The organism is Pedobacter kyonggii (assembly GCF_004310665.1).
In the GTDB taxonomy this organism is placed as follows: Bacteria; Bacteroidota; Bacteroidia; order Sphingobacteriales; family Sphingobacteriaceae; genus Pedobacter; species Pedobacter kyonggii.
In genome coordinates, this window is the sequence record NZ_SIXF01000003.1 from 287,834 (window position 1) to 345,504 (window position 57,671).

Annotated in this window: 45 protein-coding genes and 2 tRNA genes (2 of these 47 running past the window's edge); 37 read left to right on the forward strand and 10 right to left on the reverse strand. The window is 37.2% G+C overall.

The features are described 5' to 3' along the window. The 12 genes from EYS08_RS05480 to EYS08_RS05535 form a co-directional block, all read left to right on the forward strand. On the forward strand, positions 1 to 1,635 hold the 3' portion of the coding sequence (locus tag EYS08_RS05480) for a HEPN domain-containing protein (protein WP_131028940.1). The gene continues 456 nt to the left of window position 1, outside the view; the window shows 1,635 of its 2,091 coding nt (coding positions 457-2,091); its start codon lies beyond the left edge, outside the window; its stop codon occupies positions 1,633 to 1,635. A gap of 104 nt (positions 1,636 to 1,739) precedes the next feature. After that, the gene (gene cobA / locus EYS08_RS05485; protein WP_131028942.1) at positions 1,740 to 2,510 is read left to right on the forward strand and encodes a uroporphyrinogen-III C-methyltransferase; all 771 of its coding nucleotides are present in this window, start codon (positions 1,740 to 1,742) and stop codon (positions 2,508 to 2,510) included. Continuing rightward, complete coding sequence (locus EYS08_RS05490; RefSeq protein ID WP_131028943.1) at positions 2,494 to 4,005, forward strand: TSUP family transporter; 1,512 nt, start codon at positions 2,494 to 2,496, stop codon at positions 4,003 to 4,005. Before cobA (EYS08_RS05485) ends, EYS08_RS05490 begins: the two co-directional genes overlap by 17 nt. Positions 4,006 to 4,007: 2 nt before the next feature. Then, a complete protein-coding gene (locus EYS08_RS05495; RefSeq protein ID WP_131028945.1) occupies positions 4,008 to 4,709 on the forward strand; it encodes a phosphoadenylyl-sulfate reductase in 702 nt (233 codons plus the stop codon). Positions 4,710 to 4,941: 232 nt separating this feature from the next. Next, positions 4,942 to 5,847, forward strand: a complete 906-nt coding sequence (gene cysD, locus EYS08_RS05500; protein ID WP_131028946.1) for a sulfate adenylyltransferase subunit CysD — start codon at positions 4,942 to 4,944, stop codon at positions 5,845 to 5,847. Positions 5,848 to 5,987: 140 nt separating this feature from the next. Further along, entirely contained in the window at positions 5,988 to 7,238 is a 1,251-nt protein-coding gene (locus tag EYS08_RS05505; RefSeq protein ID WP_029275049.1) for a sulfate adenylyltransferase subunit 1, read from the forward strand. A gap of 391 nt (positions 7,239 to 7,629) precedes the next feature. Next, positions 7,630 to 8,640 (forward strand): bestrophin family protein, encoded by a 1,011-nt coding sequence (locus EYS08_RS05510; RefSeq protein WP_131028947.1) that lies wholly within the window; start codon positions 7,630 to 7,632, stop codon positions 8,638 to 8,640. A gap of 73 nt (positions 8,641 to 8,713) precedes the next feature. After that, on the forward strand, positions 8,714 to 9,184 hold the full coding sequence (locus EYS08_RS05515; protein ID WP_131028949.1) for a hypothetical protein: 471 nt from the start codon (positions 8,714 to 8,716) through the stop codon (positions 9,182 to 9,184). 576 nt (positions 9,185 to 9,760) lie between these two features. Continuing rightward, entirely contained in the window at positions 9,761 to 10,555 is a 795-nt protein-coding gene (gene cobA / locus EYS08_RS05520) for a uroporphyrinogen-III C-methyltransferase (protein WP_131028951.1), read from the forward strand. A 492-nt stretch (positions 10,556 to 11,047) separates the two neighbouring features. Then, on the forward strand, positions 11,048 to 12,460 hold the full coding sequence (locus EYS08_RS05525) for a glycogen synthase (RefSeq protein WP_131028953.1): 1,413 nt from the start codon (positions 11,048 to 11,050) through the stop codon (positions 12,458 to 12,460). Between the two features lie 8 nt (positions 12,461 to 12,468). Continuing rightward, positions 12,469 to 13,737, forward strand: a complete 1,269-nt coding sequence (locus EYS08_RS05530; RefSeq protein ID WP_131028955.1) for a glucose-1-phosphate adenylyltransferase — start codon at positions 12,469 to 12,471, stop codon at positions 13,735 to 13,737. 584 nt (positions 13,738 to 14,321) lie between these two features. Further along, the gene (locus tag EYS08_RS05535) at positions 14,322 to 16,106 is read left to right on the forward strand and encodes a glycoside hydrolase family 15 protein (RefSeq protein ID WP_131028957.1); all 1,785 of its coding nucleotides are present in this window, start codon (positions 14,322 to 14,324) and stop codon (positions 16,104 to 16,106) included. A gap of 289 nt (positions 16,107 to 16,395) precedes the next feature. On the opposite strand, the gene EYS08_RS05540 is transcribed toward EYS08_RS05535, so the two are convergent. The 4 genes from EYS08_RS05540 to EYS08_RS05555 all read right to left on the reverse strand — a co-directional run bounded on the left by EYS08_RS05540 (position 16,396) and on the right by EYS08_RS05555 (position 21,976). Then, on the reverse strand, positions 16,396 to 18,585 hold the full coding sequence (locus EYS08_RS05540; RefSeq protein WP_131028959.1) for a bifunctional alpha,alpha-trehalose-phosphate synthase (UDP-forming)/trehalose-phosphatase: 2,190 nt from the start codon (positions 18,583 to 18,585) through the stop codon (positions 16,396 to 16,398). Positions 18,586 to 18,669: 84 nt separating this feature from the next. Then, positions 18,670 to 20,025: a sensor histidine kinase gene (locus EYS08_RS05545; RefSeq protein ID WP_131028961.1), complete on the reverse strand. Its 1,356-nt coding sequence runs from the start codon at positions 20,023 to 20,025 to the stop codon at positions 18,670 to 18,672. 67 nt (positions 20,026 to 20,092) lie between these two features. Continuing rightward, positions 20,093 to 21,463, reverse strand: a complete 1,371-nt coding sequence (locus tag EYS08_RS05550; RefSeq protein WP_131028963.1) for a sigma-54-dependent transcriptional regulator — start codon at positions 21,461 to 21,463, stop codon at positions 20,093 to 20,095. A gap of 135 nt (positions 21,464 to 21,598) precedes the next feature. Further along, positions 21,599 to 21,976 carry an endonuclease domain-containing protein gene (locus tag EYS08_RS05555; protein WP_131028965.1) on the reverse strand — a complete coding sequence of 126 codons (378 nt, stop codon included), beginning with the start codon at positions 21,974 to 21,976 and terminating at the stop codon, positions 21,599 to 21,601. A gap of 320 nt (positions 21,977 to 22,296) precedes the next feature. On the opposite strand from EYS08_RS05555, the gene EYS08_RS05560 reads away from it, so the two are divergent. The 18 genes from EYS08_RS05560 (at position 22,297) to EYS08_RS05645 (ending at position 47,645) form a co-directional block, all read left to right on the forward strand. Continuing rightward, the gene (locus EYS08_RS05560; RefSeq protein ID WP_131028967.1) at positions 22,297 to 23,541 is read left to right on the forward strand and encodes an efflux RND transporter periplasmic adaptor subunit; all 1,245 of its coding nucleotides are present in this window, start codon (positions 22,297 to 22,299) and stop codon (positions 23,539 to 23,541) included. Between the two features lie 104 nt (positions 23,542 to 23,645). After that, positions 23,646 to 24,344, forward strand: a complete 699-nt coding sequence (locus tag EYS08_RS05565; RefSeq protein WP_055903687.1) for an ABC transporter ATP-binding protein — start codon at positions 23,646 to 23,648, stop codon at positions 24,342 to 24,344. Between the two features lie 214 nt (positions 24,345 to 24,558). Then, positions 24,559 to 26,931, forward strand: a complete 2,373-nt coding sequence (locus EYS08_RS05570; protein WP_131028969.1) for an ABC transporter permease — start codon at positions 24,559 to 24,561, stop codon at positions 26,929 to 26,931. A 76-nt stretch (positions 26,932 to 27,007) separates the two neighbouring features. Further along, positions 27,008 to 29,368 carry an ABC transporter permease gene (locus EYS08_RS05575; protein ID WP_131028971.1) on the forward strand — a complete coding sequence of 787 codons (2,361 nt, stop codon included), beginning with the start codon at positions 27,008 to 27,010 and terminating at the stop codon, positions 29,366 to 29,368. Positions 29,369 to 29,445: 77 nt separating this feature from the next. Beyond that, the gene (locus tag EYS08_RS05580) at positions 29,446 to 31,827 is read left to right on the forward strand and encodes an ABC transporter permease (RefSeq protein ID WP_131028973.1); all 2,382 of its coding nucleotides are present in this window, start codon (positions 29,446 to 29,448) and stop codon (positions 31,825 to 31,827) included. 74 nt (positions 31,828 to 31,901) lie between these two features. Next, positions 31,902 to 34,274 carry an ABC transporter permease gene (locus EYS08_RS05585; RefSeq protein ID WP_131028975.1) on the forward strand — a complete coding sequence of 791 codons (2,373 nt, stop codon included), beginning with the start codon at positions 31,902 to 31,904 and terminating at the stop codon, positions 34,272 to 34,274. A 221-nt stretch (positions 34,275 to 34,495) separates the two neighbouring features. Next, a complete protein-coding gene (locus EYS08_RS05590; RefSeq protein ID WP_131028977.1) occupies positions 34,496 to 36,895 on the forward strand; it encodes an ABC transporter permease in 2,400 nt (799 codons plus the stop codon). Positions 36,896 to 36,975: 80 nt separating this feature from the next. Continuing rightward, positions 36,976 to 39,399 (forward strand): ABC transporter permease, encoded by a 2,424-nt coding sequence (locus EYS08_RS05595; RefSeq protein ID WP_131028978.1) that lies wholly within the window; start codon positions 36,976 to 36,978, stop codon positions 39,397 to 39,399. Positions 39,400 to 39,476: 77 nt separating this feature from the next. Further along, a complete protein-coding gene (locus tag EYS08_RS05600; protein ID WP_131028980.1) occupies positions 39,477 to 40,160 on the forward strand; it encodes an ABC transporter ATP-binding protein in 684 nt (227 codons plus the stop codon). A 111-nt stretch (positions 40,161 to 40,271) separates the two neighbouring features. Continuing rightward, complete coding sequence (locus EYS08_RS05605) at positions 40,272 to 41,069, forward strand: helical backbone metal receptor (RefSeq protein WP_131028982.1); 798 nt, start codon at positions 40,272 to 40,274, stop codon at positions 41,067 to 41,069. 61 nt (positions 41,070 to 41,130) lie between these two features. Next, on the forward strand, positions 41,131 to 41,433 hold the full coding sequence (locus tag EYS08_RS05610; protein WP_131028984.1) for a hypothetical protein: 303 nt from the start codon (positions 41,131 to 41,133) through the stop codon (positions 41,431 to 41,433). Between the two features lie 738 nt (positions 41,434 to 42,171). After that, a tRNA-Leu gene (locus tag EYS08_RS05615) sits at positions 42,172 to 42,253 on the forward strand. Between the two features lie 434 nt (positions 42,254 to 42,687). Beyond that, positions 42,688 to 42,769, forward strand: a tRNA-Leu gene (locus tag EYS08_RS05620). A gap of 169 nt (positions 42,770 to 42,938) precedes the next feature. Then, positions 42,939 to 44,288: a trigger factor gene (gene tig / locus EYS08_RS05625; RefSeq protein WP_131028986.1), complete on the forward strand. Its 1,350-nt coding sequence runs from the start codon at positions 42,939 to 42,941 to the stop codon at positions 44,286 to 44,288. Positions 44,289 to 44,340: 52 nt separating this feature from the next. Continuing rightward, positions 44,341 to 44,700, forward strand: coding sequence for a four helix bundle protein (locus EYS08_RS05630; protein ID WP_131028988.1), 360 nt, complete (start codon positions 44,341 to 44,343; stop codon positions 44,698 to 44,700). A gap of 57 nt (positions 44,701 to 44,757) precedes the next feature. Continuing rightward, complete coding sequence (clpP, locus tag EYS08_RS05635; RefSeq protein ID WP_029280325.1) at positions 44,758 to 45,465, forward strand: ATP-dependent Clp endopeptidase proteolytic subunit ClpP; 708 nt, start codon at positions 44,758 to 44,760, stop codon at positions 45,463 to 45,465. Beyond that, positions 45,449 to 46,687, forward strand: coding sequence for an ATP-dependent Clp protease ATP-binding subunit ClpX (clpX, locus tag EYS08_RS05640; RefSeq protein WP_057932890.1), 1,239 nt, complete (start codon positions 45,449 to 45,451; stop codon positions 46,685 to 46,687). Before clpP ends, clpX begins: the two co-directional genes overlap by 17 nt. A 94-nt stretch (positions 46,688 to 46,781) precedes the next feature. Further along, positions 46,782 to 47,645, forward strand: coding sequence for an AMP nucleosidase (locus EYS08_RS05645; protein WP_208745792.1), 864 nt, complete (start codon positions 46,782 to 46,784; stop codon positions 47,643 to 47,645). A 133-nt stretch (positions 47,646 to 47,778) separates the two neighbouring features. On the opposite strand, the gene EYS08_RS05650 is transcribed toward EYS08_RS05645, so the two are convergent. Further along, complete coding sequence (locus EYS08_RS05650; protein WP_010601359.1) at positions 47,779 to 48,639, reverse strand: sigma-70 family RNA polymerase sigma factor; 861 nt, start codon at positions 48,637 to 48,639, stop codon at positions 47,779 to 47,781. Positions 48,640 to 49,093: 454 nt separating this feature from the next. On the opposite strand from EYS08_RS05650, the gene EYS08_RS05655 reads away from it, so the two are divergent. The 3 genes from EYS08_RS05655 to EYS08_RS05665 are packed head-to-tail and all read left to right on the forward strand — an operon-like array spanning position 49,094 to position 50,452. Further along, positions 49,094 to 49,651 (forward strand): DUF2975 domain-containing protein, encoded by a 558-nt coding sequence (locus EYS08_RS05655; RefSeq protein ID WP_131028990.1) that lies wholly within the window; start codon positions 49,094 to 49,096, stop codon positions 49,649 to 49,651. A 2-nt stretch (positions 49,652 to 49,653) separates the two neighbouring features. Further along, a complete protein-coding gene (locus EYS08_RS05660) occupies positions 49,654 to 50,241 on the forward strand; it encodes a hypothetical protein (protein ID WP_131028992.1) in 588 nt (195 codons plus the stop codon). Between the two features lie 4 nt (positions 50,242 to 50,245). Then, entirely contained in the window at positions 50,246 to 50,452 is a 207-nt protein-coding gene (locus EYS08_RS05665) for a helix-turn-helix domain-containing protein (protein WP_108200565.1), read from the forward strand. Between the two features lie 393 nt (positions 50,453 to 50,845). Here the strand turns inward: EYS08_RS05665 and sucC are convergent, their stop codons facing one another. The 3 genes from sucC to EYS08_RS05680 form a co-directional block, all read right to left on the reverse strand. Next, positions 50,846 to 52,045, reverse strand: a complete 1,200-nt coding sequence (gene sucC / locus EYS08_RS05670) for an ADP-forming succinate--CoA ligase subunit beta (protein WP_131028994.1) — start codon at positions 52,043 to 52,045, stop codon at positions 50,846 to 50,848. Between the two features lie 361 nt (positions 52,046 to 52,406). Then, positions 52,407 to 52,715 (reverse strand): hypothetical protein, encoded by a 309-nt coding sequence (locus tag EYS08_RS05675; protein ID WP_131028996.1) that lies wholly within the window; start codon positions 52,713 to 52,715, stop codon positions 52,407 to 52,409. Positions 52,716 to 52,860: 145 nt separating this feature from the next. Next, entirely contained in the window at positions 52,861 to 54,429 is a 1,569-nt protein-coding gene (locus tag EYS08_RS05680; protein WP_131028998.1) for a DUF4153 domain-containing protein, read from the reverse strand. A gap of 107 nt (positions 54,430 to 54,536) precedes the next feature. On the opposite strand from EYS08_RS05680, the gene EYS08_RS05685 reads away from it, so the two are divergent. Further along, entirely contained in the window at positions 54,537 to 54,749 is a 213-nt protein-coding gene (locus tag EYS08_RS05685) for a hypothetical protein (RefSeq protein ID WP_131028999.1), read from the forward strand. A 30-nt stretch (positions 54,750 to 54,779) separates the two neighbouring features. Here the strand turns inward: EYS08_RS05685 and EYS08_RS05690 are convergent, their stop codons facing one another. Together EYS08_RS05690 and EYS08_RS05695 are read right to left on the reverse strand one after the other, a co-directional pair. Beyond that, a complete protein-coding gene (locus tag EYS08_RS05690; RefSeq protein WP_057932898.1) occupies positions 54,780 to 55,076 on the reverse strand; it encodes a winged helix-turn-helix domain-containing protein in 297 nt (98 codons plus the stop codon). A 2-nt stretch (positions 55,077 to 55,078) separates the two neighbouring features. Continuing rightward, positions 55,079 to 55,714, reverse strand: coding sequence for a hypothetical protein (locus tag EYS08_RS05695; RefSeq protein ID WP_131029000.1), 636 nt, complete (start codon positions 55,712 to 55,714; stop codon positions 55,079 to 55,081). Between the two features lie 176 nt (positions 55,715 to 55,890). On the opposite strand from EYS08_RS05695, the gene EYS08_RS05700 reads away from it, so the two are divergent. The 3 genes from EYS08_RS05700 to EYS08_RS05710 all read left to right on the forward strand — a co-directional run. After that, complete coding sequence (locus tag EYS08_RS05700) at positions 55,891 to 56,541, forward strand: ABC transporter ATP-binding protein (protein WP_131029002.1); 651 nt, start codon at positions 55,891 to 55,893, stop codon at positions 56,539 to 56,541. Positions 56,542 to 56,605: 64 nt separating this feature from the next. Further along, positions 56,606 to 57,085, forward strand: coding sequence for an ATP-grasp domain-containing protein (locus tag EYS08_RS05705; protein WP_131029004.1), 480 nt, complete (start codon positions 56,606 to 56,608; stop codon positions 57,083 to 57,085). Position 57,086: 1 nt separating this feature from the next. Then, positions 57,087 to 57,671: the 5' portion of an HAD family hydrolase gene (locus EYS08_RS05710; RefSeq protein WP_131029006.1), read on the forward strand. Its footprint extends 24 nt past the window's final position; 585 of the gene's 609 nt are visible here — the first part of the coding sequence; its start codon is at positions 57,087 to 57,089; its stop codon lies off the right edge, out of view.

Sequence of the window (57,671 nt, forward strand, 5' to 3'; positions counted from 1 at the left end):
TTTGCTTACTTTTTGCGTAACCCGATCTGTCAGGAAATGGGAAGAAAGATCAAAATTTCATTTTCTTCAAGTGATAGAGATACTGCGTTTAGCTACATTCACGATTTAGGTTTTATTCCTAAAATTAATGAAAATGGCGAACGTGGATTTAAAGTTTTGTTTGCTGGTGGTTTAGGTGCACAGCCATTTTTGGCCAATGCGGTAAACGAATTTTTGCCTGAAGATCAGTTAATTCCGTTTACAGAATCTGTCCTTCGCGTGTTCGACCGTTATGGCGAACGTACCAACCGTAACAAAGCACGTTTAAAATACCTGGTTCAGAAATTAGGTTTAGAAGAAGTTTTACGTTTGGTTGCCGAAGAGCGTATTGCCAACAAAGTAAAAACCTTTAAAATAGATATTAATACTGTGCCACAGCCAACTTTGCCTTTAGCGCAAGAGTACCCTGCGGTAGAAATATTAAACGAAGCCCATTACAAGCACTGGTTAGCCACTAACGTAATTGAGCAGAAACAAGCGGGGTTTTATGGCGTTTATGTGAAAGTTCAGGTAGGCGATATCAAAACAGATAAAGCAAGAGCTTTTGTTGATGCCATCAGGTTATATGTGGCTGATGAAATCAGGATTACCCAAAACCAGGGCTTGCTGTTAAAGTTTGTACGCAAAGAAGCATTACCTTCTTTATATGCTGCTCTAAATAAAATTGGTTTTACTACGGCAGGTTTTGATAGTTTGGCCGATATTACCACCTGTCCTGGTACCGATACCTGTAATTTGGGTATTTCGAATTCAATGACCTTGGCCGAAGTTTTGGAAGAGGTAATTTATACCGATTTCCCTGAATTTATCTACGAGAAAAATATCAAGATTAAAATCAGTGGGTGTATGAACTCTTGCGGTCAGCATGGTTTGGCTGAGATTGGTTTCCACGGAAGTTCGGTAAAAGCTGAAGGCAAAGTTGTTCCCGCAGTTCAGGTGATGTTGGGCGGTGGTACTGTAGGTAATGGTGTGGGTAGAGTAGCAGAACGTGTAATTAAAGTACCTTCTAAACGGGCAACAAGTGTTTTACATTTCATTTTAAATGATTTTAAAGCCAATAACCTGAAGGATGAGAGCTTTCACCAATATTATGATAGAAAAGGTAAAGATCATTTTTATCAGTTGCTAAAACCATTGGCCGATTTAACAAACCTTAAAACAGAAGAATTTGTAGATTGGGGACATGTAGAAGAGTTTGTAACTGCAATTGGTGTAGGCGAGTGTGCCGGTGTTGTAATTGATTTGGTAGCTACCTTGTTATTAGAAGCCGATGAAAAATTCGATTGGGCGAAACAAAACCTGGAAAAAGCCGCTTATGCAGATGCCATTTACCATACTTACAGCACTTTTGTAAGCGCTGCAAAATCTTTACTATTAGATAAAGGCGTAAACAGCAGCACACAGGTAGGTGTAATTCGTGAATTTGATAACCACTATGTAGAAACAGGAGAATTTAATTTATCGACCAATTTTTCAGACCTGGTTTTACAGATTAACAAAAACGAACCAACAGCCGAGTTTGCTCAGAAATATTTTGAAGAAGCAAATCAATTTTTAAATCAGATTAAGGAAAAAAGGGCGGTATTAGCGAAATAAGATTTGAGACAATAGATATGAGATTTGAGAAATGCAGACGCTAAGCGCCATGCGCCAAATAACTCTTCATCCAGTCATTCAAAATTCAATAATTAAAAAGAAACATGGTTAATCAAAATAAAGAATCAAAAATAACCCTTTTAGGTGCTGGTCCTGGAGATCCTGATTTATTGACATTAAAAGGGGTTAAAGCGTTGCAAACTGCTGATGTGGTTTTGTACGATGCCTTAACCAATGAAGCTTTATTGGAGCATGCTCCGGCAGACGCCATTAAAGTTTATGTAGGAAAACGTTCAGGTGAGCATTCTTATCCTCAGGATACCATTAATAAATTAATGATCGATTATGCCTTAAACTATGGTCACGTAGTGCGTTTAAAAGGTGGCGATCCGTTTGTTTTTGGTAGGGGATATGAAGAGTTGGATTATGCTGCGTCTTATAGCATTCCGGTAAGTGTAATCCCGGGTATTTCGAGTTCTATCGGTGTACCAGGCTTGCAGCAGATTCCGGTTACACACCGCGGCATGAGCGAAAGCTTTTGGGTAATTACCGGAACTACCACTTCTGGGGAAGTTTCAGCAGATATTTATCAGGCTGCATATTCTAATGCGACTGTTGTGGTGCTTATGGGACTTAAAAAATTACCTAAAATTGTGGAGATTTTTAAAGCTGCAGGTAAACACCATTTACCAACCGCAGTGGTTCAGAACGGATCGGCAGAAGATGAAAGATTGGTTGTTGGCGTGGTTGAAACCATAGAAGGTTTAGTGCAACAAGAAAATATTAAGGCACCTGCTTTATTAATTTTTGGAGAAGTTGTATCATTACATCCATCATTTAAGAAATTAATTAAACAATATGCAAGTATTGCCTAACCAACCTGATAATGCAGCATCTTTTTCTGAAGAAGAAAAAGGTAACCAGCTCTTTCCAGTTTTTGTAAAGCTGAACAAGCTGCGTACATTATTAATTGGTGCAGGAAATATTGGGCTCGAGAAATTAACTGCGATCGTAAATAATAGCCATAGTGCTACCATTACCATTGTTGCAGAGATCGTATCACCAGAAGTTTATGCGCTTATCGCAAATTATCCGCTGATAAAAGTTAAACAGAAAAGTTTCGATGTGGATGATCTGAATGACATTGACATCGTTTTCGCAGCAACCAATAACAATATTTTAAATGAAGAGATCAGAAGGGTGACGCATGAGCGTGGCCTGTTGATCAACGTGGCTGATAAGCCAGAACTTTGCGATTTCTATCTGGGGTCAATTGTTCAAAAGGGCGATTTAAAGATTGCCATTTCTACAAACGGCAAATCGCCAACTATTGCCAAACGTTTAAAGCAGATTTTAAACGAAGGTTTACCTGCAGAACTGGATGAAACCTTGCAGAATATGAGTGCTTTGCGCCAAACCCTAAACGGCGATTTTTCTGCAAAGGTTAAAAAACTGAATAAGGTTACCAAAAGTTTAATTAACCCTAAAAAAAGTTTTGCTGAGCAGAATATTAAATGGTTAATCTGGGCGGCCTCAGTTTTACTAATTGGTGCTATCGGGTTTTCTTTGTGGAATACCGAACCAGAATTTCAGACTTTCCTGATCAATATTGATCCTTTATTCTATTGGTTTTTAGGTGCTGGGTTTTTATTCGCATTAATTGATGGTGCAATTGGCATGTCGTATGGTGTTACCACTGCATCGTTCTCATTAGCAATGGGTTTACCTCCGGCATCGGCAAGTATGGCCATCCACATTTCTGAGGTAATGAGCAATGGAATTGCAGGGTGGATGCATTACCGTATGGGTAACGTAAATTGGAAACTATTCAAAATTTTAATCCTTCCAGCCGTAATCGGAGCAGTTTTAGGTGCCTATATTCTTTCTTCATTAGAACATTATAGTGCTTATGTGAAGCCTATTGTGGCGATTTACACCTTGTTTTTAGGCGGAATCATTTTAATGAAAGCTTTCAATGTGAAAAGAAAAAAAGCCGATCAAAAAATTAAAAAAATTGGTTTATTGGGTTTTGTTGGTGGTTTTATCGATGCTGCCTTTGGTGGGGGCTGGGGTTCAATCGTATTATCAAGCTTAATTGCTGGCGGCAGGCATCCATTGTTTTCTTTGGGTACCGTAAAAATCAGCCGCTTTTTTATCGCCACCTTAAGTTCGCTTACATTTTTCACCATGTTAGGTGGCAAACATTGGGAAGCTGTTGTAGGCTTGATTATTGGTAGTGCAATTGCATCGCCGATTGCTGCAAAAGTATCGAACAAAATTTCTGCAAAAACCATTATGGTTGCCGTGGGGATTATTGTAATGATTGTAAGCTTACGCAGCGTTATTATGTTTATTTTAAAATTAATTTAGTGATGGAGAACCTAGAGGAGATAAAAGCAGCACTGGCAGGTTTAAGTACAATTGATAAATTGAAATTTTTGGCAGATAAATATGCCGATCGTATTATATTTTCAACCAGTTTTGGCTGGGAAGATCAGGCGATTACGCATTTAATTTTTTCAAATAATATTCCAATCAAGGTTTTTACTTTAGAAACCGGACGTCTGTTTCCCGAAACTTATTACGTTTGGAACCGTACTCTGGAAATTTATAACAAACCAATTCATGCCTATTATCCGCAGAATGAACTGTTGCAGGATATGGTAAATACAAAAGGCCCAAGCAGCTTTTACGAATCGGTAGAAAATAGAAAAGAATGCTGTTACATCCGTAAAATCGAACCTTTAAAAAGAGCATTAAAAGGTAATGAGATATGGGTAACAGGAATCAGGGCCGATCAAAGTGCAAACCGCGAAGATATGCACGATTTAGAATGGGACGAAGGGAACCAATTGATCAAATTCCATCCCATATTCGATTGGACTTTAGAGGATGTGAAAGCATACATTAAAGAAAACAACATTGTTTACAATACCCTGCACGATAAAGGTTTTCCAAGTATCGGTTGCGCCCCATGTACAAGAGCAGTACAGCCAGGCGAAGATTTTAGGGCCGGAAGATGGTGGTGGGAAGACCAGAGTAAAAAAGAATGCGGCTTGCATGCAGCATCCTAACGGCGCAAAAGTCGTCATTGCGAGGCTGGGTAGGAGCGAGCCGAAGCAATCTTTTTGAGAAATAGAATAAAACAAATGTCATTACGAAAAGCAAGATAGATTGCCGCGTCGGCAGAAAAAGCCTCCTCGCAATGACGAAAGTGAAAATACAACAACAACAAATATAACAAGTTGAATAATTAAGCCATTCAGCGATCAATCATTCAACATTTAAACATTCCAATATTTTGCAATGAGTACATATAATTTTGATTATTTAGATGAACTAGAAGCCGAGGCCATTCACATTTTACGTGAAGTAGCAGGACAGTTTGAAAAACCGGCCTTATTATTTTCGGGCGGAAAAGATTCAATTACTTTAGTTCGTTTGGCAGAAAAAGCTTTCCGTCCGGGAAAATTTCCTTTTCCATTGGTACATATTGATACAGGCCATAATTTTGAAGAAACCATCAGTTACCGCGATCAGATGGTAGAGCGAATAGGAGAGAAATTAATCATTGGATCTGTGCAAGAATCAATAGATCAGGGGAAAGTTGTAGAGCAAACAGGTAAAAATGCCAGTAGAAATGCTTTGCAGACCGTAACCTTACTCGATACCATTGCAAAATACCAGTTCGATGCCTGCATCGGTGGTGCGCGTAGAGATGAAGAAAAAGCAAGGGCTAAGGAACGTATTTTCTCTGTCCGTGATGAATTTGGCCAATGGGATCCAAAACGCCAACGCCCTGAACTTTGGAATATTTACAACGGTAAAATCCACAAAGGTGAAAATATCCGTGTTTTTCCGATCAGTAACTGGACAGAATTAGATGTTTGGAATTATATCCGCAGAGAGAAAATAGATCTTCCAAGTATTTATTTCTCGCACGAACGCGATTGTATCACCAGAAACGGACAGTTGATGGCTGCTTCACCATTTTTAAATATGGATGATGAAGATGTGGTAGAACGTAAACAGGTTCGCTTCCGTACAGTAGGAGATATGTCGTGTACCGCTGCTGTAGAATCAGATGCAACTTTGATTGATGATATTATTTCTGAAATCAGCGCTTCCAAAATTTCAGAACGTGGTGCCCGTATGGATGATAAAGTTTCTGAAGCCGCAATGGAAGACAGAAAAAAGGGGGGGTATTTTTAAGGAGTATCAAGTAGTGAGTATCAAGTAACAAGATTGGAACCCACATTAATAAACCTTAAAATAACTCAAGTAATAGTATAAATTAGCAAACCTGTTAAGGTCTTGATACTTGGTACTTTTATCTTAATACTATAAATAACATGAACATATTAAAATTTTTCACAGCAGGCAGTGTAGATGATGGTAAAAGTACCTTAATCGGCCGTTTGTTATACGATACAGATTCTATTTTGGCTGATCAATTAGAAGCTTTACAGAGCTCTAACCGCAAAAATGATGACGGAACAATAGATTTAGCAATTTTAACCGATGGTTTAAGGGCAGAGCGCGAGCAAGGTATTACTATTGATGTAGCCTATAAATACTTTCAGACCGAAAAACGCAAATTTATTATTGCCGATACGCCTGGGCATATTCAATATACAAGAAACATGGTTACAGGCGCTTCTACTGCCAACCTGGCCATTATCTTAATCGATGCCCGTAATGGCGTGGTAGAACAGACCATCCGTCACTCGTATATCGTTTCCTTATTGGGTATTAAACATGTGGTGGTTTGTATCAACAAAATGGATATGGTTGACTATAGCGAAACCGTTTATAGCGCAATTATAGAAAAGTACAAGGTTTTGGCGCAGCAATTAAAGCTTGCCGATGTAACCTATATTCCGGTTAGTGCCCTAAAAGGCGATAATATTGTACAAAATTCAGGTAACATGGATTGGTATGAAGGAGAGAGCTTGTTACATTTCTTAGAGAAGGTTGATACTGACAATTTAGATAAATCGCAATTGGCCCGTATGCCGGTGCAATGGGTAATTCGTCCACAAACAGAAGAATTGCACGATTACCGCGGTTATGCCGGTAGGGTACTAAGTGGTACTTTTAATTTAAATGATAAGGTTACCGTATTACCTAGTGGTGCAAGTTCTACGGTTGAGAAGATTGAATTTTTTGATCAAACACCAGATGCAGCTCATGCTGGCCAGTCGGTTATTATTCACTTAAAAGATGATGTAGATATTAGCCGTGGCGATACCATTGTAAATGCTTCTGCATTACCACAGGAATCGAAGCTGATTGAAGCAGATCTTTGCTGGATGGATGGCCGTGCACTAGATACTTCTATTATGTACAATATTCAGCACAATAGTAAAATCACGCGTTGTAAAATCAGCGAGATTCTGCATAAAGTTGACATCAATACACTTGAAAAACATGCTGCTGACGAATTTAAATTGAATGATATCGGTCGGGTGATTATTAAAACTGCCGATGCTTTGGCATTCGATTTATACGATGATAACCGGGCAAACGGTTCAGCTATTTTGGTCGATACGCGCACAAATTTAACCGTTGGCGCCTTAATGTTCAGGGCAGCAGTAGAATAAAATGTAAAATGTATAATGGAAATTGATCAATGACCAATTTTCAATGACCAATAGCGAAAGCTTCAAGGAGTATAGAAAAAATCTTAATTTTCTTAATTCCTTAATGGTGGAAAAGTGGATGATGAAAATTGTGAAACGATGAGATCTTTATTTCAGCTTATTGATCCTGTAATCATACAATTCTGAAAATCTTACAGTAGAGAACCACAACCAAATATAATAATGAAGACTTTAGGTTTTTAATCTAAAGTGAAAGCAATTTCAACGGGGCGCCAGATATGGTAGCCCCGTTTTTCGTTTGACGATTTTTTTAACATTTTAAATATAGGCGCTTTAAATTTTTTATACCTTAGTTTAAACCCCTCAGATAATTCCGAATAAACCAAAAACTATGCACGCTGGAAAGAAATATACCTTTTTCGAATTTATTGTATGGACCCGACGGGATATTTACCGTTTAACCATTCTCGCCATTATCCCTACTGTACTTTATCATTTTTGTAAGTTCACCTTTCTCTCCATTTCATGGGTTCCGGTAGCACTTTTAGGTACTGCTGTTTCCTTTATCATTAGTTTTAAGAACAATGCCAGTTATTCGCGTCTTTGGGAAGCCAGGCAGATTTATGGCGGAATTATCAATGCGAGCCGTGCGTTTGGTGTAATGGTACGCGATCACTTAGCATCTAAAGATAAAAAAGCAGATGTGCAAATCATTTTTCACCGCCATTTTGCATGGTTAACAGCCTTACGGTTTCAGTTAAGAGAGCCGAGAGCCTGGGAAAATTCCAACGATCCCCGTAATATTGAATACGCCAGATTGTACCATGTTTCCGAAAAAACTGATAAGTTAGAAGATAGCTTATCGAAATATCTTTCAGCAGATGAATTGAAGTACGTTTTAAGTAAGAAGAATAAGGCCACCCAGTTAATGGCTTTGCAATCGAGCCATATCAATAAACTGGCAACTGCCGGAAACTTATCCGATTTACAATTACAATCGTTGCAAAATTCTATTACCAGTTTTTACGATAACCAGGGTAAAGCAGAAAGAATTAAAAACTTTCCTTATCCACGTCATTTTTCATCAATAGCCACCATTATGTTAAATCTGTTTGTGTTTTTGGTGCCCTATGGCTTATTAAACGAATTTAATAAATTAGGCAATGGTACTTTGATTGAGGGTTATTCCATTTGGTTAAACATTCCATTTGCGATTTTACTTACCTGGGTTTTTAACTCTTTGGATATTGTTGGCGAAAGCTCTACAAATCCTTTTGAAGGAAGTGCCAACGATGTACCAATTACCAATATCTCGCGGACAATAGAAATCGACATGAGGGATATGCTTGATGAAGCTGATCTGCCTCCGGTACTAACACCCGAAAACAGTATATTGATGTAAATTTGCATTATGGAAACGATGGAAAATAATCATCGTATTTGTATATTTTAGAAAACGATAAATCACAATTACCATGAAAAGAAAGATTCTTTACCTTGTTTTGGCTGCAATCTCTTTTGCTTATGCCTGTACCCAAAATAATAAAACAGCTACTGGCGCTAAAACTAAAACCGATTCTTTGCTTAATGAGAACTGTTATGCAGCAGGTTTTGAAAAAGACAGCGCTGCCATGAATGTGAAAATATTGGCCTCTGGCAAAGTTACGGGCTCATTATTGATCAACTATGGAGAGAAACCGCATAATAATGGCACCATTGATGGAAAATTTAATGGAGATACCTTATTGGTAGATTACCGCTTTAAAACTGGCGAAGATACCGTAAGCGTTTACACCAACCCATTGGCATTTTTAAAGAAAGATGGCAAGCTAGTTATGGGGGTGGGGCAAATAGAAACCACACTTGGTAGATCTTATTTTGTTAAAGGTAAACCCATTAATTTCGAGGCTGGGAAGTTTGTTTTTGAAGAGGTAGATTGTAAGTAAAACCTGATTCTGTGATAAAATGAAAACTACTGGTCATAGCGTCTCGCTAAGACCATGTTCGTTTTTATGGTGGAGGCAAAGAAAGTACACAATCCCAATCAGTTAGTTATCCTAAAGATATTGAACGAATTGACAGACCGCGAAGCAATCTTACAACGATCGCTATAGCATGCGCTTTAAGATTCCCGCCTGCGCGGGAAAGACGATCACGCTCACTACTGGTCTTAGCGTCTCACTAAGACCCTTGGTTAGTTTTTGCAATGGATATACAGAATACACTGGAATCTCCAATCAGTTGGTCATCCTGAGCGGAGTCGAAAGATCTTTTAATAGATCCTATGTGTTTCACCGTAAAGATTCTTCACTGCGTTCAGAATGACAATCGAATCCATGTTAGTGATTCAAAAAAACATGTACATCCCCTATAGGGTAAGTCTCTCATTAACATGCAAAATCCCTAAATGAACATCCACTAAAAAGCCAAGTAAAATTATTTTAAAATAAATTACTACAATTCCTATAGACTTTATATATTTGTATCATTAACAAACGTATAACGAGCTTAAATTATCTGTTATGATTTTGAATAAAGTAGAAAAAGCGAACATTGAACCAAGAATTACTTTAATAGGTGCAGGTCCTGGCGACCCGGATTTATTTAGTTTAAAAGGTGTTAAAGCATTAAAAACAGCTGATGTTGTTTTGTACGATGCAAATGTGAACGAGGCTTTATTGTGTCATGCGCCAGATGGTATTCCGAAAGTTTACGTGGGCAAACGTTCAGATGATGAATCGTTTTCTCAGGATGCGGTTAACAAATTGATTGTTGATTACGCTTTAAACTACGGTCACGTGGTACGTTTAAAAAGCGGCGATCCGTTTTTCTTCGCAAAAGGATACGAAGAAATAGATGCTGCAGAATCGTACAGTATCCCTACTGAAATTATTCCGGGTATTTCGAGTGCAACCAGTGCGCCAAGTTTGCAAAAGATCCCGATGATTTATAAAGATTTGAGTGAAAGTTTTTGGGCAGTAACCGGAACAAACTCAAAGGGCGAAATTTCTGAAGATTTATACATCGCAGCAAAAACCAAAGCTACTATTGTTGTTTTAAACGGAATTGAAAAGGTAAAAGAAATTGCTGCCATATTTCAGGCAGAAAATAAAAACCTTTTGCCAGTAGCGGTAATTCAAAATGGTTCTACACCAGAAGAAAAAATTGCAGTGGGTATTGTTGATACGATTGCTGAAATTGTTGAAGATAAAAGAATAACTGCCCCAGCTTTATTGGTTTTTGGAGACGTAGTATCATTACACCCACAATTTCAGCCGATCCGCGATTTCTACGAAATTATCGCTGAAGAGTACTAAGATATTTTTTAAACCAAAAATATATTTGTTTTGTTGTTAAAACCGCTTAAGGATTTAGGCGGTTTTTTTGTTTTATAAATCTTAAAAAACTCGGTGTATATCTGCGAATCAGCGGGAAACCATTAGCAGAATTCTCCCGCAGATTTAAGTGATTACCGCTGATGGAGTTTGAGCTTTGCTTGGAACCAACTTTGTTTTTAAGCCTGATTGCAGCGGTAAGCCCGGAACGAAGTGAGGACTTGTAGCGGAAAGCAGGTCTGTAGCCCGCCACAAAGAACTGAACATTCACTTTCAAAAATCACTACATATATCTGTGAAATCAGCGGGAAACCACAGGCAGAATTCTCCCGCAGATTTAGGATGATTACCGCTGATAAAAATTAAACCAATGTGATTTAAGGGGCTAAACAATTAACTAAAAATATAATTTTCATTATTTGCAAAACTCAAAACAATTAGTAACTTACTTAGGTTATCTACACCAAATATTTGATGGAAATTATACATATAAGCGCCGAGTGTTACCCAGTTGCAAAGGTTGGTGGTTTAGCCGATGTAGTAGGGGCCTTACCAAAGTATCAGAATAAATTAGGCCACATTGCCAAGGTGGTTGTTCCTGCGTACGATACTAAATTTATACGTGAAAGCGAATTTGAAGTAACTTATGATGCCTGGGCAAACTACGGTAATCACCACTTTCAGTACCGCATTTTAAAAGAAAAAACCAATAAATTAGGCTTTGATTTATACGTGATCCATATTCAGGGCTTAACCGACCGCCCAAATGTATATGGTTATAGCGATGATACAGAAAGATTTGTGGCTTTTCAGATTGCTACACTTGATTGGATTGTACAATGGGAGCACCGCCCGGATGTAATTCATTGCCACGATCACCATACAGGTTTAATTCCGTTTATGGTTTCAAATTGCGTAAAATATAAAGCAATTAGCAGTGTTCCTACGGTTTTAACCATTCATAATGCGCAATACCAAGGTCAGTTTGGGTGGGAAAAATTATATTATATACCAGCATTCGATCTGTGGAAAGGTGGTTTACTAGGTTGGGAGGATGCCATTAACCCTTTAGCATCGGCCATTAAATGTGCCTGGAAAGTAACTACGGTTTCGCCAAGTTACCTGGATGAGATGATGAACAATGCCCGTGGCTTGGAAAGTTTGTTAAGGCAAGAGCGCTGGAAATCGGTAGGAATACTAAACGGAATTGATAGCGAGGTGTGGAATCCTGAAACTGACCCGATGCTAAACAAAGGTTATAATTTAAAAACAGTTGAAACTGGTAAACTGGCAAACAAAACAGCCCTCTGTGATGTTTTTCAATTAGATCCGTCTAAACCCCTGTTTACTTTTATCGGTAGATTGGTTGATGAAAAAGGTGCCGATTTATTGCCCGATATTTTTTATACGGCTTTACAACAGCATGGCGATAATATCAATATCCTCGTTTTAGGATCAGGCGATAACTGGGTGGAAGGCAGGTTAAATCAACTGAAAGACATTTTTACTGGTAAATACAATGCCTATATAGGTTATAATGAGCAGGTTTCGCACGAAATGTATGCTGGTGCAGATTTTCTGATCATGCCATCAAGGGTTGAACCTTGTGGTTTAAATCAGCTTTATGCATTAAGGTATGGAACTGTTCCCATTGTGCGCCGGATTGGTGGACTGAAGGATACTGTAATTGATATAGGTGACGGAGGTTTTGGGATCTGCCACGATCAAACGAGTATTTGGGATGTTACTCATGCCATTAACCGTGCTGTTGAGTTATATAACGATAAGAAAGCTTTTAAAGCAGTAAGAAAAACAATGATGAAGATAGACCATTCGTGGGATAACGCAGCATTAAATTATATAGAATTATACCAAATATTAAATTAAGCTTAAACATGACTGACAAAGTTTTAGGCGTTATCCTTGGCGGTGGCCAGGGCTCTAGATTATCGCCACTAACACAAACACGTTCTAAGCCGGCAGTTCCAATTGCTGGTAAATACCGATTGGTAGATATTCCGATTTCGAATTGCTTAAATTCTGGAATTCATCGAATGTTTGTGTTAACCCAGTTTAATTCAGCATCGCTAAACAAGCACATTAAAAACACGTATCACTTTAGCCATTTTAGTACGGCCTTTGTTGATATTTTGGCGGCTGAACAAACTGTACAAAACTCAGGTTGGTTCCAGGGTACAGCAGATGCCGTTCGTCAGTGTATGCATCACATTGTTTCGCACGAATTCGATTACATTTTGATTTTATCCGGCGATCAACTGTACCAGATGGACTTTAAGGATATGATTGAAAAACATATCGAAGCCAATGCAGAAATTACCATTGCCACTATTCCGGTAACGGCAAAAGATGCAACAGATTTTGGTATTTTAAAGGCCGATGAAGAAAACATGATTACCTCTTTTATCGAAAAGCCTAAAACGGGTTTAGAAGACTGGGTTTCGGATACTGGCGCAGAAATGCAGGGCGAAGGACGTAATTTCTTAGCTTCGATGGGTATTTACGTTTTCAACCGCGAGTACCTGATCAATATCTTAAATGAGAACGAAGAAGAAAAGGATTTTGGCAAAGAGATTTTGCCTAGAGCAATTTCTGAGAGCAGGGTTTTAAGCTATCAATACGAAGGTTATTGGACCGATATTGGAAATATCTCATCTTTCTTCGAAGCCAATTTAGGCTTAACGGATGAAATTCCTAAATTTAATATGTTCGACAGCAACCATGCTATTTTCACCAGGGCACGGATGTTGCCGCCGTCGAAAATTTCGGGTACCACTTTGGATAAAACCATTATTGCTGAAGGCTGTATTGTTCAGGCCAGCAGAGTAGAGCATGCTGTTTTAGGGATCAGGTCGAGAATCGGACAGGATACGGTAATTACCAATGCCTATATTATGGGGAGCGATAGGTACCAAACCTTAGAAGAAATACAGGATGAAACGGGCAAGGGAAATTCGTTAATAGGTATTGGCGATCGTTGTTTTATTAATAATGCCATTATCGATAAAAACTGCCGCATTGGCAACGATGTAAAAATTAATGGCGGCGATCATTTGGAAGATGGAGACTTTGAGCTTTATGCCGTTAAAGATGGTATCGTGGTAATTAAAAAAGGTGCTGTTGTACCTAGTGGAACAGTAATTTAAGATAATCATTATTCATTAACTAGGCCAGTCGCGATTGTTCGTGGCTGGTTTTTTTATTGCCTCATGGTCATTCTGGGCTTAGTGTTCCTAAGGAACTCCTTCGGAGAAGAATCTTTTATCAGACCGCTCAGGTTTTAAAAAATAAGCCCGTTTTAAAAAACTGCAAACTGCAAACTGATTTGGGCGTTCCCCAAGCTGCGCAAGGGTCGAGCTTTTCAGGGCTGCGCTTCGCTCCGGTACCGATGAAGGATCGGTACTAAACCCTTACAATCTCTAACGTGGATTTGTGGCGTATCATCAGACTTCCGATTTAGCCCTCGTTATAGCCCTTTGAAACTTTCGGAAGTCTTTGCTAACTAAACCTGATAAAGCAGAAAGCCTGGAGCGAAGCATGAGTGAGGACTTGCAGCGATAGCAGGACTGGTGTAAGCGGTTAAAATGGAACCTTACCTTTCCAAAACTGATAAAGATCTATCGTTTTAATGTAACCTTAATTGGTTTTTTAAGACTTATAGGGGCTTTTTGACATTTCTCCCTAACATTTTTCCGATCGGCTTGTTAGTAAATAAACAAAATTATAGTCTATGGCCGAACAGCACCTTTATCAAACAGGAATTATAGGAAATTGCGCTTTCATTGCACACGTAAATAAAAACACTGATATATCTTGGCTTTGCTGGCCACGTTTCGATAGCCCTTTTGTATTTGGCAGTTTATTGGACGAGAAAAAAGGAGGGGAGTTTTCGATTTTACCACAAGGTGAATTCACTTCTAACCAATATTACATCGAAAATACAAATGTTTTAAGGACAGAAATCACAGCTGAAGATGGAAAATACCGCATTACCGATTTTGCGCCACGTTTTCGCCTATACGATCGCTATTTTAAACCACTAATGTTGATCAGAAAGATCGAACCTTTGGAGGGTAATCCGCGCATTACCATTAAATGCGAGCCGGTATGCGATTATGGGAAAGGTAAAATGAAGTCGAGTAGGGGCAGTAATCATATTGATTATCTGGGGTGTGACGAAAATATCCGCTTAAGTACTAATGTATCACTTGCTTATATTTTTGACGAAAAAGCATTTGTACTGAATGAGGCCAAATACCTCATTATGACTTATGGCCAAAATTTAGAGGCTCCGGTAGTAAGTACTGCAGAAAATTTTTTGCGCGAAACAATAGCCTATTGGCGATTATGGATCAAACATTCGTCAATCGCAGGTTTTTACCAACCTTTTGTAATTCGCTCGGCCTTGGTGCTGAAAATCCATCAGTATGAAGATACCGGTGCAATTATAGCGGCCAGCACTACTAGTTTACCAGAATCGCCTGGCAGTACCCGAAACTGGGATTATAGATATTGCTGGTTAAGAGATTCGCACTATGTATTAACTTCACTTAACCATATCGGCCATTTTGAAGAAATGGAGAAGTATTTTAATTACCTTTCTGATATTTCGCATGCTGAGGATACACGCTATCAACCCTTGTATGGCATTGCAGGAGAAAGGGAAATTACCGAGCATACATTAAGTCATCTGGAAGGTTATAAAGGCGAGCAACCCATTAGAATAGGAAACCAGGCATATGAACACATTCAGAATGATATTTACGGTCAGGTTTTAATTTCGATGTTACCACTTTATACCGATCACCGTTTTGTTTTTTCCGAACGTAGCGATTCGGTCAGGTGGATTGAAAGTGTGCTTTCTAAAATTGAACGGACAATTGATGAAAAGGATGCCGGAATTTGGGAATTCAGGAACATTGCCAATGTACATTGTTATAGTAACTTATTTCAATGGGCAGGAGCACAGGCTGCTTTAAAAATGGCTAAAACTATTGGTAACGAGGATTTCGAGAAGCGTGCGGAGATTTTAATCGATAAGGCTGCGGCACACATAGAAGCTTGCTACGATCCGGAAAGAAAAGTGTATACCAACGCTGTAGGAAGCACTCATTTAGATGCCAGCACTTTACAGTTGATCATGATGAATTATTTGGATCCGGCTTCAGATCGGGCGAAAGATCATTTAATCGCTTTAGAAAAGGAGTTGAAAACGGAAGATGGTTTGTTTTACCGTTACTTACATGCTGACGATTTCGGTAAACCAAAAACAACATTTTTAATCTGTGCCTTTTGGTATGTGGAAGCTTTGGCCTGTGTTGGCCGGACTGATGAAGCGATTAAAGAATTCGAAAATATTATTAAATATTGTAATCATCTTCTTTTGTTCAGTGAGGATGTTGATGCTAAAACAGGTAGCCAATGGGGTAATTTCCCTCAGGCGTATAGTCACGTAGGTTTAATGAATGCGGCTTATCGCATTGCAATTAAATTGGATAGGCCGATATTTTTATGATAAAGTGGATTGCAAATCCACAGTTCAAGAGTCGGGATTGCAAATCCCGACTAACTTAAAAAGCTTTGACAACTTTTATGTAAACACTGCATGTTAAAGTTGTCAAAGCTATTATAAAAGGTCTGTGTAGACACAGACCTTGGCATTAATTTTATAATAGGAAAGTCGTCATTGCGAAGTATGAAGCAATCTTAATGCGCACGCTGGTAGCGATCGTTGTAAGATTGCTTCGTCGGCTGGAAAAGCCTTCTCGCAATGACGATTCATTTAGTGAAAATGGTGGTTGGTATTAACTCCGGCCTACAAACGCCTCTTTTACTAAGCTCCAAAGCAGTTTTCGCACTTCATTAAAATCATTTAGGTAATATTTTGCTTCCGAAATGTTGTTGCCAACTTTAATGGTAAAAGCGTCATCTGGTAGCGCCCTGAAAATATCTTCATCGGTATGGTCATCGCCAAGGGCCAAAATAAAATCAGGGTTTTTATCGTACAACCAGTTTAGGGCAGCCTTGCCTTTGTTAACCTCCATATTTTTAAACTCAATTACCTTATTGCCCGGCATGAGTTGCAGGCCTTTATCTGCAGCTAAAATTTTCATGTGGCTGATAATTTCATTGGCCCTTAATTCGCCAAGTCCTTCTTCTGCTTTCCGGTAATGCCAAACCAATGAGTAACTTTTTTCTTCAATAAACGATCCCGGAGTACGGTCTGTATAAGTTTCCAATAACGTTTTTATTTCTTGTTTCCACTGGTCAGTTAAAAGTGGCAGGCTGTTCCATTTATCTTCGAACGATTTTTGCCAGGCGCCATGTTCCGCAATTAGATCTACCTTTAAGTGTCCAAACCACTTTTCGAGGGTTTCATTTCGTCTGCCACTAATAATTACAACTTTATTTGCCTTATCAAGTGTTAGGTTCTCAATCAAATCGTACAATTCGGCATCTGGCGAAGCGTCGTCAATATTTCCGGTAAAATCTACAAGGGTACCATCATAATCTAAAAATAGTACACGATCTTGCGTTTGCGCATATTTAGTTACGATCACTTCATTAATAGCATTTACTGCATGTTTTGTTAATAACGATTTTTGAGAATCTTTCACTTCGTTTAATCTTAAAATAAAATTGTTAACCCAATGTTTAACATTGAATTTTTGTACAATTGCACGCATGGCTTTCATACGCATTTGTTGTTCTGACGGCGACATTTTAAGCGCCGTTACAATCGCCTCCATAATATCACCAATGTTATTAGGATTTACGATTATGGCATCAGTTAATTCTTTGGAAGCTCCCGCCATTTCACTTAAAATCAATACACCATCATTATTGTTCCTGCTGGCCACATATTCTTTACTTACCAGATTCATTCCATCGCGCATAGGCGTAACCAAACAGATATCTGCTGTGGAGTAAAGGGCTGATAGTACTTCAATAGAGAATGAGCGATAAAAATAATTAACCGGAATCCAGTTCATTGAACGGTACCTCGCATTTAAATTTCCAACAAACTGATCAATCTGGTCTCTTAACTCACTATATTGTGGTACCGTATCGCGGGAAGGAACTACGATCATAAAAAGCTCAATTTTGCCAATGTATTCTGGGTGGAGCTGAAGCAATAGTTCCAAAGCCTTTAATCTTTCTAATATGCCCTTGCTGTAATCGAGCCGATCGATGGACAAGATTACTTTCATATCTTCTTTACCTGTCCGGAAATAATCGATCTCTTGTTGCACTCGCTCAGTTGCCGTTAAATCTGAAAATTTATCGAAATCAATCCCCATTGGAAAAGCTTCCACAACAATTTGCCTTTCGTTACTACTGAGTATGTTTGATGACGAGTTTACAGGGAGCAAACGTGTTGTCGTGCTAATAAAATGGCGAACATCATCATAGGTATGGAAACCGATTAAATCGGCACCAATTAAGCCGTTCAATAATTCTTCGCGCCAAGGGATCAAACGGAATATTTCGTATGATGGAAAAGGAATATGTTGGAAAAAACCAATCGTAGCATTTGGGAGTTTTTCCCTTAAAATGCCTGGAAGAAGGAGTAACTGGTAATCTTGAATCCAGATTTTATCTCTTCTGTTAAGTACCTGCATGGCACTTTTTGCGAATTTCTCATTAACCGATCGGTAGCAGTCCCAATAACTCTGTTCGTAATGTGCATATGTAACGAGGTAATGAAATACGGGCCATAATACTTCGTTTGAAAAGCCTTCGTAATATAAATTGATTTCGTTTTGCGTAAGGTAAACTGGATATAGGTTTAATGCGGCAAGTTTTTGAGTAACTTCTTCCTTACGTTCTTCCGGTACTTCTATGCCGGGCCAGCCGATCCAAATGGAATTACCTGATTTATAAACGTCTCCTAATCCTGTGGCAAGGCCCCCCTCACTTGGAATAAGTGTGTATTCATTGTTCTCTTCGATGATTTTAACGGGTAGTCTGTTCGATATTATAACTGTCTTCATGCTTGTATTTGATGTATCCACATCAATAAAAGCATATCAAACTCGTTTTGTTTGATTTTTTAGGTCAAAAAAACATTCAAATGATTAAATGTAATTAAATACGAGAGAAAAAGTAGTGCCATTATCTGGCATTGAAACAACTTCTATGCTGCCTCTATGCATTTTCATAATGTTGCGGCTAATGGTTAATCCTATTCCTGATCCATTTTTCCTGGTGGTGTAAAATGGAACAAAAATCTTTTCGAGGTCGCTGGCATCGATGCCTTTTCCGTTATCGGTAACATCAATATATAGCTTGGTGTTTTCTAAGCGGTAATTTACGTTGATATGCGGGTGTTCTCTGTTCTCTACAGCGTAAATACTATTGGTAATGAGGTTGATAAGCACTTGTTCAACTAGTTTTAGGTCGAGCTGAACGGTGATTTTTGAAGAGGTTTGTTCTACATCCAGTACCACATTTCTAACTTTGGCAAATGGCTGCATCAATACCTTAATGTGTTTCAATATTTCACCAATGGTATGCGATTCGAGGTTTGGTGTTGGCAGCTCGGCAATTAAGCGATAATCCTTTACAAAATCTAATAAACCAGAAGATCTTCTTTGTATAGTTTGCAGAGCCGTTTTCAGATCGTCCATTTCATCTTCTGTAAGGTTCTTTTTATCGGTTACCATCCGGTTGATTGTATCCGATAATGAACTTATGGGGGTAATTGAGTTTAAGATCTCGTGTGAAATTACACCAATTAATCTATTCCATGCTTCCGTTTCTTTTTGCTCAATCTCATCTTTAATGTTTTGGAAGCTGATAATGGTATAATTGTTTCCGTAGAGGTTTAATGGAATAACTTCGGTAGATAATTGAATCAGTTTATCCTGGATCTTCAATTCCAGAAACCTTTTTCCACCAGCTAAAATCTGCTCTATTTCTGTTGCAAAGGTAGGGAGGTGTTGCTTTACCCTGTGCCAATACTTATACGCTGGAATGCCTAAAAGATTTGAAGCGGCCTGATTAAAAAATGCAACCTCTTCGTTCTCTTCCTGATTGGTATTATTTACCACGATTACACCAACAGGAACCTGCTCCAAAATGGTTTTGATCAACTGAAACATCGCTTCCTGTTCCAATCTGATCTGTTTATGGACCTGTAAAATATCGCTGAAGGACTCGTATAATTCAGGGAAACTGCCTTTAGTTACTTTATTTTTAAAGTTTAGGGTATGATCTCTCGTTTTAACGGCTAAAATGAAACGGTTGATATCTGATCGGATCTGATTGATATAGTAATAAAGGGAAATAATCGTACCCAGTAAAATTAAAGCTACGCCAATGATGGTAAACCAAAGCTGGGTATTTTTAATCAGGTAAAATAGGAGATAGCCCAACAGATTGATAATCAGCAGGCGAAATATTAAACGGAAAGTAAAACGTTGATAAAACATGTTTTTAAAGCTGAAAGCTTAAAGGCGAAAGACTAAAGCTTTAAGCTCTGGTCTTTCAGCTTTCAGCTTAGATTCCAAATTTCTCGATTCTTCTATACAGCGCAGCTCTGGTTAAACCGAGTTCTGCTGCGGCTTTTGATATATTTCCTTTGTGCTTATCAATTGCTTTCTGCACCATCATTTTTTCCATATCCTCAAGAGCCATTTCATCTGGTATGGCGTTGTTCTGTGCATAGCGCTGCGGACTTAACTGCAAGTCTTCTTCTGCAATATCAGCCCCATCGCTCATAATAACGGCTCTTTCTAAAACGTGCTGTAATTCGCGTACATTTCCCGGCCATTTATACTGTAAAAGTGCTTCTTGGGCCTTATTACTCAGTTTTCGTATGTCTTTATGGTATTTTGAGCTAAAAACCTGCATAAAATGATTGGCCAAGAGTAGAATATCTGTTCCACGTTTACGTAAGGCTGGTAATAAAAGCTCAACGGTATTAATGCGGAACAATAAATCCTGCCTAAATGTATTTTTAGATACCATTTCATTCAAGGGCATATTGGTGGCCGTTATTAAGCGAACATTCACCTTACGTTCTTTACTTTCACCTAAACGGGTAACTGTACGGTTTTGCAAAACGCTTAAGAGTTTAGCCTGAAGTGGTAATGTTAAATTTCCAATCTCGTCTAAAAAGATCGTTCCTCCATCGGCCAGTTCAAAGCGACCGGGTTTATCTTCTTTGGCATCGGTAAAAGCACCTTTAGCGTAGCCGAATAATTCGCTTTCAAATAAATTTTCGTTTAAGGAGCCTAAATCAACATGCATAAACACCTGATTTTTCCTTTGCGAATTGCCATGGATTTCATAAGCAAAAACTTGTTTTCCCGTTCCGTTTTCGCCCAGAATAAGCACATTGGCATCAGTAGGGGCTACTTTTAAGAGCGTATTCTGTAATTGTTTTATTTCATCTGCCTGCCCAACAATATTCTCGAAACCACGGGTAAGGTCTTTTTGGAGTGATGAGTGTATTTTTTCTAGTTTCTTTACCTTTTTGGTCGATTCGCGAAGTTTAGATGCCGAAGAAATGGTGGCAAACAGCTTCTCATTTTCCCAGGGCTTTAGAATAAAATCGGTAGCTCCTTTTTTAATCGCTTTTACTGCCAGTTCAACATTGCCAAAAGCAGTCATTAATATGACTACATAATCTTTATCAATCGATAAAATATGTTCTAGCCAATAAAGACCTTCGCGGCCATCACTAGCCCCCTTTTGGTAGTTCATATCCAGCAAGATGATATCAATTTCATTTTTGCTCAATAAAACATTGATCTCTTTAGGCGATTTACATGTAATTACCTGCTTTACCTGCTGCTTTAAAAACAAACGGGCACTAAGCAGGATATCGTCGTCATCATCGATAATTAAAACTGTGGCTTCAAGCATAACCTCTCCCTATTAATTTAGTATATATTTATTCTTTTTTGCTGTCCCTCTCCTTCAAGAGAGGGATTTGTGGTAAAGTGGTTTGAACCTAATGTTCTTGTATGGTGTAATTTTTTGGTGCCTGCCTCTCTATCCTCAGGGAGAAAGGTATCCTTTAATAACATTTATAACCTCATTCGGATTATTATTTACATCCTCATTCGTAAATCGAATTATCGTTATTCCAATCTCCTTAAGTTCATCAGTACGGTTTTGATCATATTCTTGATTTTCGTGATGATTATGTATTCCTCCATCAATTTCAATAATTAATTTAGCCTCGTGGCAGTAAAAATCTGCAATAAACTGATGTACTGGATGCTGCCTCCTAAATTTAAAATTGAGGATTTTTCTATTCCTCAAACATTGCCACATGATTTCTTCAGCCTCCGTTTGATTTTTCCGCAATGCTTTCGAAAACTCAAACAGCTTCAAATTGACACCATGAAATAACTTATCCTTATACTCCTCCATATCTAATAGACCTATGTCAAGTTAATTAAATATAATGGTTTTGTTTTTTATGATATGAATTCTCTTTAAAAAGAGGCCTTTTTGACCATCTCTTTTCTGCACGCTGCTGTCTACTCCCTGCCCCCTCTCCACATGGAGAGGGGATGAAGGGGTGAGGCAAAAATACCAAAACTGTCCGCTCCCGCACATCAACTGTCCGATAATGAACATATAAAAAATAAGATAACTATTAATTTGTTGATTATTAGTGTTTTAAATATATTTTATGCTTTTGGCACAAGCTTGGTTATTAGTGAATCCAAACAGTACAACCGAACACAATGGATAAGAAAATAGAGAAAAAAAGATTTAGCACTAAAACCCTGTTAATTATAGGTGGAGCAATTGCTTTTGTGGCAGTTGTAATTTATGGCTATACTTTATCCCTCAAAAAAGTTTACAGTGCAGATGCCGATAAATTAACCATCAGTAAAGTAGAATATGGCGATTTTGAAGATGTAGTGTTATTAAATGCCAGTGTAGTTCCATTAACTTCGGTAATTGTAAGTTCATCAGAAGGTGGAACAGTTGCCGAAATTTTTACCGAAAATGGTGCTTCGGTAGTTAAAGGAACCCCACTATTAAGAATCTCCAACTCGAACGCCATGTTGAGTTATACCTCAAGTCAAACAGCAGCAACTGAGCAGATTAACCAGTTGCGGAAATCGCGGTTAGATTTAGAACAAAACCAGAGGGTTTTAAATCAGGATGTTTTAGATGTAGAAAACAGCTTAAGAACCGCCACCCGTCAATATAGATTAGATAGCTCTCTATTCGCTAAAAAAGTGATTACCCTACAGGAATTTAATAAATCGAGTCAGGATTACGAATATTATCAGGGTAAATTGAAAATTGTGCGTCAAGCGATCAAACAAGAAAACCAAAGCAGAAAGATGCAGTTGGCTCAGATCGATCAATCGATGGGGCAGATGAACGAAAGTTTAGAAATGATCCGCAAGAATATCGAAAATATGACAATCAAGGCTCCCGTATCTGGTAAATTATCATCTTATGATCCTGTAATCGGTAAATCTTATAATTCTAACGAAATGATTGGAAAGATTGACGTGTTGCAGGGTTATAAGCTTCAGGCAGGAGTTGATGAATATTATATCAATCGGGTAAAAGAAGGACAAACAGCTAACTGCGACTTTAATGGTAAAACTTATAACTTAACTGTGAGTAAAGTAATACCTGAGGTTACAGCAGGTCAGTTTCAGGTTGAAATGGTTTTTAAAGGGGCAGCTCCAGAAGGTTTACGTCGCGGATTATCGTTACAAACAAAATTAACCTTGTCTGACAATAGCAAATCATTGCTTCTTGCCCAGGGACAGTTTTTTCAGAGTACAGGTGGGTCTTGGGTATTTGTGGTAAACAATGGTAAAGCAACCAAGAAAAATGTAAAAATCGGGCGAAAAAATTACCTGTACTATGAAATATTGAATGGTTTGCAGAAAGGCGACGAAGTAATTACTTCATCTTACGATCAGTTTAACCAGTACGATCAGGTGGAGATTAATAAATAAGTTTGGAGTTTTTTGAAAAAAGACTAAGAAATTTAGAAACAAAATAACACTCAGGTCTTGATACCTGATACTAAATACATGATACTAGAATAATACTTGATACGATGATTAAAATAGAAAATCTGGAAAAAGTTTACAAAACTGAAGAGGTAGAAACCACTGCGCTTAATGGTATTAATCTCCATGTTGCAGCAGGAGAATTTGTTTCCATCATGGGGCCATCGGGCTGTGGAAAATCTACCTTACTAAATGTAATGGGTTTGTTGGATAAGCCCGAAAGTGGAAGTTATAAGTTTATTGATACCGAGCTTTTAACGTTAAATGATAGGGAACGCTCAAATTTCCGTAAGCGGAATATGGGTTTCGTTTTCCAGAATTTCAATTTAATTGATGAATTAACTGTTTTCGAAAACATCGAATTACCACTAATTTATAACAAAATTCCTGCTGGAGAACGCAAGAAACTGGTAAATGAAATTATCGAAAGAATGAATATTGTAAACCGCAGTGGTCACTTTCCACAACAGTTATCAGGTGGACAGCAGCAACGTGTAGCAGTGGCTAGGGCTTTGGTTACCAAACCCAAGTTGGTTTTGGCCGATGAGCCTACCGGAAACCTGGATAGCTCACACGGTAATGAAGTAATGGAGCTACTTTGCGAACTGAATGAAACCGGAACGACCATTGTGATGGTAACCCACTCCAGCCATGATGCCAGTTTTTCGAACAGGATTATCAACCTGAAAGATGGTCATGTGATTTCTGAAAAGATAAACAAGAGCAGAAACGAAGAGCTCATATAAAGGCTTAAGGTAAAAGGTTTAAGGCGTATGGTTAAATCTCACCTTAAATCTTTAACGCTAAACCTTACTATAAAAAAATTTTAGTTTAGTTAATAATAAGTCTGCCCAAAAATCTTCCTGGATAGGAAGATTTGGGAAGACGAAATAGTAAAAACCACCAGATAGGTATTTTTGACCGCCACACGCTAAACACCTATCGCCAAACAATAAAAACATGTTCAAATTAAACCTAAAAATAGCCTTACGTAACCTCTGGAAAAACAAGGGTTTCTCGTTGATTAACATTGGGGGGTTAGCCATTGGTTTAGCCAGTTGTATGGTTTTGTTACTTTATGTTGCTTACGAGTGGAGCTATGATAAACAATTCTCTAATCACGATAAAACTTATGTAGTTTATCAAAACATGGAGGCAAGTGGTAAAACTTTTAGCTGGGCGTGGACACCCAATGTGATGGCTAAAGAAGTGCAAGAAAAAATCCCTGGCGTTAAATATGCTACTCACACTACTTATCCGAGGAAACAACTAATTACCGTTGGTGACAATAAAATAAATAGCAGTGCAATATTTGCAGACCAAAATTTTATTAAAATATTGGATTATAAATTTCTTGAAGGTAATTCAGCTAAAGTTTTAAAAGATGTAAATACAATCATCCTTACCAAATCTTTTGCAACAAAATTATTTGGAAATGAAGATCCTATTAATAAAATGGTAAAACTGGAAAATCAGGAAGTATTAAAGGTTGAAGCCGTAATAGAAGATGCACCTGCAAATAGTAGTTTAACTTTTGAGTGCATCATGCCTTGGGCATTGTTCGAAAAACGAGAAACCTGGGTGAGGGAAGGCAATTGGGGGAATAATATGTGTTTAACACTTGTTCAATTACAGGATAATAACTTTTTCACTGCTGCAAATGATTTGATGCATGGTATTTACAAGCGAAATCAAAAAGATAATTTGTCAGTGGCTTTATTACATCCTTTAACCAAATGGCATTTATATGATGATTTTGTAAACGGTAAATCGGTAGGAGGTAAGATAGATCAACTTAAAATATTTTTATTGCTGGCCTTTTGCATATTGCTAATAGCCTGTGTAAATTTCATGAACTTATCGACAGCACGCTCAGAGCGTAGAGCAAAAGAAGTTGGCGTTCGAAAAGCAATTGGATCAACACGTAAATCGTTAATTAATCAGTTTTTTTTAGAGTCGCTGCTCATCACATTTATCGCCACAGTTTTAGCTTTTATCTTAATTGAGGTTAGTTTGCCATATTTTAATAGTTTGTTAGATATTAAATTAACAATCGATTACTATAATGGGCAATTTTGGTTAACATTATTGGGATTGATGATTTTAACCGGATTTATTGCTGGTAGTTATCCAGCGCTTTATTTATCTTCTTTCGAGCCGATTAAAGTGTTAAAAGGTTTCACCCTTAAAGCAGATTCATCCACTTCAGTGAGAAAAGTATTAGTGGTTGGCCAATTCGTTTTTGCTGCAAGTTTAATTATTTGTACCGCAGTAATTTATCAGCAACTTAATTATGTTAAAAACAAGCCTATTGGTTATGATCAATCCAATTTAATTCAGATAGCAGTAGTTGGCAGAATGAACGATGCAGCTAAGCTAGAATTGCTAAAAACGCAACTTATCGCATCTGGTGCAACAACTAATGTTACTTCTTTTAGTACAGATTTTACTGAAGGTGGAGATAATACAACGGGTATAGAATGGGAAGGTAAAAATCCGAACGAAGCGATTTCTTTTAACCATAGAACAATAGGGTATGATTTTGTTGAAACTATTGGTACTAGAATGATTAGTGGTAGGGAGTTTTCTGCGAAATTTCCTAATGATACAGCTAGCGTATTGTTAAATGAGGCGGCTGTGAGAATGATGCAATTAAAAAATCCAATTGGCAAAGTAATTACTTTCTGGGGAGATAAAAAGCTAACTATAGTTGGTATTGTAAAAGATTTTGTGGTAGAAAGTGTTTACCAAAGAGTGGCCCCAATGATTTTTAGGTCAAATGGAAAATACGATGCGAGGGTTATCATTGCGCGTTTAAATCCAAATCAAAACATCAGTTCATCACTGGCCAAAATTGATGATTTAGTAAAGCAAATGGAACCTAATTATCCTGTTAACCGCAAATTTGTGAACGAATCTTTTGAAGTAAAATTTAAAAATGAAAAAATTCTAGGTTCACTTTCAAACTGGTTTGGCGGTTTCGCCATTTTTATTTCCTGTTTAGGATTATTAGGTCTGGCGCTTTTTATGGCAGAGCAACGCAAAAAGGAAATCAGTATCCGTAAGGTTTTAGGTGCCAGCACTGGCAATATCCTCGTGTTGCTAAATAAAGATTTTATAAAACTGGTGGCCATTGCAAATATGATTGCATTCCCGTTAGCATATATCATTGTAAATAAATGGCTTTCAGCTTTCGAGTATCGTGTCTCTATATCTGCATTGCCATTTATAGCCGCAATTAGCCTTTCGGTGATCATTGCCATACTCACTGTAAGTATTCAATCGGTTAAAGTGGCCAAAGCAAACCCTATTGATGCACTTAAATACGAATAAGACCTGCGAGGAGCGTTGGCGTTAAGCGATAAATCCTCGCCAAACGCCAAACGCTGTGCGCTAAACCCCACACCTTATGTTTAAACTGAATTTAAAAATCGCTTTGCGAAACCTTTGGAGAAATAAAGGCTTTACCCTGATTAATTTGGGGGGATTGGCCATTGGCTTGGCTAGTTGTATGGTTTTATTGCTTTATGTTGCTTATGAGTACGGGTACGATAAACAATTTACCGATTATGACAAAACCTACCTGGTTTATAATAACCAGAAAACAGCAAAAGAAACTTTCAGCTTTCTTGCGGTGCCTGGTTTAATGGAAAACGAAGTGCGTTCTAAAGTTTCGGGTGTTTCGAAGGTTGGCAGATTATCTTATCCAGAATATAAGATGCTTTCTTACCATCAGAATAACTTTAAGAAAAGTGCCGTGTTTGCTGATCCGGATTTTTTAAAAATGTTCGATTACAAGGTTTTAAAAGGTAATCCTAATACTTTTTTGAAAAATCCTGATGGCATAATTTTAAGCGAAACCCTGGCGAAAAACCTTTTCGGTAATGAAGATCCTTTAAATAAGGTTGTAAAATTCGAAAATAATTTGAGTTTAAAAGTAGAGGGGGTAATTGAAGACAGGCCAAAAAACAGTAGCCTGGAAATAGATTACCTAATGTCGTGGAAATTATACGAAACATTAAACCCTTGGACAAAAACCAGTGGCTGGACTTCTAATTACTGCGTATTATTTGTTCAGTTGCAAGATAATTCCTTTTTCGAGCAAGCTAATAATCAAATGCATGGCATGATTAAGGCCAATGACAAGAATTCGAATGGCGAAGCTTTTCTGCATCCACTATCTAAATGGCATTTATATGAAAAATTCGAAAACGGCAAAAATGTAGGTGGTAGGATAGACCAGTTAAAGATATTTTTTCTTTTAGCTTTCTGTATTCTATTGATTGCCTGTGTTAATTTTATGAATCTTTCTACTGCAAAATCAGAAAAAAGAGCACGAGAAGTTGGCGTTCGTAAAGCTATTGGTTCGTCGAGGAATGATCTGGTTGGGCAGTTTATGTTCGAATCAATTTTACTTACCACGCTAAGTATGCTGGTTGCTTTCGCGTTAATAGAAGTAAGTTTACCGTACTTCAATAATCTTTTGAGAATCTCATTGGAAATAGATTATACAGATTGGAAATTCTGGTCTGTATTTTTAGGACTAACATTATTAACCGGCATTATTGCAGGTAGTTATCCGGCTTTTTATCTTTCGTCATTCGATCCGGTTAAAGTATTAAAAGGATTTAAGCTTTCTGGAGGTTCATCGTTATCTATTCGCAAGTATTTGGTTGTTTTTCAATTTGTATTTGCTGCATGTTTGATTGTTTGTACGGCTGTTATCTATCAGCAATTGAATTTTATCAAAAATAAACCTATTGGTTATAACATAGGTAACCTTGTTCAGATCCCTGCTGAAGGAGAGTTTGCCAATCCAGGTAAGCGTAATATTTTAAAGGATGAAATCCTAAAATCTGGTGCCGCCACTGCAGTTACAGAATACAGTCAATCTTTAACTGCCGGTGGTAATAATACTTACGCAGTGAGTTGGCCAGGTAAAAATGAAAATGAAAAAATATTGGTAAACTATAGATTTACAACTGTCGACTTGACAAAAACCACCGGGATGGAAATTCTTGCCGGCCGCGATTTTTCGAAAGACCGAATAGATACTGCAAATGTTTTAGTGAACGAGGCTTTGGTTAAGGTGATGGGTATGAAAAATCCTGTTGGTAAAGTGATCAGTTGGGATCAACCCTTAACCATTGTTGGGGTAATTAAGGATTATGTAATGGAATCGCCTTATCAAAGTCCGAAACCTTTAATTATTGCTCAAAACAAGCAAGCAACAAGCACCATAATTATGAGATTAAATGCGCAGAGCAATGTAACCTCATCTATTAATAAAATAAACGAAATTATAAAAAAACTGAATCCTGCTTTTCCAACTGAAATTAAATTTGTGAATGAAAATTTTGAGTCAAAATTCCAAAATGAAAAACTTTTGGGCACACTTTCAAACTGGTTCGGAGGTTTTGCCATTTTTATCTCCTGTCTGGGTTTACTTGGTTTAGCCTTATTTATGGCCGAGCAACGTAAAAAAGAAATCAGTATCCGTAAGGTTTTGGGCGCCAGTACAGCCAATATCCTCACGCTGTTGAACAAAGATTTTATAAAACTGGTTGCAATAGCCAATGTAATTGCATTTCCGTTGGCCTACATTATCATTAACAAATGGCTTTCAGGATACGAATACCGCATTTCTGTTTCTGCCTTACCATTTATAGCCGCAATTAGTCTTTCGGTAATTATTGCAATACTCACTGTGAGTATTCAATCGGTTAAAGTGGCAAAGGCCAATCCTGTTGATGCATTGAAATATGAATAACGGTGTAAGGCTTAAGGTAGAAAGCGTAATGTTAATACGCCAAAACCCTAAACCTTATGCCCTAAACCCTAAACCTTATGTTCAAATTAAACTTAAAAATAGCACTACGTAACCTTTGGAAAAACAAAGGCTTTACATTGATCAATGTAGGTGGCCTGGCTATCGGAATGGCCTGTTGTTTAATGTTACTTTTGTACGTTAACTACGAATGGAGTTTCGATAAGCAATATAAAAATGCTGATAAGGTATATTTTGCCGCATTAAATTTAAAATTTAACGGCAAACTGGCTACCACAATGGCCGTTCCAAATAAACTGGCCAAAGCTGGGGTTTCAGAATTGCCTGGTATTAAAAGTGCGGCCCGTATTTCGATGAACAATGGCCAGAAATTATATAGCCATAACCGGAATAATTTTAAATTAATAGGATTTAATGTAGATCCTGATTTTTTAAAAATACTTGAACAGAAATTTATCTACGGCGATCCAGGCACTGCTTTATCTGAGCCTAATAATGTACTTATAAGCCAATCGACAGCAAAGAAATTATTTGGTGACCAGAATCCAATTGGACAAAGTATTAAATACGATAACAGGGTAAGCTTAAAAGTTAGTGCTGTAATACAAGATCTGCCAAAAAATCAAAGCATGCAGTTTGATGTTTTGCAACCCTGGGCTTTTTTTGAGCAGGAAAATCCTTCGGAAAAAGAAAATGGTTGGGGAGCAATTACCTGTTTAACTTTATTTCGGCTTAAAGATAATGCTTCTTTAGATGCGACAAATGCAGCACTAAAACACTTCATCGTAAACAAAGAACCCGATTTAAAAGAAATGACATACGAACCTTTTCTTTTTCCTTTAAGCAAATTTCATTTATACGATGACTTCGACAATGGGAAATCGGTGGGTGGCAAAATTGATCAGTTGCGGTTATTTGTTTTTCTGGCCATCTGTGTATTATTTATCGCCTGCATCAATTATATGAATCTTTCAACTGCTAAATCGGAGAAACGTGCCCGTGAAGTAGGTGTTAGAAAGGCTTTAGGTTCTACCCGAAATACAATAATGGGACAGTTTATGGTAGAGTCAATACTGTTGTCTTTTTTAGCAATGTTAATTGCCTTTACACTGCTCGAAGTCTCATTGCCTTACTTTAACAACTTGCTCGATATCTCGATCAAAATTAATTACAATGCTTATCCATTTTGGGGTGTATTACTTGCTATGGTACTTTTAACAGGTATGCTTGCAGGGAGTTATCCTGCATTTTACCTTTCGTCATTTATACCCGTAAAGGTATTAAAAGGCTTTAAAGGTTCAACGGGCTCATTATCCATCCGCAAAACACTGGTAGTAGTGCAGTTTAGCCTTTCTATCTGCATGATTATTTCGGCAATTGTAATTTACAGCCAAATTCAGTACCTTAAAAATAAACCCTTAGGCTTTGATCAAACTGCGCTGGCACAGGTCGATTTAGAAGGAGAGTGGACAAAGCCACAGAAATTGCAGACATTTAAAAATGAATTGGAGAGGACAGGTGCTACAATTGCTGCAACAGAATATGCTGGCTCGTTTACAGCTGGTGGTTCAATTACTGGCGACATTCAATGGCCAGGCAAGCCCAAAAATGATGTATCGATTATTAATTATAGAAGTACAGGTTTCGATTTTGCCAAAACAACTGGCGTAAAAATTCTTGCAGGCAGAGATTTTGATCCTAAATTTTCTGCTGATACATCTACATCTCTGCTCCTCAATCAAACCGCTGTTAAAATAATGGGGTTAAAAAATCCTGTGGGTACCATTATCCATTGGGGCGATAACCCGCCACTTAAAGTGGTGGGCGTGGTACAAGATTATTCTAACGAATCGCTTGCTGCTAAAATACAGCCAACAGTTTATTATTACAATGTTAAAACGAGTCGGGTTTTACTGCTTAAACTCAATCCTAAACAGGCGCTTTCTACTTCAATCGAAGCGATAAAATCGGTAAGTCAACGTTTAAATCCTGCTTATCCAATTGAAGTGAAACTGGTTAGCCAGGGCATGGCCGAAAAACTTAAGAGCGAAAAGTTGCTCAGTGTACTTTCCAATATTTTTGGAGGATTTGCCATTTTTATTTCCTGCTTAGGTTTATTGGGTTTAGCGCTATATACTGCTGAACAGCGCAGTAAAGAAATCAGTATCCGTAAAGTATTGGGTGCTAATCTCTCTGATATCTTGGTCCTTTTGAACAAAGATTTTATGAAACTGGTCATCATATCCAATGTGATCGCTATCCCTGTAGCCTATATTCTTGTTGCCAAATGGCTTGAGAAATATGATTATAAAATTACCATTAATCCATGGCCTTTTTTGCTAGCCCTTTTAACCTCGGTAATTATTGCCATTTTAACGGTGAGCCTGCAAACCTTTAAAGTGGCCAAAGCAAACGCTGTTGATGCACTTAAATATGAATAAGACCTGCGTGAGGCGTTTGGTGCTAAGCGTTTAAACGCTACACGCCAAACACTTTACGCCAAACCCTATGCCTTATGTTCAGATTAAACTTAAAAATTGCACTACGTAACCTTTGGAGAAATAAAACCATAACTGCTATCAATGTAGGTGGCTTAGCTATTGCTTTGGCTGCATTTATTTTGGTAACCATGTATTTTACTTATGAAACCAGTTTTGATAAAACCAATCCCAATTATAAAAAGGTGTATGTAGTTGGAATAACTTATCCGGAATTTAAAACCAATTATACAGCAGCCCCATTTGCAAAAGCTATTAAACAAAATTTTCCTGAAGTTGAATCTGCTGGTATTATAAAAGAGGGGTCTTTTGAACTGACCATTAAAAATGGCAAGAACACCCTTTTTACTAAAAATATCTTAGCTGTTGACTATAATGCAGCTAAAATTCTGGATATAAAACCTGAAAATGGCCTTGTAAAACCAGAGGGGGATACGGAAAGACTTAATTATTTAAGTAGCAAAAGTATGAAAATACTTTTTCCAAATAAAACAGATAACAAACCTGAAATAGTTGGTTATGGTGCGAGCAATTCAGGCATAACGGGAATTATAGCCGGTTCGATTAAGAATAATTTGCATTCAAACTTTACTTTCGACGGTATTTCTATTGCTAGCCAGTTAGGCACGGGTGATAATTATGATATGAACGATTATACCATCTACATACAGTTAAAACCAGGGACGGATGTGGCGGATCTTGAGCGAAAAATTACGGCTTTATATCGGACAGAATTATTAAAAAGTAAAACTGATAAAAAAGCAATTGATGAACTAAAAGGTATTTCTACATTTTTAGACCCACTATCAAATCAGCATTTAAGGCCAAAAGCAGGTAATGATGCACCATACAAAATATTAATTGCCCTTTCAGTGCTCGGAATTTTTATTCTGGTTATTGCTTGCATCAATTTTACCAATTTAAGTATTGCACAAGCTGCAAAAAGAGCCAAAGAAGTTGGGATTAAAAAAGTGATGGGCGCTTATCGTTCGCAACTTACTGTTCAGTTCCTCGCCGAAATATTTATACAGTGTTTTGTGGCAACTATTTTTGCTTTAATCCTGGCAGAATTGGTGCTTCCATACTTCAATAGTTTGTTCCAAATTCCTTTGTCTATCTGGTATATCAGTAATGATTTATTTTGGCAATTGCCTTTAATATTGTGCCTCATTACTATTATCGCTGGTATATATCCTGCTCTGGCGCTCTCTGGTTTTAAACCTGCCTTAGTACTTAAAGGGAATTTTTCAGCCAGTAAACAAAGTTCCTGGTTACGAAACGGACTATTGGTTTTTCAATTCAGCATTGCTGTTATTTTCATTATAGGCTTACTTATTATCAATGCGCAATTGAAATATATGCGCAGTCAGGATTTAGGTTTTACCGCCAACCAGGTGGTTTACATTAAAAACATTACCATTTTTAACAAGCCGGATAAATTTGAACCTGTTAGAGATAAAATTCTGAAAATACCAGGGATTAAATCAGCCACTGTGGCAACTTTTATACCAGGTGGCACAAACGGGGTGAATAGTTACACTGCTAATGGCTTAAAGGCAAATATTGATTTCGTGGACGTAGATTTCGATTATTTGAAAACCTTAGACTTAAAATTAAAAGAAGGACGTTTTTTCTCGAATGAATTTAAAACGGATACTTTAAATGCTGCGGTCATAAATGAAAGTGCTGTAGTTAAATATGGTATTAAACACCCTATCGGAGAAACCATTCGAGGTTGCAATATCGATTACAAAATAGTTGGTGTAATTAAAGATTTTAAAACGCAAGGATTTGAAAGCCCTGTTCAGCCAACAATTTATACGATTAGAAATCCTTGCGGAGGGTACAAGCTGCAAATTATGCTTAAAATTTCCGAAAACAGAATGGCAGATGCATTGGCTGCTTTAAAAGCACAATGGCCACAAATAAATCCTCAGGATGGTGAAGATTTTAGATACGAATTCTTGGATGAGCTTTATGGCAAACTCTTTAAAAAACAAGAACAACTGCAATCTGTATTTTTGGCGGCTGCTTTCCTAACCATTTTCATTGCTATTTTAGGTTTATTTGCCTTTGCAAAATACATTACCACAGGCAGGATTAAGGAGATTGCCCTAAGGAAAATTCTTGGTGCAAGTCATTTACAGATTTTTAAACTCATTAATAGCTCATTCTTTGTTATGGTGCTTATAGCCAATACTATTTCCTGGCCATTGGCGTACATATTAACCAAAAAGTGGCTCGAAACATTTGCATATCGAATCGAACTGCCTCTTTTTCCGTTTTTAATCAGTGCAGCCCTAACCATTTTGTTAACCATCATAACCGTAAGTATCCAGGCAAACAGTGCCGTAAAAGCAAACCCTGTTGATGCACTTAAATATGAATAAGACCTGCGGAGGGCGTTTAGCGATCAGTGCGAATTTATCGCCTAACCCCGAACGCTTAGCGCTATTCTCCGTTCGGTACCGTACAGGTACTGTTCATAAACGGACATTTTTTCTTTTTAATTATTTATATGTTGTTGATATTTAGTTGTTTGTGTTTTATTTTGCTCTTGGTATAAAATTGGCATAAGCATCTGCGGATTTCATTTTACTAATTATTTGATATGTTTAAATTAAATTTGAAAATAGCCTGGCGAAACCTTTGGAAAAATAAAGGTTATACGTTTATCAATATTTTGGGCCTTTCTATCGGAATGGCAAGCTGCATCCTCATTTTTATATTTATCCGTTACCAGCTAAGTTTTGATGAAAACTTTAAAAATGAAAACCGTATATACCGTGTAATAAGCGGTTGGACAACACCCGATAATTTTTTCGAATCTGCAGGCACACCACGGCCTCTTCCGGCAGCGATGCGAAATGACTTTAAGCAGCAATTTGATAAAGTTGCTGCTATTCAGGCCAGCGGTGGAATTATTAAAGTAAAAGACGAATCAGGAAAAGAAAGAATTAAAACCTCAGAAAGTGTACATTATGCTGAGCCAGATTTTTTTGAGATCTTAAGCTTTAAATGGCTTGATGGAAATCCACGCCAATCACTAAGTCAGCCTAATACAGTTGTATTATCAGATGAGATGGCCGATAAACTTTTTGGAGATTGGCACAAAGCAGTTGGAAAGAGCGTTAACTTTCAAAACAAAGTAGACCTTAAAGTTACCGGTATTATAGAAAAAACACCCGATAACAGCTCTTTCCCACTTAAAGTAATCATTTCTTATAAAACTTATCTAAACCAGGCAAGGCCAGAGTCGACTAATTGGGGCACAGTTTCTTCTACTTCTGAATGTTATGTATTACTAAAAGAGGGAGCTTCTATTGAGGATGCAAGTAAAAGCCTCCCTCAGTTTATTACTAAATACTATAAAAGAGATAATGTTTCGAAAGAAAGCCATCGGTTTCAACAGCTAAGAGATATTCACTATAATGCAGATCTGGGCAATTTTGCGAACAAAGTAATGCCGAAGAAAGAACTTTATGGATTGGCCATAATCGGTGCTTTTTTATTGCTAACTGCATGTATCAACTTTATCAACCTTGCTACTGCACAGGCTGTAAGCAGGGGGAAAGAAGTTGGTGTACGTAAAGTAATGGGTAGTTTGCGCAGGCAATTAATTGTACAGTTTTTAACAGAAACTTTAACAATAACGGTTATTTCGCTACTGGTAGGTTGCGTTTTAACAGAAGTAGCCTTGCCGGGCATGCAAAGCCTGTTTAAAGATCATATTTCATTTAGCATTATCGAACACCCTATCATATTTGTATTTATGGTTATTTTGGTATTGCTGGTAAGCTTTTTAGCTGGTTTTTACCCAGCAATGGTGATGTCTGGCTATAGCCCCGCATTAGCCATTAAAAATAAAATTACTGCGAATGCTGCAGGTTTAAGTTTAAGGAAAATTCTTGTTGTGGTTCAATTTGCAATCACTATTATTTTAATTATAGGCACTTTGGTTGTACTAAGACAAATGAGTTACATGCGAGAGAAACCTCTTGGTTTTATTCCTACAGCGGTAGCCCTGGTTGATGTTCCTTCTGATAGCATGGCAATTACCCGATACCATACTTTGCAGGATCAGATCAACAAAATTCCAGGTGTATTGTCAACCAGCTATTGCAGTGCAGCACCATCTTCTGATTCTAATAACGAGAGTAACTTCAGGTACAATGGAACAGTAAAATCAACTTTTCAGGCCAATACCAAAACAGGAGATGAAAACTATTTTAAAACATTTGGTTTAGAAATTATTGCTGGTAAAGGCTTGTCTAAGAGCGATACAATCAAAGATATTGTAGTAAACGAAACCATGCTGAAAAAGCTCAATGTAGTTAACTATAATGATGCGATTGGGAAATCCATCAGGATCAATGATAAAACGGGTTACATCATCGGTGTAGTTAAAGATTTTAATAACATGAGTTTACACGAACCGATTTCTCCGATTGTGATTAACAGCGACAAAGAATCGTACACCACTATAGCTGTAAAGCTTGATAGTAAAAGTATTTTACCTGCTATGCAGGCTATAGAAAAAATATGGAACACGGTACTGCCCGAATATGTTTATGGATCTACTTTTATGGATGATAAAATCAGTGAATATTATCAAACCGAAAAAATAATGGGAGCCCTTTTTAAAGTGTTTGCAGGGGTGATCATTTTTATTTCCTTTATCGGTTTATTTGGACTGATCTCTTTCGTGGCTACACAGAGAACCCGCGAAGTCGCCATCAGAAAGGTTCTGGGTGCTTCTACATTAGAATTGGTTAAAATGTTAAATGGTTCATTTTTATTAATGGTTTTTGTTGCCAATTTGGTAGCCTGGCCACTTGCTTATTTATTTGTCGCCAAATGGCTGGCCACCTTTACCTACCGCATTGATTTGAATATCTGGCCTTTTGTATTTGCTATGATTATTTCTATGGTCATTACATTGATTACCGTAAGCATCCGCTCGTATAAAGCAGCAGTTACCAATACTATCGACGCACTTAAATATGAATAAAGAGGTGTAAGGTTTAAGGTGAAAAGGCGTAAGGTTAATGCGCCAACCCCCTAAACCTTACACCTTACACCTTAGGCCTTATGTTTAAACTCAACCTAAAAATCGCACTGCGAAGCCTATTTAAAAACAAAGTTTATGCAGCCATAAACATTGGCGGTTTAGCCATTGGTTTAACCGCTTTTGTATTGATGCTTTTATACATCAACCACGAAGAAAGTTACGATACCTGGTCGCCTGATCTTAAAAATGTTTATCAAGTGAGAGAGAAACATAGTTTTTTTTCGCCTGATAACGAAGACCATTGGCAGGAGGTGAACGATAGCCGGATGGCAAACCTGGTAAGGGAAAATATTCCTCAAGCTCTTGCTGTTACCCGGGTAACGGCAGATTGGGGTTTTAGCAGCGGTTATTCAGTTAAAATTGCTCATGCCAATCCGATTATGGTTACAGGGATGAAAGATGCAGACAGTAGTTTCTTTCAGGTATTTCCGTATGAGTTTTTACAGGGCGATAGCGAATCGGCTTTAAATGCTCCGAAATCGGTGGTATTAAAAGAAAGTTTAGCCAGAAAGTTATTTGGAACAGAAAAAGTATTGGGGAAAACTTTAAAGGTATTGATGTGGCGGAACGATCCAGGTACAGATTTAACCATTACTGGCGTTGTAGCTGATCCTGAAACGCCCCAAAGTGTTAGCTTTAATGCCTTAATGCGTACCGGTGAGGAAGATAAAGTTCCCGAATCTGCCAGTAACTTCCATTACTGCCAGATTTATGCTAGATTAAATCCGGTTGCAGATACAGTGTCGGTAAATCAAAGTTTGTTGAAAGTCTATACTGATCATCAAAAGAAATCATTGATAAAGCGTAAGTTAGAGTATAATGAGATATATAAAAATGGTAAAATACCTGGTTTAAAGGTTATCCCTTTACAAGATGTTCATTTGAATCCACCTTTTAAACTGAGTTGGATAGAAAAATTAAGACCTGTAATGGGCATTTCCATCTTTTTGCTTGTCATTTCGATCATAAATTTTGTAAATCTTGCTACTGCCCAATCTGTTCAAAGAGCTAAAGAAGTAGGGGTTAAAAAAGTTCTAGGGGTTTATAAACGTGAGCTTATTGCACAATTTTTACTCGAATCGGCCTTGCAGAGTATTATTTCTTTATTTTTATGTGTCGTGTTGATCGAAGTTGTACTTCCATCTTTTAAACATCATTTTAATGTTCAGCTCAGCTTTTGGCTTAATCCACAGCTTAAAATGATGTTGACTCAATTATTTGGTCTTTTTAGTTTGGTAACTTTGCTCGCGGGTTTTTATCCTTCGTGGGTATTATCGAATTACAATCCGGTCGCAGTGCTAAAAGGGAGTTATGAAAGTGGATTAAAAGGTGTTTTGTTGAGGAATGCATTGGTTGTTTTTCAATTTGTGATTTCTATAACCTTTATTATTGCCATTGGAATTATGCATAAACAAAGCCAGTTTATAAGTAATAAAGATTTGGGTTTTGAAAGAGGGGAGCTGGTAAACATTAAAACTAATTATGATGAAAGCTTTGCCGAAAAGCTTAGAAGGATACCAGGTGTACAATATGTTGCAACAACCACACAAGTAATGGGGAACGCATTTAATGTGCCAGAAGAAATCATGTATAAAGGCAAATCAATTAACATGAATACCGTTACTGTTAGTATGGATGCCTTGCCGAGTTTAGGTGTAAAGGTTCTTCAAGGTAGATTATTTGCTAAAACATATAAGCAAGATACCATCAATACCGTTATTTTAAACGAGGCTGCGGCTAATTTGATTGATGAAAAACCGGTTGGAAAATCTTATAACATCAAAGACGGAAATAAAAGCCTTGTTTTTCAGATTGTGGGTGTAATCAAAAACTATCATAACGAAGGTTTTGATAAAGCTGTTTTGCCAACCATATATAAGGTTACCCATTTAGGAGGAATGTCTTCAACCAATAATTTACTGTTACGTTTAAATACTTCCAATACTGGCGAAATTATGAGAAAAGTACAGTTAGAATGGAAGCAAGCTTATCCTGATTATCCTATGGAATATAAAACCATGGATGATATTTTTGCAGATCTTTTAACAGAAAATAAGCGATTTTTAAATATGATTATACTGTTCAGTATATTATCGGTATCCCTTTCACTGTTAGGTCTTTTTGCACTTTCTACTTTTGTAGCTAAACGCAGAACCAAAGAAGTTGCCGTAAGAAAAGTATTAGGTGCATCTAACCTTCAGATTATAAACTTATTAAACAGGTCATTTTTGGTGTTGGTGCTAATTGCCAATTTAATAAGCTGGCCTATTGCTTACATTCTTGTTAAAAAATGGCTTGATGGTTTTGCTTATAGAATTGATATGCCTGTTTACCCCTTTTTGATGGCTACAATAGTTTCAGTAGTGATTTCCGCATTAACCGTTAGTATTCAAGCCAGAAAAGCAGCGAATGGCAATCCTGTACACGCACTTAAATATGAATAAGAACTGCGTGTAGCGTTTGGCGTTTAGCGATAAATTTACGCTACACCGCCAGCCGCTTTACGCTAAAACCTAAAAATATGATACAACTTAATAACATCGAAAAATATTACGCAAACAAAGGCATTAAAAACTACGTATTGCGTTTGGTTACCACAACAATTAAACAAGGAGAATTTGTTTCCATTATGGGGCCATCAGGCGCAGGGAAATCTACTTTGCTTAATATTATTGGTATGCTTGAAGAACCAACTTATGGTTCGTATGAGTTTCTGGGTGAAGATGTAACCTCTTTGAATGAACGTAAACGAATTGAACTTTACCGAAATCACATCGGTTTTGTTTTTCAGGCCTATCACTTGATTGATGAAATGACCGTTTACGAAAATATCGAAGCACCATTGCTGTACAAAAAAGTAGGTAGCTCCGAGCGGGCAAGTAGAATTGCCGACCTGTTAGACCGTTTTAATATTGTGGCAAAAAAAGATTTATTCCCGAATCAACTTTCAGGCGGACAGCAGCAATTGGTTGGTATAGCAAGGGCATTGGCCGCTCAACCATCTATAATTCTGGCCGATGAGCCAACAGGGAACTTGCAATCGGCACAGGCAGAAGAAATTATGACATTGTTTAAAAAACTAAATCAGGAAGATGGAATTACCATTATTCAGGTTACACATTCCGAAAAAAATGCGCAATATGGAAACAGGATTTTGCACATCGCCGATGGTGTAGTAAAAGAAGATGTGGCTATATTAAGTTAGATCTATATTATTATTTTAACAAGAGGTTAGGGGGTAGGTACAGATTTGGAATGGTAACAATTTCTATCTGTATTTATCCTTTTTTATCTGTGGTTAAATTAACTTTGCTACATGCAAAAATCATTTATCGATCAAATGGGTAAGGAAATTTCTATCAATTTTCCACCTAAACGGATTATTTCTGTTGTGCCCTCGCAAACAGAATTGTTATTTGATTTGGGATTGGATCAGGAAATTATCGGATTGACCAAATTTTGCATCCATCCGATAGAAAAATTTGCAGAGAGAACCAAGGTTGGTGGAACAAAAAAGCTCAACATCGATTTAATCAAAGATTTAAAACCCGATTTGATTATTGGCAACAAAGAAGAAAATACGCAAAGTGATATAGAAGAGCTTGCAGCAGACTTTCCGGTTTGGATGAGCGATATTTTTACTTTGGATGATGCCATGAAGACTATTGGCCAGATAGGGGAGCTTGTAGATCGCGAGCCAGAAGCCAGTTACCTTAACCATTTAATTTCTGCTGGATTTAATGATCTGAAAACACTTGCACTTCAACAGCATATCGATAAAAAGGTTGCCTACCTCATCTGGCGCAAGCCCTATATGGCAGCTGGAAAAAATACTTTTATAAACGACATTCTGCTCGTTAATGGTATGACTAATGTGGTCAGGCAAGAACGTTATCCATCGGTTACATTAGCAGAACTAAAAACTTTAAACTGCGAACTGATCCTGCTTTCGTCAGAGCCTTATCCTTTTGGCGAAAAACACATTGAAGAAATACAAGCGGCCATTCCTGAAGCAAAAATTATATTGGTAGATGGAGAAATGTTTAGCTGGTATGGAAGCAGACTGGTTAAAGCTGTTCAGTACTTTTTCGAGTTCCAAAAAGAACTTTATTAGTTTTTGGCGATTAAATTTTTGTAATTTGTAGCATAAAATTAAACCATCTCGTTACTCCTATATGAAAAGAATATTAATACTATCCCTATTTTTAGCCGTAATTTCTGGCTGCAGCTCAATGAAAAATAGAGGAAACTCCAGTACCGTTACCGCAAGTGGAACAATTGAAAAATTAGGTATGACTACCTTTCAATATGGTACGCATTTATTAAAAGCCGACAATAAAACTTATGCCTTAAAAAGTGCAAGCATAAATCTAGATACCTATTTAGATAAGAAGGTTACCATAAAAGGGAAAAAGGTTTCTGGCTATCCATTAGAAGGAGGTCCTGAATTTATCGATGTAACGCTAGTGAAATTTTGATACTGTCTGGTTAAGATGATGGCGTCATTCACGTGAAAACCTTTCGTGTGGACACATCTTGTTTAACCTAGATTTGTTTTTAGTTCCTCTGCCTAAGGCGATCGTCATGCTGTCCCGAATGTTCGGGATCAGCATCTTTCCTGCTATTAACTGGCCTTGATTCCTTAAGAAGACACAAAATGTCATTTTTTTTCCGCTCTTTGCCGCGGGGCATGGCACTTTGGAGCGCCAAAGTACCCAAAGCGCTTTGTCAATCCTACAATGTGGCTCCTCGTCACCCACGCTCATCAAAAAACAGCAGCACTTTGTTTTGTGTTCAATTCTCGTGAAAGTTTTGACTCATCGCTTATGAACACAAAACCACTGCGTTTAAGGTTTGGTAGTACTATTTGTTCTATTCTGCACCTGTTTTTTGATTTCCTGCCACTTGGGATTGACGGGCGTTCTTCGGTAAAGCCTGTGTATTATTAAAGCAGTCTAGCATAATGCCTAAAAATCCACATCTAAGATGTGTCCACACGATAGGTGAAAACGGGAATCCTAAAGCTTCACCCATGGTTCATTAACTTTCTGATGCATTAAGATTGCCAGTCAAGCTGGCAATGACGGACAGTGCTTAGGGGACTGCAAAGATGTACGCACGACCATTGAATTAAATTTTGTTTCTTCACAAAGTATTGCAAAGATTTGATTATTCAATTTAGTTTCTATCTTTGCAATCCTTAAAACATCCTATCTGCGGAAGTGGCGTAATTGGTAGCCGCACCAGACTTAGGATCTGGCGCTTCACGGCGTGGGGGTTCGAGTCCCTTCTTCCGCACAACAAGATCAACCGTTTCGATTTAAACATCAGAACGGTTTTTTTATGTTTCCGTAGGGACGTTTAATATTTTAACCACTGATACTTCACCTATCCTTGCCACCTAAACCCGATGGAAGCGGCACGCAGTAAAGCGTACAGCGGGATTGCATTATCCTAAACGCTACCGAACCTGCTTTCCAAAAAAAATAAAGGCTTCATTTATTCTGAAAAACAAACCTCGTCTTTTATCGCAGTAATAACTCCGCTTCAAGTTACAAGTCCCATGGTCTGTGTCTTCACAAACCATTGCGAAAGTCTACTTTATTGAATTTTTTCTCCTTAAAAATTAAAGAGTTAGCGGTTTTTGATCGAAATAATCAATAAAATATTGCCGATGCCTTTTGATTATTCAATCTTGTTTCTATCTTTGCAGTCCTTACAACATCCTAACTGCGGAAGTGGCGTAATTGGTAGCCGCACCAGACTTAGGATCTGGCGCTTCACGGCGTGGGGGTTCGAGTCCCTTCTTCCGCACAACAAGATAAAGGCCGTTCCGATTTAAAAATCGGAACGGTTTTGTTTTTAAAAACATTGATTAATAAAAATTGATGTGCTGTGCCGGTTGTGGCGATATATGGTTTCTTCTCAAATCTCATATCTCATATCTCCCGTCTAAAGCACATCTTACTATATCTCAGAAAAAATGAATATTACACAGGAAAAAACCGGCAACTTAAATGCTGTTGTAAAAATCAAAATCGCACCTGCTGATTACACTGGAAAAGTAGAGAAAGCCATTAAAGATCAAGCTAAAAAAGCACAATTACCTGGTTTCCGTAAAGGAATGGTTCCTGCTGCCCACATTAAGAAAATGTATGGCAAAAGTATCTTGGTAGAAGAGGTTAACAACTTATTGAACGATACTTTATCTAACTATATTGCGGAGCAAAAATTAGAAATTTTAGGTCAACCACTTCCTAAAATGGACGATGAACGCGAATTTAAATGGGATAATACAGATGATTTCGAGTTTGATTATGAGTTAGGTTTAGCACCTGCTTTTGATGTTAATCTTTCATCTAAAGATAAATTTACCGAATACGTAATTAAAGCTGATAAAGAAACTTTAGAAAGCCGTATCAAAAATATCCGTCGTAGCTATGGTAAAATGACTAATCCTGAGGTTTCGGCTGATGATGACGTGCTTTACACTGAATTAACTCAGGTAGCTGCAGATGGCACTGCTGTTGAAGGTGGTATTACCAGTACTGCAACCATTCGCTTAGATCAGGTTAAAGATAAAAAAATCCTTAAATCGCTAATTGGTTTAAAGAAAGATGATGAAGTAACCATCGATATTCAAAAAGCATTAGAAGATGCTGCAGTAATCGCTAAAGCTTTAAATATTTCTGAAGAAGAAGCTGCTGAGTTAAAAGCAAACTTTAAACTTCACGTTAAAAACGTTAACCGCTTAGAAGAGTCAGATTTAAACCAAGAGTTTTTTGATAAATTATTTGGTGAAGGTACTGTAACTGACGAAGCTGGTTTCAGAGCAAAAATTACTGAAGAAGTAGAAGGTATGTTTAAACAAGATGCTGAGCGTAAATTATCTAACGATATTTATGAAGCACTTTTAACTAAACACAATTTCGAATTGCCTGATGAATTTTTACGTCGCTGGTTAAAAGCTACTAACGAAAAATTAACCGACGAAGAGTTGGCAGAAGGTTATGATGATTTCGCTAAAAACCTTAAATGGACTTTAATCGAAAACAAAATCATTAAAGATAACAGTATCGAAATTAAATATGAGGATGTAGTTCAGGCAGCTAAGGCTAAATTAGATGCACAGTTTAGAATGTACAGCCCAAGCCCGCTTCCTGAAGATCAATTGGCTCAATATGCCGTTCAGTTTTTACAGGAAAAAGAAAATGCAAACCGTGTTTTCGAAGAGGTAAAAGCATTAAAAACTTTCGAACAAATCAAATCTGTTGTTACTTTAGAGCAAAAAGATATTGATTATGATAAGTTTATTGCGCTGGATAAAAAGTAAGCGTTTGGCGTAAGGCGCTTTGAAAATAATTGTGCTATTGCTATATTGAGTTATGGCTCAATTTAAATTTCAATCGCTCGAAGTTTGGCAGTTGTCAATAGCAATAACTGATAAATTACTTGATATAGCTGACCGATTGTCAGTTGATAAAAAATACAGATTTGCAGAGCAGCTCAATGGGGCTGCTCTTAGCATATCTAATAATATTGCCGAAGGCTCAGGTTCTATTTCCAATAAGGAATTCGCTCATTATCTGAATATTGCGTATCGCTCTGCCTTTGGGAATGCAAATATTTTAGTAGTTTTAGAACGAAGAAAATATATTTCTGACAAAGAGCTGAAAGATTATCTAGAAGAATTAGATAAATTGGCACGGAAATTAACCAACTTCAGGAAATATTTATTAAAATAACTTGCGTATTTGGTTTAGGCTTAACCCGCTTATCGCAAAACGCCAAACTCTATAACTATGAACATAGATTCACAAGAATTCAGAAAATTTGCCGTTAAACATCAGGGGATTGGCGGTTTACACGTAGATAAATTTATCGCTCAGGCTAATCTGGACCCTAAGAGCATGACACCATATATCATTGAAGAACGCCAGTTGAATGTAGCACAAATGGATGTTTTCTCAAGGTTAATGATGGACCGTATTATCTTTTTAGGTGATGCAATTTACGATCAGAATGCCAATATCATTCAGGCTCAGTTGTTGTTTTTGCAATCAACAGATGCCGATAGAGATATTCAGATCTACATTAACTCGCCAGGTGGTTCGGTTTATGCAGGTTTAGGTATTTATGATACCATGCAATATATACAGCCAGATGTAGCTACAATCTGTACAGGTATGGCCGCATCAATGGGGGCAGTTTTATTGGTAGCAGGTGCTAAAGGAAAACGTGCTGCATTACCTCACTCAAGAGTAATGATTCACCAACCATCAGGAGGCGCACAAGGTGTAGCATCTGATATGGAGATCAACTTGAGAGAGATGTTGAAATTGAAAAAAGAATTATACGATATTATTTCAGAGCACTCTGGACAAACATATGATTGGGTAGAGAAAGCTTCAGATCGCGATTACTGGATGACAGCTGACGAGGCAAAAGGATTTGGTATGGTTGATGAGGTGTTATCGAGAAACGCAAAAAAAGATGGCGAAACAAAATAAAGAATCCCGTTGTTCATTCTGCCATTCTGGCAAGCATGAAACGTTAATGTTGATTGAAGGTATGGATGCATTTATCTGCGATAAATGTGTAACCCAGGCCAATCAATTGCTTGCGCAAGAATTAGGGACCAAAGGGACAAAAAATATTCAAGAGGCGATAAACTTATTAAAGCCTCTTGAAATTAAACAACATCTTGATCAGTATGTTATTGGTCAGGACGATGCTAAAAAGGTATTATCCGTTGCCGTTTACAATCACTACAAACGTTTAAATCAAAAAGTTGATAAAGACGAGATTGAGATCGAAAAATCAAATATCATGTTGGTGGGCGAAACCGGTACAGGTAAAACACTTTTGGCTAAAACCATTGCGAAAATTTTGCATGTGCCATTCTGTATCTGCGATGCAACTGTATTAACAGAAGCAGGTTATGTAGGTGAAGATGTTGAAAGTATTTTAACGCGCTTGCTTCAAGCTGCTGATTATGATGTAACGGCTGCAGAACGCGGTATCGTTTACATTGATGAGGTAGATAAAGTAGCGCGTAAAAGTGATAACCCATCCATTACACGTGATGTATCGGGAGAAGGTGTTCAGCAGGCTTTATTGAAAATTTTAGAAGGTACAGTTGTAAACGTTCCACCTCAGGGCGGACGTAAACACCCAGATCAGAAAATGATCCCGGTAAACACAAATAACATTCTATTTATTTGTGGCGGGGCATTTGATGGTATTGAACGTAAAATTGCCAACCGCTTACGCACGCAGGCTGTAGGTTATAAAGTAAAGAAAGATGAGACAGTTTTAGATCTTAAAAATCTTTATAAGTATATTACACCTCAGGATCTGAAATCTTTTGGATTAATTCCAGAATTAATTGGTCGTATACCGGTTCTTTCTCACTTAAACCCATTGGATAAAGAATCTTTAAGAAATATTTTAACCGCACCTAAAAATTCATTGATCAAGCAGTATGTAAAGCTTTTTGCTTATGAAGACGTAAAGCTTGTTTTTGATGAAGATGTTTTAAATTTTATTGTAGATAAAGCAATGGAATATAAACTGGGGGCACGTGGGTTAAGATCGATCTGTGAAGCGATTATGTTGGATGCGATGTTTGATACGCCAACGCAGACGGATGTAAAGGAACTGCACATCAATCTCGATTACGCGATAGAGAAATTTGAAAAGGCCGACTTTAAAAAGTTGCAGGCCGCTTAAAAATTCAATCCTCTCGCGAAAGCGGGGGGATTTTTTTTTAATACAATATTTGTTAACGCTAAGCGCTAAGCGCTATGCTCAAAACTAAAAGAATATGAACGAAGAAAAAGACGTAAAAAAAGACGAGGAAATTGTAGAGAAATCAAAAAAAGTAAAAGAAGTAGAAACTCCTGTTAAATCGGGATTAAAATCGAAAGATGAAATTGTTAAAAACTGGTTGCCACGTTATACCGGTAGGCCCTTAGATCAATTTGGTGATTATATTCTGCTGACCAATTTCAGTAAGTATGTAACCATGTTTTCGGAATGGAACGATAATGCACCAGTTATGGGTTTAGATAAGCCTATGCAAAGTGTTACCGCAAATGGCATTACGATTATCAACTTTGGTATGGGAAGTCCCTTGGCAGCTACGATGATGGACTTATTGACGGCCATTAAACCTAAAGCTGTTTTGTTTTTGGGTAAATGCGGTGGTTTGAAGAAGAAAAACCAATTAGGCGATTTAATCTTGCCTATTGCCGCAATCAGGGGTGAAGGTACATCAAATGATTACCTGCCGGCAGAAGTACCTGCATTGCCAGCATTTGCTTTGCAGAAAGCGATCTCTACAACCATACGCGATCATGGTAGAGATTATTGGACCGGAACCTGTTATACCACCAACCGCAGAGTTTGGGAGCACGATAAAGAATTTAAAAAATACTTGAAAACTTTAAGGGCAATGGCTGTAGATATGGAAACTGCTACGATTTTTACCACGGCCTTTGCCAATAAAATTCCAGCTGGTGCGTTACTTTTAGTTTCCGATCAACCGATGATACCAGAAGGTGTTAAAACCGCCGAAAGCGATAGCAGCGTAACCGAAAAGTATGTAGAAACACATTTGAGAATCGGTATTGATTCGTTGAAACAGTTAATTAATAACGGATTGACAGTGAAACATTTGTTGTTTTAACATCCTGTCCCGATTTTACATCGTCATCCTGAACTTGTTTCAGGATCTGAATAAGCACAATTAGTATACATGGTATAAACAAAAAAAGATCGGCCAATAGCCGATCTTTTTTTGTTTATATGAATCTAATCTCTTATCCTAAATAAGATTTTAAGATTTTGCTTCTTGAAGTATGACGTAAGCGTTGTAATGCTTTATCCTTAATCTGACGAACACGCTCGCGTGTTAAATTAAATTTCTCACCAATCTCCTCTAACGAAAGTGGGTGGTTAGAACCTAAGCCGAAGAATAAAACTATAATTTCTCTTTCTCTCTCAGTTAAAGTAGATAAAGAACGTTTAATTTCTTCCGATAAAGATTCATTAATCAATGAACTATCTGTATTGGGTTCGTGGTTTTCCAATACATCTAATAGTGTATTTTCTTCACCTTGAACAAAAGGAGCATCCATTGATACGTGGCGGCCTGAATTGCTAAGTGTATCCGAAATTTTATCCACTGTAGTTTCTAAAATATCGGCAAGTTCTTCAGGAGAAGGCTCACGTTCGTATTCCTGCTCTAATTTAGAGAAAGCTTTACTGATTTTGCTTAATGAACCCACCTGGTTTAAAGGTAAACGTACAATACGGCTCTGCTCGGCAATTGCCTGCAGAATAGATTGACGAATCCACCAAACGGCGTAAGAAATGAATTTGAAACCTTTAGTCTCATCAAAACGTTTTGCCGCTTTTATTAAACCTAAGTTACCTTCATTGATTAAATCGCCTAAGGTTAGGCCTTGATTTTGATATTGTTTTGCAACAGATACAACGAAACGCAAGTTGGTCTTAGTCAATCGCTCTAATGCAGCCTGATCGCCTTCACGAATCTTCCTTGCTAAAATTACTTCCTCTTCTGCTGTTATTAAATCTACTTTGCCAATTTCGTGTAGGTATTTATCTAATGACTGACTTTCACGGTTGGTAATGGATTGCGTTATCTTGAGTTGTCTCATTTATACGAATTGTGTGCTCTTTAATTATTGAGTGTGCAAAGTTACGAAATTGTATAGCAATCCGAAAGGATAAAATGCTGAAAATGTTACTGTTTGCACAAGTTTTTTACAGTTTTACTTACAGCAAAAACCATTCCAAATAAAATCCTGACATTGTGAGTCTGAATAATTGAATTATAATTGTTTATCGAATATTATTTATTGTAAATCGATAAATATATTTTGAATTATAATAATTTATTATTTATGTTTGTACTGTAAATGATTGAATAAATATGATGTTTCTTAATTTTTCAACTATTTAAAGCAAATAACAAAAGCCCTTATTATTGGGTGTTTTTGGTCATGTAGTTTTTGTCAGGTTGTATATATAAAAATCAAAACAAGAAATCGGCTTAAATATTTAAACAGTAAATTAAATCTCAGGCATTACATTTAAAACTGGTATGTAATTATGGAAATTAAAATAACAACCAATCAGATTTTGAAAGTATTACAGGTACTTTCGTGGATAATTTTTATAGGCCTATGCGTCGAAGCAGGTGGGGTAATTGTTAATACAATTATTACAACGTTTATAAACCCACAGGGTGTGAGGAACTTTTGGGATGGAGCAGATTATTTGTCAGGTGTTTACAAATTTGATCAGGGGTATTTCCTGGTTATTACACTTGTTATGATTATTGTTGCTGTGCTAAAAGCAATCATGTTCTATTTAATTGTGAAGTTGTTTATCGACAAAAAACTCAGTATTTCTCAACCTTTCAGTAGAGGGTTGAAGCATTTTATTTTGATCCAGGTTTTTTTAGCCCTTGGGATAGGTTTTTTTGCTCATTTAGGCTATAAGTATACAGTTTGGCTTACAGAACAAGGCGTAATGGCTCCTAATCTCCAATCGTTAAATATGGATGGAGCTGATGTGTGGTTCTTTATGGCTGTTGTACTTTTTATAATTGTACAGGTTGTGAACAGAGGGATAGAAATTCAACAAGAAAACGATTTAACGATATAATCATGAGTAGTGCAGTGAAAATTTTAAGAAACTCGGCTTATAGCCTGATTGCTTACGCGCTGATTTCAGCCCTAACACATTTTGTTTATGCTGCAATAGATTACAATAACGGTATTTTAAAAATTAATGTTGTCAGACATTTACCGGCAAACAAAGTTAATGTTAAGGGGTTTGATTTTACAAATAGCGAAATAGGGATAATACAGATAAAACCTAGCCTTATGGATTCAATGATATTAGAAAATCAAATGTTCAACGATGGCGGTATAAGTGTTGTTTTTTATCTCGCGCTAGGTTGCTCAATTTTATTAGCCATAAAGTTTAAATTGATCAATATCTATAAATTGGAAGAGCAGAATGTTTATCAGCTATTGGTTATAATTATGTTTCTGTTTTTAGGGATCAGTATTGCAGGGACGACACTGATGGATAAGTATGTTGGCGACCTTACAGGTGGTGCATTTAAACACGACCGTACACATGGTTTTTCTAATCTTTATCCTATGGGACTGATTATACTTGCAGTTGCAACCTATCAGTTTATTGTGTATACCAGAAAACTCAAGCTGGAAAACGATTTAACGATATAAGCCCATGCCCATAATTGTAAATTTAGATGTAATGTTAGCCAGGCGTAAAATGTCGTTAACCGAATTAAGTGAGCGGGTAGGGATTACGATGTCTAATTTATCGATACTCAAAACAGGCAAAGCAAAGGCTGTCCGTTTGGAAACGTTAGAGGCGATTTGTAAGGCTTTAGATTGCCAGCCAGGTGATATTTTGGAATTCCGCGCAGATTAACCTCCGAAGTCTAGAAGGGATCGAGCGCAGGAAAGACTTCGTAAGTTTAGCGATAGGTTTTTTGCCGGAGTACGACCGACCCATGTTAAATAAACCTGATAGAGCGAAATACTTTTTAACTGTAGTGCCCATAAATTTTGTTGTCGTGCCTCAGCATGACAGTTATTGTTTAAAAAGATTGAAGTAATAGCAGGGCTTCCGGAACGAAAAGAACAGGCCCTTGATTTTCAAATAAGTTTGATTTCTTTCGACAGTTGTAAGTATAGATAACAAACCTCACAGGTTTTCAAAACCTGTGAGGTTTAAATAAACAAAAAAACCTTCCAGTTTTCACTGAAAGGTTTTAAAATATGTATTACTTTAAGCTTTGGTCTTTCGACTTTTAGCTTAAGCCTACGCTTGTTCAGCCAATACTTTAGTTACTAAATCCGCAGCTTCTTTTAAAGCGATTGCTGAGTAAACCTGAAGGCCAGACTCATCAATTAATTTTTTAGCTTCTTCGGCATTTGTGCCTTGTAAACGGCAGATAATTGGCACTGGAATGTTACCGATTTCTTTATAAGCATCGATTACACCTTGTGCAACACGATCGCAACGAACAATACCGCCGAAAATGTTGATCAAAATTGCTTTAACGTTAGGGTCTTTCAAAATGATGTTGAAAGCCGCTTTAACCGTTTGTGCGTTAGCAGTTCCGCCAACGTCTAAGAAGTTAGCTGGCTCACCACCGGCCAATTTAATAATATCCATGGTAGCCATAGCTAAACCAGCACCGTTAACCATACAACCTACGTTACCATCAAGGTTAACAAAGTTAAGGTTAGAAGCGCTTGCTTCAACTTCCATCGGATCTTCTTCCGTAACATCGCGCATTGCTGCATAGTCAGGATGACGGAATAAAGCGTTTTCATCTAAATTAACTTTAGCATCAACAGCAATTACTTTATCATCAGAAGTTTTTAATACCGGATTGATTTCGAACATTGAAGAATCGGTTGCTTCGTAAGCTTTATATAAGGCAGTTACAAACTTAACCATCTCTTTAAAAGCATTACCGCTAACGCCTAAGTTAAAAGCTACTTTACGGGCCTGGAAACCTTGTAAACCAACTTTAGGATCGATTTCTTCTTTGAAAATTAAGTGTGGTGTGTGCTCAGCAACTTCTTCGATATCCATACCACCTTCCGTACTGTACATGATAATGTTACGGCCTTTTGCACGGTCTAACAATACAGAGATGTAGAATTCTTTGGTTTCAGAAGCACCTGGATAATAAACATCCTGGGCAACTAAAATTTTACTCACCAATTTACCTTCTGGACCGGTTTGAGGAGTAACCAATTGCATACCAATAATATCGGTTGCACGTTGTTTAACTTCTTCAAGGTTTTTGGCTAATTTAACACCACCACCTTTGCCGCGGCCACCTGCGTGGATTTGCGCTTTAATTACAACCCAATCAGAATTGTAATCTATTTTCAGTTGCTTAGCAGCCTCAACAGCTTGCTCAGGAGTATCGGCAACTATTCCTTCTTGAACGTTAACACCGAAACTTTTTAATATTTGTTTACCCTGGTATTCGTGAATATTCATTTGCTACAAAATTTGCCCAAAGCTACAATTTCAAACCCTTTAAACAAATAGCAATTGCCGATTTTTTCAGAAAATGAACGTTTTGTGTTAAACTGGAAATTAGTGCCTGTAATGTGCGCTAGTTTATGGTGTCCCGCTGATTTCGCAGATATACGCAGAGATTTTTTATTTGAAAGTGAGAGGGCGGTTCTTCGTGGCGGCTTGTGGCCCTGCTTTTCGCTATAAGTCCTCACTACGCTCCGGGTTTACCGCTGTAATCAGGCTTAAAAACAAAGTTGGTTCTAACAAATGCAAAAAAAAATATATTCCCTCTGCGCTAATTATCTTAAATCTGCGGGAACAAAACGGTTAATAGTGTTCTCTAACTTCCTGCAAATGGTGTTCCGAAGATACCAACAGCCAGTTCTGCCCAGATAAGGAATAAGGCCAGTAAAATAGCAACAAGTATTACTGTTCTTAGGGTACCCGTTTTTAAATTTCTGATTACAAGTTCTATAGCCAAACCTGTGCTGAGTAATAATATGCCTGCGATTACAAAATCGGATAGTGTCCAATTCACTTCATTAGTAAACTGCATGGCTATTAATGGAATAGCCAATATTGACGCTATTACACTTAAAATGATGGTAATTCTTAATTTACCTGGATTTAATGTTTCTTGATTTTTCATGATTTTATATTTAAATATACGTTTTAAATGGATAATTAAATTATTTTTAGTTTCCCCGATGCGGTCTGCATCAGGGAGCTAAGGTTGAGCGGTTAATTATAAAATGATCTGCAAAACGGCTTTAACTTCATGATTTTTGACGCTATTATTTTTTACTTATACCAAAATATTGCGCCGTATTCCAATCCTGCAGGTTCCAAGATAGCCAGCTTACGCCTTCATAACGTTCTTTAAAATAGCCAATACGCTTGTCCAATTGGTCTCTATAAAAGTCTGCTATTTGGGGTTTGGCAATCTCTCTTCCATATAGGTCTTTAGAAAGTGTGTAATGCAGCTTTGATCTGTTTTTATCTAAAATGGGCAGGGTTTTGTCGGATAATGAAAGGAGATAATCGGCATCGATGCCAACCTGATCACTTTTCGATAAATTGTATTTCACAATAAAAATATCCCAGTTTATTAAACTAAAAGCCAATAATAGGGCGAACCAGATATTTCCATTTACTTTAAATAGATAAAATAAGGTTCTCTGTTTAGCTACTTTTAAATATACCGTGGCTAAGCCAATAATACAGAGTATTGCAAATACCAATACACCGATTCTTTTATGCGTTAAACCATGGAATTCAATATAATAACCATCGCGGATAAAAACCGAGATAATGAGGATAAAATTTTGGACCATCCATGTAATGACTAAAATTTTAAGTGGTTTGCTTTTGCTGTAAAAGTTTAAGTTTCCACGGAAAAAATATAGGATTACGGCCATCGCCAGTATGATGCTGAAGATTAAGGTGTTTGTACCATCATGAAGGTCGGCAGAGAAATTTCCTGCAGGTTTGTATCCAAACCAAAGTGTAGAAATATCGATCGTATTTAATAACAACAATAGCAGGTTAAGTGCAACGAATGAAATTACACCTACAATATACTCGGTTTTTAGGGCCATTTTCCGTGTTAGGAGGTTGCCGCTAAATATTTCTACAATATTGTACCAAATCGTTTTTTGACCTGATGTTCTTCTGATCCTTACTAATTGTTCCTTGCATTTCAGTTCTGCTTTTTCTAAACTTTTATCAAAAAATGCAAGCAATAAACCGCCTGTTAAAACTAATCCGAAACAGAAATGTATGATGCGGTCGATACTTAAATCTTTGAAAAAGAAATGAAGGATATCTTCGAAAAACTGTGCGATGTTCGTTAATATGCTTTCGGCATAGTGTGCAAAAACATTATTGGCCGCAGAATACAAACACGCAAAAAAGATTACGGCAATAACGGGTATAAAAATGTACTTGATTAATTTGAAAATAGGTTTCAGGTTAAAATTGCCTATGCTTATTTTACTTAAATGTTGCACCGCATTAAATGGAACCGTAATCATTTGTAAAATACTGGCAAGAAAAGCAGTAAAAATTGTTCTGATCTGCTGGTTATGACTAAAACCGATAAATAAAAGTAAACTGATGTAATAGGTAGCAACAGATAAATCAGAGTTATTAACCACCACCAGTATCGCTGCTAAAAGATGCGCTAAGCTATAAATTTTTAGTTTAGTGCTTTTAACTACATCTGGATTAATAAAGGTAATAGCCAGTAAATAGATGCTATAAATAAGCAGATTGAGCGCTAATCTTTCCTGCCAGAAAAGAAAAGTAAATAACAGTCCGCCCAATAGGGCAGAGAGTAAAAGGAGATTTGATTTATTCTTCATTTTATAATATGATTGTGGTTACAATTAAGAAATACATAATAGCAATAGGGATGTTGACGAGCTGGAGTAATATGGTCGATATTGAGGATGCTCTGTTTGATGTATAAATGAAACTAGAAACGATGAGGGCATGTATTACAAACAGGTTAACTATAATGGCAATAGAAAGATATATAAGGCCAAAAGAGATCAGAAATTCAGCCCTGAAAAGGCAAAAACTAAGAAATAGAGCAGTTCCTGCAATAAAAGAAGTCACTGCGGTTTTCTTCCCAATTTTAATAGTTAAAAGAGCTGTGTTTTTCATTTTAAAAGTGCTTTGAAATTCAAAGTAAATAATTAAAAAAAATGACTTATAGTTTTTTGATCATTTTTTCAAGTGCATCTAAGTGTGCTTTAAAGGCTTGTTTGCCCAAAGCCGTGATGGAGTAGGTGGTACTGGTTTTTCTGCCGATAAAACCTTTGTGTACCTTGATAAATTCTGCCTGCTCTAAAGTATTCAGGTGTGAGGCCAGGTTTCCATCTGTTAATTCAAGCATCTGTTTCAGGTCGTTAAAGCCAATTTCATCGTTTACCACCAGGATAGACATTACGCCCAACCTGATCCGGCTATCGAATATTTTATTTAAATCTGCTATCGGGTTTTTCATCCTTACTGACCTCTCTCATATTTAAAATACATTAAAAGACCATAAACAATGTGCAATATACCAAAGCCGAAAGCCCAAAAAAATAAGCCATAACCTATGTAAAACATACAGATTAATCCCAATATTACCTCGCAAAGCCCCAGGTAGCGAATGTCGCTGTAAGTATATTTACTGGCATTAATAAGCGCCAAACCATAGAAAATTAAACAACTTGGTGCAACAATAGCATAAGTGTTAGGATGGTTAACCAATAAAGCAATAATAAACAAACCTCCGGCAACCAACGGGACAAATAAATTAATTAAAAGTGCTTTCGAGGTTTTATCCCAGATTGGAAGATTATTTTTCTGACTTTTTCTATAAGTAAATAAAACGCCGCCAGCCAGAGCAATCACCAAAACAAAAATGCCAAGTTTTATTAAGTTAAACTCCAGGTCCATTTCTCCATCAACGCCGTAACCGTAACCGCGTTTGCCAATAAACTTATTTATTTCGTCATTGGCAAAATAAGCCCCAATTAAAGCGATAACGCCTGCAAAAACACCAGATAAACCGCTCAAAGAAATAAATCTCGATGACCTGTCCATCATTTGTCTGATATCTTTTAAGGCATTTAATTGTTCTTCTTGAGTGCTCATTTTAAAAGTGCTTTGTTTTTCAAAGTTAAATAAGAAATTGATATTTCCAAAATTATTTTTTTTCCTTTGGGATGATTACACAGATTTAGAGATTACACAGATTCTAATTTTAGCTTTGGTCTTTAGTCTTTAGTCTTTGTGCTTTGGCCTTTAACCTTTTTTATTAAATTTGAAGCATGCTAAAAGCCACTGGAATAAGAAAATCGTACGGAAATCTGCAAATTTTAAAAGGCGTAAATTTTGAAGTGCAAAAAGGGGAGATTGTAAGTATTATTGGGCCATCTGGTGCAGGTAAAAGTACTTTATTGCATATTTTAGGAACATTGGATAAACCGGATGAGGGATCTGTAGAGTTAAAAGGCACTGTTATTAATAGATTGAATGGCGATTTGTTGAGTACTTTCCGCAATCAGAATATTGGTTTTGTATTTCAGTTTCATCATTTGTTGCCAGAATTTAGTGCCATTGAAAATATTTGCATCCCGGCATTTATAGCCAAAACCAATAAAAAACAGGCCGAAAGCAGGGCATTTGAACTATTAGATCTGTTTGGACTAAAAGACAGAGCCCAGCATAAGCCCAATCAGCTCTCTGGCGGTGAGCAGCAACGTGTGGCCATTGCGAGAGCACTGATTAATAATCCTTCAATTATATTGGCTGATGAACCATCAGGGAATTTAGACTCTGAAAATGCAGCCGGATTACACCAGTTGTTTGTAAGTTTGCGCGATAATTTCCATCAAACCTTTGTAATTGTTACGCACAATGAACACCTCGCAAAAACCAGCGACCGCGTAGTGAGCATGAAAGATGGTTTAATCGTATAAAATCATATCATTCTATAGTTAGCCACGCTATCATTAATTAACTTATTCATTCAATCATTATACTTTGAAAATACTGATAACAGGGGGAAACAATGCTAAGGCTTTGAAGCTGATGAAAGCATTTCCCAGTCATTTTGTTTTACTTGCCGACTATGGTGATGTACCGGGGATTGTAACTGAAAATTATGCCTTTTTATCGTTAGGTGTTTTAAATAAAGACAGTATCGCTCATATTCTATTAAATTTTTGTATCACTGAGTCCATAGATTGTATTATCCCCTTGCACCATTATGAGCTTGAGCCACTGGCTAAATCTGCTGTGCTTTTTGGCGAGTATGGAATCCAGGTGCTGTTGCCCGATGCTGATGTAATTGCTGATTATCTAACGGAAGAAAAGCTTACTTATCAAAATTTTGTAGTGTTTATTCACGGTGATCAGATTTTTTCAACCGAAAAGGGGTCTCTACCTACAAATGTATCTCCCAAATTAAATGGGGTATTTGGTTATAACAATGCTGATGATTTAAAACTTTTTACAATTTAATATGGATGCATATCAATACGTTAAGGACAAACAGATTGTAATTTTTGAATTGGACGATGTGCTTTTTCCAGAGAAAGATTATCTGTTACAGGTTTATTATCTGTTTGCCCAGTTTATAGAATACACCGAGCAAAAAAGTGCACAGCCTATTATTGAATTTATGCGTGCAGCATACGAAAGTAATGGTACTGAAAAACTTTTTGAGAAAACAGCAGGTCAGTTTGCCATTGATATGAAGTACAAGCATAATTTTGATCTTCTACATCAGAATGCCCGTTTACCTTTAAAACTTTTGCTTTATAAAAATATGCTCGGGTTTATGCAGGAACTTGTGGTAGACCGCAAACAAATATTTATTGTAACTGCCGGTAACCCTGAGCAACAACTTAATAAAATTAAGCAAACAGAGTGGAATGGGCTAGAGCAATACCTTACGGTATATTTTGTTGAGGAACTGGGCTTAACCAAAGCAGAAATTTTTCAGAACATACTAAACAGCAATAATTTGTCGCCTAACCAAGCGTTAGTTGTTGGTGCAAATAAATTTGATGAGCAACAATCTAAATTAATTAATTTGCCGTATATT

Excerpts from the sequence above, each read along its gene's own strand:
- EYS08_RS05560 (WP_131028967.1), top strand. The coding sequence starts at position 22,297 with ATGGATAAGAAAATAGAGAAAAAAAGATTTAGCACTAAAACCCTGTTA.
- EYS08_RS05530 (WP_131028955.1), top strand. The coding sequence starts at position 12,469 with ATGACTGACAAAGTTTTAGGCGTTATCCTTGGCGGTGGCCAGGGCTCT.
- EYS08_RS05495 (WP_131028945.1), top strand. The coding sequence starts at position 4,008 with ATGGAGAACCTAGAGGAGATAAAAGCAGCACTGGCAGGTTTAAGTACA.
- EYS08_RS05595 (WP_131028978.1), top strand. The coding sequence starts at position 36,976 with ATGTTTAAACTCAACCTAAAAATCGCACTGCGAAGCCTATTTAAAAAC.
- EYS08_RS05525 (WP_131028953.1), top strand. The coding sequence starts at position 11,048 with ATGGAAATTATACATATAAGCGCCGAGTGTTACCCAGTTGCAAAGGTT.
- EYS08_RS05685 (WP_131028999.1), top strand. The coding sequence starts at position 54,537 with ATGAAACTAGAAACGATGAGGGCATGTATTACAAACAGGTTAACTATA.
- EYS08_RS05490 (WP_131028943.1), top strand. The coding sequence starts at position 2,494 with ATGCAAGTATTGCCTAACCAACCTGATAATGCAGCATCTTTTTCTGAA.
- EYS08_RS05555 (WP_131028965.1), bottom strand. The coding sequence starts at position 21,976 with ATGGAGGAGTATAAGGATAAGTTATTTCATGGTGTCAATTTGAAGCTG.
- EYS08_RS05645 (WP_208745792.1), top strand. The coding sequence starts at position 46,782 with ATGAACGAAGAAAAAGACGTAAAAAAAGACGAGGAAATTGTAGAGAAA.
- EYS08_RS05690 (WP_057932898.1), bottom strand. The coding sequence starts at position 55,076 with ATGAAAAACCCGATAGCAGATTTAAATAAAATATTCGATAGCCGGATC.
- EYS08_RS05515 (WP_131028949.1), top strand. The coding sequence starts at position 8,714 with ATGAAAAGAAAGATTCTTTACCTTGTTTTGGCTGCAATCTCTTTTGCT.
- EYS08_RS05650 (WP_010601359.1), bottom strand. The coding sequence starts at position 48,639 with ATGAGACAACTCAAGATAACGCAATCCATTACCAACCGTGAAAGTCAG.
- EYS08_RS05535 (WP_131028957.1), top strand. The coding sequence starts at position 14,322 with ATGGCCGAACAGCACCTTTATCAAACAGGAATTATAGGAAATTGCGCT.
- EYS08_RS05660 (WP_131028992.1), top strand. The coding sequence starts at position 49,654 with ATGAGTAGTGCAGTGAAAATTTTAAGAAACTCGGCTTATAGCCTGATT.
- EYS08_RS05545 (WP_131028961.1), bottom strand. The coding sequence starts at position 20,025 with ATGTTTTATCAACGTTTTACTTTCCGTTTAATATTTCGCCTGCTGATT.
- EYS08_RS05700 (WP_131029002.1), top strand. The coding sequence starts at position 55,891 with ATGCTAAAAGCCACTGGAATAAGAAAATCGTACGGAAATCTGCAAATT.
- EYS08_RS05680 (WP_131028998.1), bottom strand. The coding sequence starts at position 54,429 with ATGAAGAATAAATCAAATCTCCTTTTACTCTCTGCCCTATTGGGCGGA.
- clpX (WP_057932890.1), top strand. The coding sequence starts at position 45,449 with ATGGCGAAACAAAATAAAGAATCCCGTTGTTCATTCTGCCATTCTGGC.
- EYS08_RS05605 (WP_131028982.1), top strand. The coding sequence starts at position 40,272 with ATGCAAAAATCATTTATCGATCAAATGGGTAAGGAAATTTCTATCAAT.
- EYS08_RS05695 (WP_131029000.1), bottom strand. The coding sequence starts at position 55,714 with ATGAGCACTCAAGAAGAACAATTAAATGCCTTAAAAGATATCAGACAA.
- EYS08_RS05540 (WP_131028959.1), bottom strand. The coding sequence starts at position 18,585 with ATGAAGACAGTTATAATATCGAACAGACTACCCGTTAAAATCATCGAA.
- EYS08_RS05665 (WP_108200565.1), top strand. The coding sequence starts at position 50,246 with ATGCCCATAATTGTAAATTTAGATGTAATGTTAGCCAGGCGTAAAATG.
- EYS08_RS05580 (WP_131028973.1), top strand. The coding sequence starts at position 29,446 with ATGTTCAAATTAAACTTAAAAATAGCACTACGTAACCTTTGGAAAAAC.
- EYS08_RS05550 (WP_131028963.1), bottom strand. The coding sequence starts at position 21,463 with ATGCTTGAAGCCACAGTTTTAATTATCGATGATGACGACGATATCCTG.
- EYS08_RS05505 (WP_029275049.1), top strand. The coding sequence starts at position 5,988 with ATGAACATATTAAAATTTTTCACAGCAGGCAGTGTAGATGATGGTAAA.
- EYS08_RS05600 (WP_131028980.1), top strand. The coding sequence starts at position 39,477 with ATGATACAACTTAATAACATCGAAAAATATTACGCAAACAAAGGCATT.
- cobA (WP_131028951.1), top strand. The coding sequence starts at position 9,761 with ATGATTTTGAATAAAGTAGAAAAAGCGAACATTGAACCAAGAATTACT.
- tig (WP_131028986.1), top strand. The coding sequence starts at position 42,939 with ATGAATATTACACAGGAAAAAACCGGCAACTTAAATGCTGTTGTAAAA.
- sucC (WP_131028994.1), bottom strand. The coding sequence starts at position 52,045 with ATGAATATTCACGAATACCAGGGTAAACAAATATTAAAAAGTTTCGGT.
- EYS08_RS05570 (WP_131028969.1), top strand. The coding sequence starts at position 24,559 with ATGTTCAAATTAAACCTAAAAATAGCCTTACGTAACCTCTGGAAAAAC.
- EYS08_RS05655 (WP_131028990.1), top strand. The coding sequence starts at position 49,094 with ATGGAAATTAAAATAACAACCAATCAGATTTTGAAAGTATTACAGGTA.
- cobA (WP_131028942.1), top strand. The coding sequence starts at position 1,740 with ATGGTTAATCAAAATAAAGAATCAAAAATAACCCTTTTAGGTGCTGGT.
- EYS08_RS05610 (WP_131028984.1), top strand. The coding sequence starts at position 41,131 with ATGAAAAGAATATTAATACTATCCCTATTTTTAGCCGTAATTTCTGGC.
- EYS08_RS05585 (WP_131028975.1), top strand. The coding sequence starts at position 31,902 with ATGTTCAGATTAAACTTAAAAATTGCACTACGTAACCTTTGGAGAAAT.
- EYS08_RS05675 (WP_131028996.1), bottom strand. The coding sequence starts at position 52,715 with ATGAAAAATCAAGAAACATTAAATCCAGGTAAATTAAGAATTACCATC.
- EYS08_RS05510 (WP_131028947.1), top strand. The coding sequence starts at position 7,630 with ATGCACGCTGGAAAGAAATATACCTTTTTCGAATTTATTGTATGGACC.
- EYS08_RS05590 (WP_131028977.1), top strand. The coding sequence starts at position 34,496 with ATGTTTAAATTAAATTTGAAAATAGCCTGGCGAAACCTTTGGAAAAAT.
- EYS08_RS05565 (WP_055903687.1), top strand. The coding sequence starts at position 23,646 with ATGATTAAAATAGAAAATCTGGAAAAAGTTTACAAAACTGAAGAGGTA.
- EYS08_RS05630 (WP_131028988.1), top strand. The coding sequence starts at position 44,341 with ATGGCTCAATTTAAATTTCAATCGCTCGAAGTTTGGCAGTTGTCAATA.
- cysD (WP_131028946.1), top strand. The coding sequence starts at position 4,942 with ATGAGTACATATAATTTTGATTATTTAGATGAACTAGAAGCCGAGGCC.
- EYS08_RS05575 (WP_131028971.1), top strand. The coding sequence starts at position 27,008 with ATGTTTAAACTGAATTTAAAAATCGCTTTGCGAAACCTTTGGAGAAAT.
- clpP (WP_029280325.1), top strand. The coding sequence starts at position 44,758 with ATGAACATAGATTCACAAGAATTCAGAAAATTTGCCGTTAAACATCAG.